The organism is Trujillonella humicola (assembly GCF_046233715.1).
Classification (GTDB): Bacteria; Actinomycetota; Actinomycetes; order Mycobacteriales; family Geodermatophilaceae; genus Trujillonella; species Trujillonella humicola.
In genome coordinates, this window is sequence record NZ_JBJNRJ010000008.1 from 60427 (window position 1) to 116373 (window position 55947).

Annotated in this window: 58 protein-coding genes and 1 tRNA gene (1 of these 59 only partly in view); 25 read left to right on the forward strand and 34 right to left on the reverse strand. The window is 75.0% G+C overall.

All coding sequences use genetic code 11. The features are described 5' to 3' along the window. Positions 1 to 126 precede the first annotated feature (126 nt). Positions 127 to 1263, reverse strand: a complete 1137-nt coding sequence (locus ACK586_RS06595) for an ABC transporter permease (RefSeq protein ID WP_409329662.1) — start codon at positions 1261 to 1263, stop codon at positions 127 to 129. Next, a complete protein-coding gene (locus ACK586_RS06600) occupies positions 1260 to 2783 on the reverse strand; it encodes a sugar ABC transporter ATP-binding protein (RefSeq protein WP_409329663.1) in 1524 nt (507 codons plus the stop codon). The genes ACK586_RS06595 and ACK586_RS06600 overlap by 4 nt, the downstream gene beginning before the upstream one ends. A 359-nt stretch (positions 2784 to 3142) precedes the next feature. On the opposite strand from ACK586_RS06600, the gene ACK586_RS06605 reads away from it, so the two are divergent. Continuing rightward, positions 3143 to 4300 (forward strand): sugar ABC transporter substrate-binding protein, encoded by a 1158-nt coding sequence (locus ACK586_RS06605; RefSeq protein WP_409329664.1) that lies wholly within the window; start codon positions 3143 to 3145, stop codon positions 4298 to 4300. Between the two features lie 112 nt (positions 4301 to 4412). Next, complete coding sequence (locus ACK586_RS06610; protein ID WP_409329665.1) at positions 4413 to 5702, forward strand: cytochrome P450; 1290 nt, start codon at positions 4413 to 4415, stop codon at positions 5700 to 5702. A gap of 6 nt (positions 5703 to 5708) precedes the next feature. Here ACK586_RS06610 and ACK586_RS06615 read toward each other — a convergent pair whose 3' ends face one another. After that, on the reverse strand, positions 5709 to 6461 hold the full coding sequence (locus ACK586_RS06615; protein WP_409329666.1) for an SDR family NAD(P)-dependent oxidoreductase: 753 nt from the start codon (positions 6459 to 6461) through the stop codon (positions 5709 to 5711). 125 nt (positions 6462 to 6586) lie between these two features. Between ACK586_RS06615 and ACK586_RS06620 the strand changes: the two genes are divergently transcribed. Then, the gene (locus tag ACK586_RS06620) at positions 6587 to 7132 is read left to right on the forward strand and encodes a VOC family protein (protein WP_409329667.1); all 546 of its coding nucleotides are present in this window, start codon (positions 6587 to 6589) and stop codon (positions 7130 to 7132) included. Positions 7133 to 7213: 81 nt separating this feature from the next. On the opposite strand, the gene ACK586_RS06625 is transcribed toward ACK586_RS06620, so the two are convergent. Further along, on the reverse strand, positions 7214 to 7828 hold the full coding sequence (locus tag ACK586_RS06625; RefSeq protein WP_409329668.1) for a TIM barrel protein: 615 nt from the start codon (positions 7826 to 7828) through the stop codon (positions 7214 to 7216). 251 nt (positions 7829 to 8079) lie between these two features. Here ACK586_RS06625 and ACK586_RS06630 point away from each other — a divergent pair, with 251 nt between their 5' ends. Beyond that, complete coding sequence (locus ACK586_RS06630) at positions 8080 to 8433, forward strand: putative quinol monooxygenase (RefSeq protein ID WP_409329669.1); 354 nt, start codon at positions 8080 to 8082, stop codon at positions 8431 to 8433. A 20-nt stretch (positions 8434 to 8453) separates the two neighbouring features. Here ACK586_RS06630 and ACK586_RS06635 read toward each other — a convergent pair whose 3' ends face one another. The 5 genes from ACK586_RS06635 to ACK586_RS06655 form a co-directional block, all read right to left on the reverse strand. Further along, complete coding sequence (locus tag ACK586_RS06635; protein ID WP_409329670.1) at positions 8454 to 9218, reverse strand: SDR family NAD(P)-dependent oxidoreductase; 765 nt, start codon at positions 9216 to 9218, stop codon at positions 8454 to 8456. Then, on the reverse strand, positions 9218 to 10876 hold the full coding sequence (locus ACK586_RS06640) for an FAD-dependent oxidoreductase (RefSeq protein ID WP_409329671.1): 1659 nt from the start codon (positions 10874 to 10876) through the stop codon (positions 9218 to 9220). The genes ACK586_RS06635 and ACK586_RS06640 overlap by 1 nt, the downstream gene beginning before the upstream one ends. Before the next feature lie 67 nt (positions 10877 to 10943). Beyond that, positions 10944 to 11744: an SDR family NAD(P)-dependent oxidoreductase gene (locus ACK586_RS06645; RefSeq protein ID WP_409329672.1), complete on the reverse strand. Its 801-nt coding sequence runs from the start codon at positions 11742 to 11744 to the stop codon at positions 10944 to 10946. Positions 11745 to 11747: 3 nt separating this feature from the next. Continuing rightward, entirely contained in the window at positions 11748 to 13124 is a 1377-nt protein-coding gene (locus ACK586_RS06650) for an aromatic ring-hydroxylating oxygenase subunit alpha (RefSeq protein ID WP_409329673.1), read from the reverse strand. Beyond that, positions 13121 to 13366 (reverse strand): hypothetical protein, encoded by a 246-nt coding sequence (locus tag ACK586_RS06655; protein ID WP_409329674.1) that lies wholly within the window; start codon positions 13364 to 13366, stop codon positions 13121 to 13123. The genes ACK586_RS06650 and ACK586_RS06655 overlap by 4 nt, the downstream gene beginning before the upstream one ends. Before the next feature lie 203 nt (positions 13367 to 13569). On the opposite strand from ACK586_RS06655, the gene ACK586_RS06660 reads away from it, so the two are divergent. The 9 genes from ACK586_RS06660 (at position 13570) to ACK586_RS06700 (ending at position 22160) form a co-directional block, all read left to right on the forward strand. Then, positions 13570 to 14949, forward strand: a complete 1380-nt coding sequence (locus ACK586_RS06660; RefSeq protein ID WP_409329675.1) for an aromatic ring-hydroxylating oxygenase subunit alpha — start codon at positions 13570 to 13572, stop codon at positions 14947 to 14949. After that, on the forward strand, positions 14946 to 15188 hold the full coding sequence (locus tag ACK586_RS06665; protein WP_409329676.1) for a hypothetical protein: 243 nt from the start codon (positions 14946 to 14948) through the stop codon (positions 15186 to 15188). Before ACK586_RS06660 ends, ACK586_RS06665 begins: the two co-directional genes overlap by 4 nt. Before the next feature lie 23 nt (positions 15189 to 15211). Beyond that, positions 15212 to 16072 carry an SMP-30/gluconolactonase/LRE family protein gene (locus ACK586_RS06670; RefSeq protein WP_409329677.1) on the forward strand — a complete coding sequence of 287 codons (861 nt, stop codon included), beginning with the start codon at positions 15212 to 15214 and terminating at the stop codon, positions 16070 to 16072. Positions 16073 to 16154: 82 nt separating this feature from the next. Then, positions 16155 to 17009 (forward strand): sugar phosphate isomerase/epimerase family protein, encoded by an 855-nt coding sequence (locus ACK586_RS06675; protein ID WP_409329678.1) that lies wholly within the window; start codon positions 16155 to 16157, stop codon positions 17007 to 17009. Continuing rightward, the gene (locus ACK586_RS06680; protein WP_409329679.1) at positions 17006 to 18430 is read left to right on the forward strand and encodes an FAD-dependent oxidoreductase; all 1425 of its coding nucleotides are present in this window, start codon (positions 17006 to 17008) and stop codon (positions 18428 to 18430) included. Before ACK586_RS06675 ends, ACK586_RS06680 begins: the two co-directional genes overlap by 4 nt. After that, entirely contained in the window at positions 18423 to 19472 is a 1050-nt protein-coding gene (locus ACK586_RS06685) for a zinc-dependent alcohol dehydrogenase (RefSeq protein WP_409329680.1), read from the forward strand. Before ACK586_RS06680 ends, ACK586_RS06685 begins: the two co-directional genes overlap by 8 nt. A gap of 3 nt (positions 19473 to 19475) precedes the next feature. Further along, on the forward strand, positions 19476 to 19940 hold the full coding sequence (locus ACK586_RS06690) for a nuclear transport factor 2 family protein (protein ID WP_409329681.1): 465 nt from the start codon (positions 19476 to 19478) through the stop codon (positions 19938 to 19940). Positions 19941 to 19946: 6 nt separating this feature from the next. Then, the gene (locus tag ACK586_RS06695) at positions 19947 to 20771 is read left to right on the forward strand and encodes an SDR family NAD(P)-dependent oxidoreductase (RefSeq protein ID WP_409329682.1); all 825 of its coding nucleotides are present in this window, start codon (positions 19947 to 19949) and stop codon (positions 20769 to 20771) included. A gap of 153 nt (positions 20772 to 20924) precedes the next feature. Then, entirely contained in the window at positions 20925 to 22160 is a 1236-nt protein-coding gene (locus ACK586_RS06700) for a polyhydroxyalkanoate depolymerase (protein WP_409329683.1), read from the forward strand. Between the two features lie 21 nt (positions 22161 to 22181). Here ACK586_RS06700 and ACK586_RS06705 read toward each other — a convergent pair whose 3' ends face one another. Genes ACK586_RS06705 through ACK586_RS06715 form a run of 3 tightly spaced genes read right to left on the reverse strand, consistent with a single transcriptional unit; the run spans position 22182 to position 24587 of the window. Beyond that, positions 22182 to 23090 (reverse strand): TIGR03619 family F420-dependent LLM class oxidoreductase, encoded by a 909-nt coding sequence (locus tag ACK586_RS06705; protein WP_409329684.1) that lies wholly within the window; start codon positions 23088 to 23090, stop codon positions 22182 to 22184. Positions 23091 to 23124: 34 nt separating this feature from the next. Then, on the reverse strand, positions 23125 to 23580 hold the full coding sequence (locus ACK586_RS06710; RefSeq protein WP_409329685.1) for a hypothetical protein: 456 nt from the start codon (positions 23578 to 23580) through the stop codon (positions 23125 to 23127). Beyond that, a complete protein-coding gene (locus ACK586_RS06715) occupies positions 23577 to 24587 on the reverse strand; it encodes a phosphotransferase family protein (RefSeq protein ID WP_409329686.1) in 1011 nt (336 codons plus the stop codon). The genes ACK586_RS06710 and ACK586_RS06715 overlap by 4 nt, the downstream gene beginning before the upstream one ends. Positions 24588 to 24661: 74 nt before the next feature. Between ACK586_RS06715 and ACK586_RS06720 the strand changes: the two genes are divergently transcribed. Then, positions 24662 to 25123 (forward strand): nuclear transport factor 2 family protein, encoded by a 462-nt coding sequence (locus ACK586_RS06720; protein WP_409329687.1) that lies wholly within the window; start codon positions 24662 to 24664, stop codon positions 25121 to 25123. Here ACK586_RS06720 and ACK586_RS06725 read toward each other — a convergent pair. Further along, positions 25108 to 25944, reverse strand: coding sequence for a mycofactocin-coupled SDR family oxidoreductase (locus ACK586_RS06725; protein WP_409329688.1), 837 nt, complete (start codon positions 25942 to 25944; stop codon positions 25108 to 25110). The genes ACK586_RS06720 and ACK586_RS06725 overlap by 16 nt on opposite strands. Positions 25945 to 26049: 105 nt before the next feature. Here ACK586_RS06725 and ACK586_RS06730 point away from each other — a divergent pair, with 105 nt between their 5' ends. Both ACK586_RS06730 and ACK586_RS06735 read left to right on the forward strand, forming a co-directional pair. Further along, positions 26050 to 26925 (forward strand): glucose 1-dehydrogenase, encoded by an 876-nt coding sequence (locus ACK586_RS06730; RefSeq protein ID WP_409329689.1) that lies wholly within the window; start codon positions 26050 to 26052, stop codon positions 26923 to 26925. A gap of 2 nt (positions 26926 to 26927) precedes the next feature. Continuing rightward, positions 26928 to 27818, forward strand: coding sequence for a sugar phosphate isomerase/epimerase family protein (locus ACK586_RS06735; protein ID WP_409329690.1), 891 nt, complete (start codon positions 26928 to 26930; stop codon positions 27816 to 27818). Between the two features lie 40 nt (positions 27819 to 27858). Here the strand turns inward: ACK586_RS06735 and ACK586_RS06740 are convergent, their stop codons facing one another. The 5 genes from ACK586_RS06740 to ACK586_RS06760 form a co-directional block, all read right to left on the reverse strand. Further along, on the reverse strand, positions 27859 to 28620 hold the full coding sequence (locus ACK586_RS06740; protein ID WP_409329691.1) for an SDR family NAD(P)-dependent oxidoreductase: 762 nt from the start codon (positions 28618 to 28620) through the stop codon (positions 27859 to 27861). 20 nt (positions 28621 to 28640) lie between these two features. After that, entirely contained in the window at positions 28641 to 29285 is a 645-nt protein-coding gene (locus ACK586_RS06745; protein ID WP_409329692.1) for a histidine phosphatase family protein, read from the reverse strand. A 4-nt stretch (positions 29286 to 29289) separates the two neighbouring features. Beyond that, complete coding sequence (locus ACK586_RS06750) at positions 29290 to 31047, reverse strand: PHA/PHB synthase family protein (protein ID WP_409329693.1); 1758 nt, start codon at positions 31045 to 31047, stop codon at positions 29290 to 29292. A gap of 74 nt (positions 31048 to 31121) precedes the next feature. Beyond that, positions 31122 to 31907, reverse strand: a complete 786-nt coding sequence (locus tag ACK586_RS06755; RefSeq protein WP_409329694.1) for an SDR family NAD(P)-dependent oxidoreductase — start codon at positions 31905 to 31907, stop codon at positions 31122 to 31124. Positions 31908 to 31919: 12 nt separating this feature from the next. Further along, entirely contained in the window at positions 31920 to 32687 is a 768-nt protein-coding gene (locus ACK586_RS06760; RefSeq protein ID WP_409329695.1) for an SDR family NAD(P)-dependent oxidoreductase, read from the reverse strand. A 79-nt stretch (positions 32688 to 32766) separates the two neighbouring features. Between ACK586_RS06760 and ACK586_RS06765 the strand changes: the two genes are divergently transcribed. From ACK586_RS06765 to ACK586_RS06785, 5 genes are all read left to right on the forward strand, one after another. Next, the gene (locus ACK586_RS06765) at positions 32767 to 33534 is read left to right on the forward strand and encodes a GntR family transcriptional regulator (RefSeq protein ID WP_409329696.1); all 768 of its coding nucleotides are present in this window, start codon (positions 32767 to 32769) and stop codon (positions 33532 to 33534) included. An 83-nt stretch (positions 33535 to 33617) separates the two neighbouring features. Then, positions 33618 to 34811 (forward strand): aromatic ring-hydroxylating oxygenase subunit alpha, encoded by a 1194-nt coding sequence (locus ACK586_RS06770; protein WP_409329697.1) that lies wholly within the window; start codon positions 33618 to 33620, stop codon positions 34809 to 34811. Continuing rightward, entirely contained in the window at positions 34804 to 35253 is a 450-nt protein-coding gene (locus ACK586_RS06775; protein ID WP_409329698.1) for a nuclear transport factor 2 family protein, read from the forward strand. The genes ACK586_RS06770 and ACK586_RS06775 overlap by 8 nt, the downstream gene beginning before the upstream one ends. Positions 35254 to 35289: 36 nt before the next feature. Then, positions 35290 to 36780 carry a glucose-6-phosphate dehydrogenase gene (zwf, locus tag ACK586_RS06780; protein WP_409329699.1) on the forward strand — a complete coding sequence of 497 codons (1491 nt, stop codon included), beginning with the start codon at positions 35290 to 35292 and terminating at the stop codon, positions 36778 to 36780. Between the two features lie 137 nt (positions 36781 to 36917). Then, positions 36918 to 37769 (forward strand): 3-hydroxybutyryl-CoA dehydrogenase, encoded by an 852-nt coding sequence (locus ACK586_RS06785; RefSeq protein WP_409329700.1) that lies wholly within the window; start codon positions 36918 to 36920, stop codon positions 37767 to 37769. Between the two features lie 104 nt (positions 37770 to 37873). Here ACK586_RS06785 and ACK586_RS06790 read toward each other — a convergent pair. From ACK586_RS06790 to aroH, 5 genes are all read right to left on the reverse strand, one after another. Continuing rightward, positions 37874 to 37947 (reverse strand) — tRNA-Pro (locus tag ACK586_RS06790). Positions 37948 to 38033: 86 nt separating this feature from the next. Then, positions 38034 to 38930, reverse strand: coding sequence for an alpha/beta fold hydrolase (locus tag ACK586_RS06795; RefSeq protein WP_409329701.1), 897 nt, complete (start codon positions 38928 to 38930; stop codon positions 38034 to 38036). A gap of 75 nt (positions 38931 to 39005) precedes the next feature. Further along, positions 39006 to 40358, reverse strand: coding sequence for a ribosome biogenesis GTPase Der (der, locus tag ACK586_RS06800; RefSeq protein WP_409329702.1), 1353 nt, complete (start codon positions 40356 to 40358; stop codon positions 39006 to 39008). Next, a complete protein-coding gene (cmk, locus tag ACK586_RS06805) occupies positions 40355 to 41044 on the reverse strand; it encodes a (d)CMP kinase (RefSeq protein WP_409329703.1) in 690 nt (229 codons plus the stop codon). Before cmk ends, der begins: the two co-directional genes overlap by 4 nt. Next, complete coding sequence (gene aroH, locus ACK586_RS06810; RefSeq protein WP_409329704.1) at positions 41041 to 41403, reverse strand: chorismate mutase; 363 nt, start codon at positions 41401 to 41403, stop codon at positions 41041 to 41043. The genes cmk and aroH overlap by 4 nt, the downstream gene beginning before the upstream one ends. Before the next feature lie 202 nt (positions 41404 to 41605). Between aroH and ACK586_RS06815 the strand changes: the two genes are divergently transcribed. Continuing rightward, on the forward strand, positions 41606 to 42526 hold the full coding sequence (locus tag ACK586_RS06815; RefSeq protein WP_409329705.1) for an aldose 1-epimerase family protein: 921 nt from the start codon (positions 41606 to 41608) through the stop codon (positions 42524 to 42526). 13 nt (positions 42527 to 42539) lie between these two features. On the opposite strand, the gene ACK586_RS06820 is transcribed toward ACK586_RS06815, so the two are convergent. Beyond that, positions 42540 to 43412 (reverse strand): pseudouridine synthase, encoded by an 873-nt coding sequence (locus ACK586_RS06820; RefSeq protein ID WP_409329706.1) that lies wholly within the window; start codon positions 43410 to 43412, stop codon positions 42540 to 42542. Positions 43413 to 43471: 59 nt separating this feature from the next. On the opposite strand from ACK586_RS06820, the gene ACK586_RS06825 reads away from it, so the two are divergent. Further along, positions 43472 to 43714, forward strand: coding sequence for a hypothetical protein (locus tag ACK586_RS06825; protein WP_409329707.1), 243 nt, complete (start codon positions 43472 to 43474; stop codon positions 43712 to 43714). 189 nt (positions 43715 to 43903) lie between these two features. Here ACK586_RS06825 and scpB read toward each other — a convergent pair whose 3' ends face one another. From scpB to ACK586_RS06860, 7 genes are all read right to left on the reverse strand, one after another. Then, positions 43904 to 44722 carry an SMC-Scp complex subunit ScpB gene (scpB, locus tag ACK586_RS06830; RefSeq protein WP_409329708.1) on the reverse strand — a complete coding sequence of 273 codons (819 nt, stop codon included), beginning with the start codon at positions 44720 to 44722 and terminating at the stop codon, positions 43904 to 43906. Beyond that, the gene (locus ACK586_RS06835) at positions 44719 to 45525 is read right to left on the reverse strand and encodes a segregation and condensation protein A (RefSeq protein ID WP_409329709.1); all 807 of its coding nucleotides are present in this window, start codon (positions 45523 to 45525) and stop codon (positions 44719 to 44721) included. Before ACK586_RS06835 ends, scpB begins: the two co-directional genes overlap by 4 nt. An 86-nt stretch (positions 45526 to 45611) precedes the next feature. Next, entirely contained in the window at positions 45612 to 46127 is a 516-nt protein-coding gene (locus tag ACK586_RS06840; protein WP_409329710.1) for a hypothetical protein, read from the reverse strand. Beyond that, positions 46124 to 47044: a ParA family protein gene (locus ACK586_RS06845; RefSeq protein WP_409329711.1), complete on the reverse strand. Its 921-nt coding sequence runs from the start codon at positions 47042 to 47044 to the stop codon at positions 46124 to 46126. The genes ACK586_RS06840 and ACK586_RS06845 overlap by 4 nt, the downstream gene beginning before the upstream one ends. Before the next feature lie 213 nt (positions 47045 to 47257). After that, on the reverse strand, positions 47258 to 48244 hold the full coding sequence (gene xerD / locus ACK586_RS06850) for a site-specific tyrosine recombinase XerD (protein WP_409329735.1): 987 nt from the start codon (positions 48242 to 48244) through the stop codon (positions 47258 to 47260). Next, positions 48241 to 49356: an alanine dehydrogenase gene (gene ald, locus ACK586_RS06855; protein WP_409329712.1), complete on the reverse strand. Its 1116-nt coding sequence runs from the start codon at positions 49354 to 49356 to the stop codon at positions 48241 to 48243. The genes xerD and ald overlap by 4 nt, the downstream gene beginning before the upstream one ends. A gap of 127 nt (positions 49357 to 49483) precedes the next feature. Further along, entirely contained in the window at positions 49484 to 50827 is a 1344-nt protein-coding gene (locus tag ACK586_RS06860; RefSeq protein WP_409329713.1) for an acyltransferase family protein, read from the reverse strand. Positions 50828 to 51024: 197 nt separating this feature from the next. Between ACK586_RS06860 and ACK586_RS06865 the strand changes: the two genes are divergently transcribed. Continuing rightward, positions 51025 to 51669 (forward strand): hypothetical protein, encoded by a 645-nt coding sequence (locus ACK586_RS06865; protein WP_409329714.1) that lies wholly within the window; start codon positions 51025 to 51027, stop codon positions 51667 to 51669. Between the two features lie 184 nt (positions 51670 to 51853). Beyond that, positions 51854 to 52540, forward strand: a complete 687-nt coding sequence (locus ACK586_RS06870; RefSeq protein WP_409329715.1) for a hypothetical protein — start codon at positions 51854 to 51856, stop codon at positions 52538 to 52540. Here ACK586_RS06870 and ACK586_RS06875 read toward each other — a convergent pair. The 3 genes in view from ACK586_RS06875 to ACK586_RS06885 are tightly spaced (each overlapping or abutting the next) and all read right to left on the reverse strand, a layout consistent with a single transcriptional unit that may run on beyond the window. Then, on the reverse strand, positions 52537 to 53169 hold the full coding sequence (locus ACK586_RS06875) for an NUDIX domain-containing protein (RefSeq protein ID WP_409329716.1): 633 nt from the start codon (positions 53167 to 53169) through the stop codon (positions 52537 to 52539). The two genes, ACK586_RS06870 and ACK586_RS06875, sit on opposite strands and share 4 nt — an antisense overlap. Further along, on the reverse strand, positions 53169 to 54920 hold the full coding sequence (locus ACK586_RS06880) for a CTP synthase (RefSeq protein WP_409329717.1): 1752 nt from the start codon (positions 54918 to 54920) through the stop codon (positions 53169 to 53171). Before ACK586_RS06880 ends, ACK586_RS06875 begins: the two co-directional genes overlap by 1 nt. Then, on the reverse strand, positions 54895 to 55947 hold the end of the coding sequence (locus ACK586_RS06885; protein ID WP_409329718.1) for an alkaline phosphatase family protein. Its footprint extends 1350 nt past the window's final position; the window shows 1053 of its 2403 coding nt (coding positions 1351–2403); its start codon lies beyond the right edge, outside the window; the stop codon is at positions 54895 to 54897. The genes ACK586_RS06880 and ACK586_RS06885 overlap by 26 nt, the downstream gene beginning before the upstream one ends.

The following is a 55947-nucleotide window of genomic DNA, read 5'->3' on the forward strand; positions in this document are numbered from 1 at the left end:
CCCCCCCCCCCCCCCCCCCCCCCCCCCCCCCCCCCCCCCCCCCCCCCCCCCCCCCCCCCCCCCCTTTTTTTTTTTTTTTTTTTTTTTTTTTTGGGTTTCCCCCCCCCCCCCCCCCCCGCTCCCGGGTCAGGCCCGCCGCGCCGAGCGGGCGGCCAGGGCGACCGCGATGATCAGGGCGGCGCCGTTGAACAGGTTGTTGACGTACACCGGTGCCCCGGCGAGCTGCAGGCCCTTCACGCCCGTCGCGAGGAGGTAGATCGCGATCAGGGTGCCGACCACGTTGACCCGGCCGGGCTTGATCTGGGTGGACCCCAGGAAGACGGCGGAGAAGGCGGGCAGCAGGTAGGACGGCCCGATGTCGGGGGACGCCGTCCCGAGCCGGGCGGCCAGGACCACGCCGGCCAGGCCCGCGACCAGCGACGAGGCCACGAGCGACCCGAAGACGATGCGGTCGACCCGCACGCCCGCCAGCCGGGCCGCCACCGGGTTGCCGCCGGCGGCGTAGAGGTAGCGGCCGACCGGGAGGTACTCGATGACGACGTACACCACGGCCGCCAGCAGCAGCATGGCGTAGAACGGCAGCGGGATGCCGAGGATCTGCAGGGTGCCGAGGTCCAGGAAGCCCTCGCTGAACCCCGAGACGATCTGCCGGCCGTCGGTGACCCAGTAGGTCGCGGCCAGCAGCAGGCTGCTCATGCCCAGCGTGGCGATGAAGGAGTTCACCTTCAGGCCGACCACCACGAACCCGTTCACGCACCCGATGAACGTGGCGACCACGACGGCCATCAGCGCGGCGACGAGGGGGCTGAAGCCCTCCACCTGCGCCCAGGCGGTCACGGCGACGGCCAGGCCGCAGACCCCGGCGAAGGACAGGTCGAACACGCCGGCCGCCAGCGGGATGATGATCCCCAGGGCGAGCATCGCCGTGATGGCCTGGTCACCGGCGACGGAGGTCATGGTGTTCAGCCGCAGGAACGTGTCGGGCACCCAGATCGCGAAGACCAGGAACAGCGCGGCCCAGACGTAGAGCCCGCTGAACCGGTCCAGCCCGAAGGAGCGCCCCCTGCTGGGAGCCTCGTCGGCCTCCCCCGGGCCCGCCGCCTCCGGCCGGGTGGCCAGGTCCACGTCGACGACCGGGTTGGCCAGCTCCGCCGGCGAGGCGTGCGCGGCCGGCGTGGCGGCTGTCTCGCCCGGGGACGTGCTGCCCGCAGAAGCCGACGACTCGCGCCGGGGTCCTCCGGTGGTGCCTGCGCCGCGGGTCATGCCGCCGCTCCTCTGCTCTGGCCGATGGTGGCGGCCGTGATCCGGTCGGGGTCGATGTGCGGGCGCCGCAGCTCCTCGGCGACCCGTCCGTTGCGGAGCACGACGACGCGCTCGGCGAGCCGGGTCAGCTCGCTGTGGTCGGTGGAGACGACGACGACCGCGGCGCCCTGGGTCGCGGCCTCCTCCACGAGGTGGTGGATGTCGGCCTTGGCCCCGACGTCGACGCCCTGCGTCGGCTCGTCCAGGACCAGCACGGTCGGCTTCTGGCGCATCCAGCGCGCGAGGACGACCTTCTGCTGGTTGCCGCCGGACAGCGTCGAGAGGTGGCGTTCGGGATGCGGCGGTCGCACCTTGAGCCGCTGCAGCCAGGTGGTCACCTCCGACACCTCGCGCTTGCGGTTGAGCAGCCCGCGCAGCAGGAAGTCCCCGGGGCTGACGATCGACACGTTCTCGCGCAGCGTCGACTCCAGGAACGCCGCGTTCGCGTGGCGCTCGGCCGGCACCAGCGCCAGCCCCGCCGCGACCGCCCGGTCGGGACGGTTCGCCTCGACCACCCGCCCGGCGACGGAGACGGTGCCGGTGCGCGAGGCGCCCCCGAACAGCGCCAGGGCGATCTCCTCGCGCCCCGACCCGGTGATGCCGGCGACGCCGACGATCTCCCCGGGCCGGACGTCGAGGTCGATGCCGCCGAGCACCTCGGCGGTCAGGCCGCGGACCTGCAGCACCGGCTCCCCGTCCCGCACCGCGCTCTCGGCGGGCACCAGGAACTCCTCCAGCTGCCGCCCGATCATCAGCGCGATGAGGCCGTCCTCGTCCAGCCCCTCCACCGGCCGCGTGACGACGTGGCGCCCGTCGCGCAGCACCGTCACGGTGTCGCAGAGCCGGAACACCTCGTCGAGGTGGTGGGACACGAACAGGACCGCCACGCCCCGGTCCCGGACGGCACGGACGACCTCGAAGAGCCGGTCGATCTCGGCGGCGGGCAGGTTGGCGGTGGGCTCGTCGAGGACGAGCACCCGCGGCGGGGTCGCGCGCGGCGAGAGGGCACGGGCCAGCGCGATCGCCGTCCGCTGGCTGATGACCAGGTGGCTCGTCGGCTGCCGGACGTCGAAGTCGTAGCCCAGGTCTCGCAGGGTCTGCCGGGCCAGCCGCTGCTCGCGGCGCCAGGAGATCAGCCCCATCCGGTTGCGCTCGTACCCGTGCCCCATCGCGAGGTTGTCGCAGGCATCCAGGGTCGGCACGAGCCCGAGGTCCTGGTGCACGAACCGCAGGCCCGCGTGGTCACCGGCCCCCGGCGTGCCCAGCGACAGCGGCCTGCCGTCCACGAGGACCTCGGCGCCGTCGTCCGGCTCGTGGTAGCCGGCGAGGACCTTGATCATCGTCGACTTGCCGCAGCCGTTCTGGCCGACGAGGGCGCGGACCTCCCCCGGTCGGAGCTGGAGGTCCACGTCGATCAGGGCGCGCTGGCCGGGGAAGGTCTTGGACAGCCCGCGGACCTCCAGGGCTGGCGTTGGCGACATCCGACTCCTCGAGAGCGATGGGGCACGGGGGATGAGCCGCGGGGCGACTTAGACGACACCGACTGCAGAAACTCGGCGGAACTGTAGCTTCGGTCACACGGTCCGGCCAAGAGGCTCACGGCCCCGATCTACGCCGGGGATCCAGCGGCAGAGGATCGCCTGTGACCCAGGTCTCAGGTCGGTCACAACTTGTGTCCGACTACAGAAACCCCCTTCTCTATGGCTCAGGTCACTGTTAACTTCCCGGCTGCACACGAGCCGATCCGGCCGGGCCGCCGCACCCGCGGTGCGCCGAGGGAACCGGCCGCCGGCTCCCAGGGATCCCCCGGGCAGGTGCCCATCGACCAAGGAGTCGCACCATGCGCAGCCGCAGATCCACGATCAGCACGATCATCGCCATCGCGGCCCTGACCACGGCCACGGCGTGCAGCCAGCCCAACGACGACGACGGGGGCGGCGGTGGCGGCGGGGGCGGCGGCAACGGGGGCGGGGGCAACGCGGCCGCCGAGGAGGAGGTGCAGCAGTACCTCTCGCCGCCGGAGGGCATCCCGCTGGACGAGCCGCTGGCCGCCTGCCCCGAGGAGGGCCGGACGATCGTGGTCACCGAGAACCCGCAGGCGGTGACCCGCAAGACCAACGACGGCCTGGACGCCGGCGCCGAACTGCTGGGCTGGACGGTCATCCGCGAGCCGGTCGGCACCGGCCCCGAGGACCCCCAGCGGGCCTTCGACGCGGCGCTGGACCGCAACCCCGACGCGGTCCTGGTCTCCGGCAACCCGAGCTCGACGTTCCGCTCGCAGCTCGAGCGGGCCAACGCCGCAGGCATCCCCGTCCTGATCTCGGACAACGGCGAGCCGGTCGGCGTGGACGGGACGACGTACACGATCGGCCTGGACGACTTCGCCCAGACCGGGCTCTGGGGCCGGATGAACGCGCTTTACGCGGCCTCGCAGGGCGCCGAGCACGTCCTGGTCGTCAACCTGTCCATCTACCCGATCCTCAACGCCTGGGCCGAGGGCGTCGAGGAGACGATGGCGGAGGTGGCCCCGGACACGGCGGTGACGACCATCGACCCGCAGGTCAGCGACCTGGTCGGTGGCAACATCCCGAGCCTCATCGTCAGCGAGATCCAGCGGAACCCCGACATCGACTGGGTGCTGCTGGCGCTCGGTGACATGACCACCGGCCTGGACGCGGCGCTGCGCGCGGCCTCCATCACCGACGTCAACATCGGCGGGGAGAGCGCCAGCACCGCGAACATCGAGGCGCTGCGGGGTGGCACGGAGGACGCCTGGACCGGCTTCGCCGCCGAGATCCACGGCATGTACCGCATCGACGCGCTCGCCCGGATCTTCGCCGGCGAGGACCCGACCGGGATCGAGGCGTACTCCGAGCTGCCCACCCAGCTGATCACGCCAGACAACGTCGGTGACGCCCCGCTCGACGACGAGGGGTACTACGTCGGCGTGCCGGACTACCGCGACCACTTCGAGCAGAACTGGCGGGCCAACTGCTGACCTGCTGACCGCGCAGCGGTGCCCCCGGCGTCCTCGCCGGGGGCACCGCCGCGTCCCCGGTTCGTCCCCGGGTCCTCCCGGGACCGGACGCCGACCGATCGGAGCGGAACCCGTGGGCACACCGCCGCCGGAGCACGGTCTCCGGCTCGACCCCTACGACCCGGACTTCCAGCAGTCGCCGTTCCCCACCTACGCGCGGCTGCGCCGCGAGGCGCCGGTCTTCCCGGTCCCCGGGCACGGCTGGTACGCCGTCACCCGGATGGATCTCGTGCGGGCCGCGCTGCGCGACCCGGTCACCTACGCCAACTCGGGGGTCGCCGGGCGGCGCAGCGAGCCGCCCCCGGAGGTCGCCGACGAGGTAGCCGCCCTCCGCGCCCGCGGCCATCCCTACCGGCCGGCGCTGGGACTGTCCGACCCGCCGGCGCACACCCGCTACCGCCGCCTGGTCAACCGGGCCTTCACCCCGCGGGCGCTGGCCTGGATGGAGCCCCTCGTGGAGTCCGCGGCGCGCGAGCTGGCCGCCGGCCTGCCGGACGGGCAGGTGGTGGACGTCGTCGCCGCGGTGACCCGGCCGCTGCCGGTGTGGGCCATCCTGCGCATCCTCGGCCTGTCCGACGACCGCCGCGCCGACGTCGCCCGGTGGTCCGACGCGGCCACCGCCTCGCTGGGTGCCCGGCTGGACGCGCAGCGGTGGCTGGAGGTCGAGCGGGACGTGCTGGACTTCCAGCTGGCGATGGCCGCGGAGCTGGACCAGCGGCGGGCCCGGCCGCGCGAGGACCTGCTGAGCACGCTGGTCGCCCCGGTCGAGGACGGGGAGCCGCTGGGGAACGGGGAACTGGTCTGGCTCGTGCGCGAGCTGCTGGTCGCCGGCAACGAGACGACGGCCCGGACCCTCGCCGAGATCCTGCTCCGCCTGGGCGGCGACCCGGGGACCTGGCAGCGGATCCGGCGGGACCCGGCCTGGGTCGCCCGCGTGGTCGAGGAGGGGCTGCGGCTGTCCAGCCCGGCCATGGGGATGTTCCGCCGCGTCACCCGGGACACCGAGCTCGGCGGCGTCCGGCTGCCGGAGGGCGCCACGGTGTTCCTGGTCTACGGCTCGGCCAACCGCGACGAGTCCGTGTTCCCCGACGCCGACTCCTTCGACGCCGACCGGGCCAACGCCCGCGAGCACGTCGCCTTCGGCCACGGGTTGCACGTGTGCGTCGGCGCCGGCCTGGCCCGGCTGGAGGCCGCCGCCGCGCTGCGCGCGCTGGCCGACCACGTCGACGAGCTGAGCGTGGTCGACCCCGCGGCGCTGGCGTACCTCCCCAGCTTCTTCCTGCGGGGCCTGACCTCGCTCCCGGTCACCGTGCGCCGCCGGGCCGCGACCGCTGCTCCCCCGGCGGCCGGGCCGGCGACCTGAGCGCGGTCAGATGATGGTCTCGCCGCCGTCGGCCACGAGCGTGGTGCCGGTGACGAAGCTCGCGTCGTCCGACAGCAGGAAGCAGACCGCGGCGGCCAGCTCCTCGGCGGCCGCGGTGCGCTTCTGGATGTTGCCCTGGCCGAAGACGGCGGCACCCTTCGCCAGGTCGCCCTCGCCGCGCGCCAGCAGGATCGGCTCGGTCATGCCCGACTGGGTGCGGCCGGGCGCGACGACGTTGACCCGGATCTCCGGGCCGACCTCCAGCGCCAGCTGGCGCGTGAAGCCGGCCACGGCGGCCTTCGCCGCGCCGTAGGGCGCGTTGCTGCGCTGCGCCTGCAGGGCGGCGACCGAGGCGACGTTGACGATGGACCCGCCGCCGCGCCGGCGCAGCAGCGGCAGCGCGTGCTTGCAGACCAGGAACGTGCCTCCGGCGTGGACGAGCATCATCCTGTTCCAGCGCTCCAGCGACCACTCCTCGATCGGCCCGAACTCGGCGTGCCCGCCGGCGTTGAAGACGGCGTCCACCCCGCCGAGCTGCTGCTCGGCCGCCGCGAGCGCAGCCCGCACCGACTCCTCGTCCGAGACGTCGCAGGCCAGCCCGACCGCGCCCTCCAGCTCCGCGGCGACGGCCTTGGCCCGCCCCTCGTCCAGGTCGGCGACCGCGACCCGGCCGCCCTCCGCGGTGTACCGCCGCGCCACGGCCGCCGCGATGCCGGAGCCACCACCGGTGGCGAAGAGGACCTTGCCCGAGAAGCGCATGCCGACCTCCAGCTCTTTGTTGAGACGGACTACAGGAACACCGACCCGGGCCGGCTGTCAACGGGTGGACCGACGCCTCCGGAGTTACTACGGTGTCCATCCAGTAAGTCCCAAAAGGAGGCTCCGTGGCCCCGCTCATCCGCTATCCGGTGCAGCAGCACGCCTTCGTGGTGGCCGACCTCGACGAGGCCATCCCGCGCTGGATCGAGACGACCGGCGCCGGGCCGTTCTGGGTCAGCCGCGACCACCGGGGCCGCGACCACACCTACCGCGGGCAGCCGTCGGACCACGTGCTGCACTACGCCTTCGCCGGCACCGGCCCGACGCACGTGCAGCTGATCCAGCAGGACGACGACACCCCCTCGATCTACCGCGAGGTGTTCGACGTCGGCGAGGAGGGCTTCCACCACGTCGCCGTCCTCGTCCCCGAGGCGGAGATGCCCGCCGAGGTGGCGCGCTTCGAGGCAGCCGGGTTCGAGGTCGCCGACACCCTGTGGTCCTACGTGCCGGTCGCCTACATCGACTGCCGCGCCGCGATCGGCTGCTTCGTCGAGCTGCACGGGGAGAACCAGGAGATCCGCGACCTGTTCGCCCTCTTCCGGGACTCGCACGCCGAGTGGGACGGCGTCACCGATCCCGTGCGCGTCCGCAGCCGCACCTCGTCGGCCTGAGCACGTCCCCCTCCCTCGTCGAGATCTGCACACTCGTCGCCATCGGGGCCCGACGGCGACGAGTGTGCAGATCTCGCGGAGTCAGGGCACGGACAGCAGCCGGCGGGTGGCGGCGGCCAGGTGGCCGATCCAGCCGGCCGGGTCGGTCCGCGCCGCGGGGTGGGGCACCTCCAGGCTGATCGGCGCCGTGGGCGGGCAGTGCCGCAGCACCTCGGCCAGCGGCAGCACCCCCTCCCCCGGCGCCAGCCGGTGCGCCACGGCCTCGGCGACCGCGGCGCGCAGCCCGTCGGCGTCCCGGGCGGCGGGGGCGGCCGAGGCCGCGTCGCACAGCTGCACGTACGGGAGGCGGGCCGGGCCGAGGGCGGCCAGGTCGGCGGGGACGGCGCCGGCGCGGGCCAGGTGCAGGGCGTCGACCAGCACGCCCGCGTCGTCGACCCCCGCCGCCTCGAGCAGCGCGAGGGCCTCGGCCGGCGTGCGCACCTGCGAGAAGACCATCGTCTCCACCACGCAGCGCAGCCCGTGGGCGCGGGCGAGGGCGCCCAGGTCGGCGAACACGCCCGCCCGCCGGTCCGGCTCGGGGTCCTCCACGGCGGTGAGCAGGAACCGGGCCCCCAGGTCCGCGCCGACCGCCAGCAGCGGTTCGGCCTCGGCCGCCGCCGTGCCGGGCCGCACGCGGAACACCTCGACGTCGAGCACGCCCAGCCCGGTGCCGGCCAGGGCCGCGGCGGTCGCCCGGCGCAGGCCGGCGCAGGCCGGCGTCGCCGATCAGGTCGAACCCGGTGCCGTCGCTGGCGGGGACCAGGCGCAGCGCACCGACCAGGTCGAACCCGGCTGCCGCCGCGTACCGCACGAGGTCCGGCGGCGGCACGTGCAGCGCGCTCAGCGAGGCCAGCGACAGCGGCCGCCCCGGCTCCGGGTTCCCCGACACCGGGCTAGCGTGGCACCTCGTGGAGATCCTCGTCGTCGGCACCATCGAGGTCCCGCCCGACCAGCGGGCCGAACTGCTCGAGGCCCTCGCGCCCCTGGTGCGGCGGACCCGCGAGCAGGAGCCGGGCTGCCTCGCCTACGCGTTCACCCCGGACACCGTCGACCCGGGCTGCATCCAGGTGCTCGAGCACTGGCGGGACGAGGCGTCGCTGGCCGCGCACTTCGCGCACCCCAACTTCGCGGCGAGCAAGGAGGTGCTCGGCCGGCGTCGGTCGGGCGCGTCCGCGATCGCCAAGCACCGCGTCGACCGCAGCGGGCCGGTGCGCGACGACACGGGCCGCTACCGGGCCGACTTCGCCGGCCCGGCCGTCTAGGGCCACCTCGCCGGCGCCGGTCACCGGGCCAGGTAGCCGCCGTCGACGGCGAGCGCGTGCCCCGTGGTGAAGGACGACTCCTCCGAGCTCAGCCACAGCACCGCCCGGGCGATCTCCGCGGTCGACCCGAAGCGGCCGAACAGGCTCAGCCGGCCGGCGACCTCCTGCGGGTCCCGCCCGCGCGCGGCGATGGCGCCCATCAGCATCGGCGTCTCGATGGCCCCCGGGCACACCGCGTTGACCCGGATGCCGTCGGCGGCGTGGTCCACCGCGCCCGCCCGGGTCAGCCCGAGGACGCCGTGCTTGCTGGCGGTGTAGGCGGCCTGGTGCGGCTGCGGGCGGAAGGAGTTGGTGGAGGCGATGTTGACCACCGTCCCGCCGCGACCCTGCGCGCGCATGGCCAGGATCTCGTTCCTCATGCAGAGGAAGACCGAGCGGAGGTTGACCGCGAGCATGCGGTCGAAGGTCTCCTCGTCGCAGTCGGCGAGCGGCCGGGTCTCGTTCTCGATGGCGGCGGCGTTGACCGCGTGGTCGAGGCCGCCGAACTCGCGGACCGCCGCGGCGACCACGGCGCGCACGTCGCCGCTGCTGGAGACGTCGGTGCGGCGGAACACCGCACGCCCGCCCTTGTCGGTGATCTCGGTGGCGGTCCGCTCGCCGCCCTCCACGGCGACGTCGGCGACGACGACCGCGGCGCCCTCCTCGGCGAACCCCAGGGCGGCCGCCCGGCCCATGCCGCTCGCCGCCCCGGTGACGAGGGCGACCCGGCCGTCGAAGCGCCCCATCAGGCCGACCCGGCCGAGGCGTCGACCCGGTCCCGGGAGGTCTGCCGGGCCGCGTGCCGGCCGGCGAGGAAGCCGAACACCATCGCCGGGCCGAGGGTGCCGCCGGCTCCGCCGTAGGTCATCCCCAGCACCGAGGCCATGACGTTGCCGGCGGCGTACAGCCCACCGATGGGGCGCCCGTCGACGTCGAGCACCTGCGCGTCGACGTCGGTGCGCGGGCCGCCCTTGGTGCCCAGGCAGCCGCTGTAGACGCGCACCGCGTAGAAGGGCGCGGTGTCCAGCGGGCCGAGCGTGGACTCGGGGCCGTCGCCCAGGGTGCTGTCGCCCCACCAGCGGTCGTGCAGGCTCTCGCCGCGCCGGAAGTCGGGGTCGTGCCCCTCGGCGACGTGCGCGTTCCAGCGCTCGACGGTCTCCTGCAGCGCGTCGGCCGGGACGTCGATCCGCGCCGCGAGGGTGGCCAGGTCGGGCGCCTCGACCATCCACTCGGGGGTGGGCCGGCCGGCGCCGGACCGGAACCCCGCCAGCCCGTAGCGCCGGAGGTAGTGGTCGTCGACGACCAGCCAGGCCGGGTGGTTGACGTAGTCGAACTCGGTCACGTCGAGCACGTGGAAGGCGGCGCCGAGGGCGTTGTAGTTGGCCGCCTCGTCGGCGAAGCGGCGGCCTTTACGGTTCACCATGATGCTGTGCGGGCGGCTGCGCTCGCCGTTGACCTGCCACCCGGCGACGGTGCCGTCGGGCATGGGGACGTCGATGATCGGTACCCACCAGGCCTCGCGCATGTTGCCCAGCCCGGCGCCGAGCCGCATCACCATCTTGAGGCCGTCGCCGGTGTTGGTGGGGACGGCGGCCGTGCGCTCCAGCGGCCCGCGGATGAAGGTGCTCACCAGGTCGCGGTCCCACTCGAAGCCGCCGGTGGCCAGCACCACCCCGCCGCGGACGCCGACGGTGCGGCGTCCCTCGGCGGTCTCCAGCACCACGCCGGTGACCCGGCCGTCCTCCCGGACCAGCTCCACGGCGCGGGCGCCGGTGACCGGCTCGATGCCGCGGTCCAGGCATCCCTTGAGCAGGGCACCGACCAGCCCCTGCCCTGCGCCGCGCTCGTCGCGGACCTTCCGCCGCTCCATCTCCTCGGCGGGCACGCCGCCGGGCGCGCCGCGGCCCAGCGACGTCTCGCTCATCAGGATGTTCCCCGAGATCTGCGGCCCGACGGTGACGCGGTGCTGCCACGGGCCGAGGTCGGCGAAGGGGAACAGCGGGCACTCCATCGACCGCCCGCCGCGGCGGGCCGCGCCGGGGTGCTCCGGGTGGTAGTCCGGGAAGTCCTCGATGATCCGGAAGCGGGCCGGCGTCCGCTCCTCCAGGTACCGGATCACCTCCGGCCCGGCGTCGACGTAGGCCTCGGCGAGCCGGTCGTCGATCAGGCCGTGCGACATCGAGCGCAGGTAGGTGAGCACGTCCTCGCGGCGGTCCTGCAGGCCCAGCTCGGCCATGTGCGGGTTCTGCGGGATCCAGACCATCCCGCCGGACCATGCGCTGGTGCCGCCGACCCGCTCGGCCTTCTCGAACACGGCGACGCGCGCGCCCGCGTCGTGCGCCGCGATCGCCGCCGTCAGGCCCGCCGCGCCGGTGCCGAGCACCACCACGTCGTAGGTGTCCACGTCGTCCCCTCCTCTGGCCGGCCGGGACGGCCGGGTCCACGTCAGCTGACTGCGAACGCAGCCGGGCTCACTGCGCCGTGTAGCGGTCCTCCACCGTGCGGCCGCCGTCGCGGCCACCGCCGACCAGCAGGTTCTGCCCGGTGACCCAGGACGCGGCGGGGCTGGCCAGGTACAGGACGGCCGCGGCCATGTCCTCCGGGGTGCCCATCCGGCCCAGCGGCACCGTCGCCGTCAGCCGCGGCAGGTCGTCCTCGGTCAGCCGCAGCGCCTCGAAGAAGGTCTCGGTCGGCACCATGCCCGGCGAGACGGCGTTGACGCGCACCCCCGCCGGAGCCAGCTCCGCGGCGAGGGTGGCGGTCAGGTTGAGGACGGCGGCCTTCGCCGCGCCGTAGGCACCGGTGCCGGGCGCGGCCCGCATACCCGCGCCGGACGCGATGTTCACGATCGCGCCGCCCCGCGGCAGCCGCCCCGCCGCCGCCCGGACGCAGGCGAGGAGGGCGACGAGGTTGAGCTCCAGCATGTCGCGCAACTGCTGGTCGGACGTGGCCGCCAGCGGGCGCACCGACGGGTCGTCGGTCCCGCCGGCGTTGTTCACCCACACGTCCAGCCGGCCGAGCTCCGCCGCCGCGGCGGCGGCCAGCCGCTCGGGAGTGTCCCCGCGCAGGTCGCCGGGCACCTCCAGGGCCCGCCGTCCGCGGGCGCGGACCTCCTCCGCCACCGCCGCCACCTCGTGCGCCCGGCGTGCGGTCACCACGACGTCGGCACCGGCGTCGGCCAGGGCCAGCGCGGTGGCGCGCCCGATCCCCCGGCCCGAGCCGGTCACGACCGCCACCCGGCCGTCGAGCCGGAAGAGCTCGAGGATCGACACGGCCTACTCCCCGGCCGCCAGCCACCGGTCGTACAGCGTGTGGAAGTGCCGGATCTTGCTCTCCTGGTACACGCCGAAGGACAGGCCGGGCTTGCGGGTGGCCTTCAGGCCCTTCTGCACGGCCTCCAGGTTGAACTCGTCCTGGTCGAAGACCCGGGCCAGCGAGCCGAGCTCCTCGACCGCGCTGCGCCAGGGCTCGTCGGGCCCCAGCCGCCGCTCCGGCGCCGGCGCCGGCCGCTCACCGGTGAAGGGGGCCAGCAGGAGGACCTCCATGATGCAGCTCTCGTGGTCGTCGCCGTTGGGCCGCCACCGGTAGGTGATCTGGTTGTAGCCGCCCCACGGGTGCATGTTGGGGAAGACGCTGAGGTAGTGGCTGTCGACCAGCTCGGCGTCGGACAGCTCCTCCGCGGCCTCGCCGAGGACCGGGCGCAGCGAGCGGCGCGCGGACTCGGCCAGCGTCTGGCGCGCCGTCCAGCCGTCGGGCACCTCGAGCATCGGCGGGTCGTCGAGGCGCTGGTCGATCTGCGAGTTGAGCCGCTCCTGCTCGGTGGGGTCCCACGGCAGGTACGGGCTGGGCACGCCGCGCGGCGAGATCGCCCGTGACACGTTGCCGAAGACGTCGTACTGCGAGTTCGCATCCCCGAAGCCCGGCAGCAGCTGCGGATGCGTGGTGATCACGTGGTAGGACTCCATGAAGGCCTCCTGCGCGACCTTCCAGTTGGTCCGGATCACCTTGGACACGTGCACCCGGGTGTAGCGCTGCTCCAGCGGCCAGCGCTCGAACAGCGCGTCCATGTCGCCGATGAAGTCCTCGAGCGGCCCGCAGTCGGGGTCGGGGTTGACGAAGACGAACCCGCCCCAGGTGCCCACCCGGATCTCCGGCAGCCCGAAGGACTCCGGGCGGACCTGCGGGAAGTCCCAGGCGCTGGGGACCCGCTTGAGCTTGCCCGACAGCGACCAGCAGAAGCCGTGGAACGCGCACTCCAGCTCCTCGACCCGCCCCGGCCCGTCGCGCAGCGCGCGGCCGCGGTGCAGGCAGGCGTTGACGAAGGCCCTGATCCCGCCGGCGCCGGGCGCCGCCCGGACCAGCAGGTAGGACTTGTCGGCGATGTCGTAGACCTGGGTGTCGCCGACCTCGGCGAGCACCTCCTCGCGGCAGGCCATCTGCCACACCCGCGACCACAGGTGCCGCTTCTCCCGCTCGTGCCAGGCGCGGTCCAGGTAGCGGTCGATCGAGACGTCGTCCTCGCCGAAGTAGCCGGGCTCGTCGCGGCGCAGCAGCGGCGGCACCGGCTTGCTGTCGCGGTCCAGCAGCTCCTGGTAGGTCGGCCCGTTGCCCCGGAAACCGGTGCGGGCGCGGATGTCCGGCTCAGCCGTCACGAGAAGGTCTCCTCGGTCTCGAACCGGCGGCTGCGGCTGCCCGCGCCACCGGGGTGCTTGCCTCCGCTGACGATCCACCGGCACAGCTCCGGATCGGCCCGGCGCAGGTCACCGGCCACCCAGGTACCGTCCCGGTCGAAACGGCCCTGCCGGCCGTCACGCGCGGTGACCAGCACCGGGCCGTGGTCGTCGGGAGCCCACTCGTAGACCGCGCGTGACAGCGCGTGCTGGATCTTGCGCATCGACCCTCCAGAGGGCGGCGAACCGGAGCGCCGACCGCTCGTGCCGCGCAGCGCTACTTACTGCTGTCCGTGCACAGTAAGACCGGATGCCCGGCCGGGTCCAGCGCCATCGACAGCGACCCCGGCACTTTGTACATTGGGACTCCAGTTACTCAGGCCGGGACGACGGGTCCGCCGGCACGGGTGGAGGGGATCGAGACACCGTGACCATCGCCGAGGAGCCCGGCCGGACCAGGACGCCGGGGTTGAGCTGGTACGACCTCGTGCTGGAGGACGAGCGGCCGGTTCCCGACCACCTGCGCGCCCGGTCCCCGTACACCGCCCGCACCCAGTACGTCCCCGTCGAGCGCTACACCAGCCGCGCCTGGCACGAGGCCGAGCGCCGGTACCTGTGGCGGCGGGTGTGGCAGATGGCCTGCCGCGAGGAGCACCTGCCCGAGGTCGGCAGCTACGTCGTCTACGACATCGCCGGCGACTCCTACCTGGTGGTCCGCTCCCGCGACGGCGAGATCAGGGCCTACGTCAACGCGTGCCTGCACCGCGGCCGGGCGCTCAAGGACTACGACGGGCGGTGCAGCGAGTTCCGCTGCTCGTTCCACGGGTTCACCTGGAAGCTCGACGGGACGCTGCGCCACATGCCAGGAGCCCGGGAGTTCCCCGACGTCGAGGCCGACCGGGAGGCCTGGCGGCTGCCGGAGGCCCGGGTCGGCACCTGGGGCGGGTTCGTCTTCATCAACCCCGACCCCGACTGCGAGCCGCTCGAGCAGTTCCTCGGCACCCTGCCCGAGCACTTCGCCCTGTGGGACTTCGAGCACCGCTACCTGCAGGCCCACGTGGCCAAGAAGGTCCGGTGCAACTGGAAGGTCGCGCAGGAGGCGTTCGACGAGGGTCTGCACCTGGGCGCCACGCACCCGCAGTCGGCGCCTTACGTGGGCGACGGCAACAGCGCGGTCGACGTCTACGGCAACTACGCCCGGCAGATCAGCCCGTCCGGCACACCCATCGACGACATGCCGGTGGACCCGTCCGAGCGCGACATCCTGGCCCGCATGCTCGACGTCCGCGAGGGCGAGGAGCTGCCGATCCCCTTCTCCCAGCGGACGACGGCGCGCGACAGCATGGCCCGCGCGGGTCGCGAGCGCTGGCGCCAGGTGCTGGGCGAGGAGGCCGAGGAGATCTCCGACGGCGAGCTGCTCGACCACTGGAACTACGCACTGTTCCCCAACCTGCACCCGTGGGGCGGGTACAACCGGATCGTCTACCGCTTCCGCCCGCACGGCGACCGGCACGACGAGTGCATCTTCGAGGTCATGTTCCTGACCCCCTACCGGGGCGAGCGGCCTCCCCCGGCGCCCATCACCTGGCTCGACTTCGAGGACTCCTGGACCCGGGCCACGGAGCTGCAGACCCTCGCCCTGGTGATGGAGCAGGACACCTTCAACATGGAAGCCGTCCAGCGCGGGCTGCAGACGACCCGTCGCCCGCACACGATCACCTCCGACTTCCAGGAGGACGTCATCTCGTGGCGGCACGACCTGCTCACCGAGTGGGTGGAGAAGCCCGCGGCCGAGGAGGGCCGGTGATGGAACCGCAGGGCGGGATCCGCCACCCGCTCAACCCCCGCGCCCTCTACACCCCCGACGACGGCGGCACGGTCCGGGTCACCATGGGCACCCGGTGGGGCCGGTTCCACGGGGACGGCCGCTGGATCGAGGGACCGCTCTTCGAGGCCGACCCCGAGCTGTGCCTGTGGGTGGCCGCACCGCGGCCGACGGGGCACCACCGGATCAGCCGGCTCATGGACATGCCGGCCGAACGCTGACGGTGCCGGCGTCCGCGGAGCTCGTGCACGCCGGAGGGGACCTCCTCGGCGAGTGCCCGGTCTGGGACGACCGGACCGGGCTGCTGCACCGGGTCGACGCGCTCGCCGGCACGGTGATCAGCCTGGACCCCGGCACCGGCGCCGAGCGCCGGGTGGAGCTGGGCGTACACGTGGGCAGCCTGGTGCTGCGGGCGGACGGCCGGGGGGTGCTCGTCGCCGCCGGCGACGGGTTCGGCGCCCTCGACCCGTCGACCGGCACGTACCGGCCGCTGGCCGACGTGCTGCGCGGCGACCCGGCGGTGCTGATGAACGACGGCGCCTGCGACCCCGCGGGCCGCTTCCTCGCCGGCACCATGTCCCGGGACGCGACGCCCGGCCGCGGCGCGCTCTACGGCTTCCGGCCACCGGACCGGGCCGAACCCGTGCTCTCCGGGGTCGGCATCAGCAACGGCCTGGCCTGGGACTCCACCGGTTCGGCGCTGTACTTCGTCGACACGCTGCTGCGGCGGGTGGACCGGCTCGGCTACGACGTCGGCACCGGTGCGGTGACCGACCGGCGGCCGGCCGTCGACCTGAGCGGGTACCCGGGGCTGCCCGACGGCATGACCATCGACGCCGAGGACTGCCTGTGGGTGGCCTTCTGGCGCGGCGGGGCGGTCCGCCGCTTCAGCCCCGCCGGCGAGCTCCTCCAGGAGGTCGTCGTCCCGGTGCTGCGCACCACCAGCTGCTGCCTGGGCGGCCCCGACCTGCGCGACCTGTACGTCACCACCGCACGCCGAGGCATCCGGGCCGCCCCGGACGCGGTCGAGGACCTGGCCGGCGGGGTGTTCCGGTGCCGCGTGGCCGTACCCGGCGTACCGGAGCACCGCTGGACCGGCAGCTGACCGGTCTCCGCCCCGGCTTTCTGTAGACGGCTTCCAGAAACCCTCGTAGCATCCGGCCACCGACCGAGGGAGACGCAGGCGGATGGACGGCACGGCGGCGCTGGACGACATCGGCTGGGTCCTGTGGTCGGGCACCGTCGGCCTGGAGAGCCCCATCCCCCCGCGCCTGGAGGCGGCCCGGGCCGGCGGCTACACCCGGCTGTCGGTGAGCACCCTCGACGTCGCCCGGGCCGCGGAGGCCGGCACGCCGCCGGCCGAGCTCGGCCGGCGGATCAGGGACGCCGGGCTCGAGGTGGTGCTGGACCCGGTGATGAACTGGTACGACGGGCCCCCGCGCAGCTCCCGCTTCGCCCGCTTCGGCGTCGAGGAGGCGCTGACGATGGCCGAGCAGCTGCAGGCGGTCACGATCACCTTCGTCGGCCAGGCGAGCAGCCACCTCACCCCGGAGGAGATCGCCGGGCCGTTCGGCGCCGCCTGCGACCGCATCGCCGGCTTCGGCGCGCAGGCGCACCTCGAGTTCATCCCGATGACGGCGATCCCGGACCTGTCGACCGCCTGGAGCGTCGTCCGGGCCGCCGACCGGCCCAACGGCGGCCTGCTGTTCGACACCTGGCACTTCTACCGCGGCGACCCCGACTTCGACGTTCTCGCTGAGGTGCCCGGGGAGCGGGTGCTCGCCGTCCAGATCGACGACGCGGCGGCCGAGGTCCACGGCACGCTGGACCAGGACACCCAGAACCGCCTGCTGCCCGGCGACGGCGCGCTCGACCTCGAGCGGGCGGTCCGGGAGCTGGACCGCATCGGCGCCCTGCGCTGGGTGGGCCCGGAGGTCATCTCCCCCGCGACCGCCGCGATGCCGGCGGTCGAGGCCGCCCGGGTGGCCGGCGACCGGGTCCGCGAGCTGATCGGCCGGGTGCGGTCGGGAGCGCGGGCATGAGCCCCGACCGGGACGTCGACGTCCTCGTGGTCGGCTCCGGCGCGGCCGGGCTGGCTGCCGCCCTGTCGGCACGGGAGAACGGCGCGGGCCGCGTGCTCGTCGCCGAGGCCGAGGGCGTGGTCGGGGGGTCGAGCCGGCTGTCCGGCGGCCTGACCATGGGCGCCGGCACCCGCTACCAGCGGGCGCTGGGCATCGCCGACGACGCCGGCTCGCTCTTCTCCGACTACATGACGCTCAACCACTGGGACGTCGAGGCCGGGGTCGCGCGGCGGCTGGCCGACCTCGCCGGGCCGACCGTGGAGTGGCTGGGCGACCTGGGCGTCGAGTTCCACGACCAGCTGGTCTACGGCGGCGACGAGCGGGTGCCCCGGGTGCACGTGCCGATCGGCCGCGGCCAGGCCGTCGTCGACGTCCTGCACCGGGCCTGCCGGCAGGCCGGGGTCGAGGTCGCGCTGGGCCGGCGGGTCGACCGGCTGCTGGTGGAGGACGGCGCGGTGACCGGCATCGCCGTCGGCGCCGACACCATCACCGCCGGGGCGGTGGTGCTCGCCACCGGCGGCTTCGGCGACGACCCGGACCGGCTCGCAGCCCACTACCCGTCGGCGGCGGCGACCGGGTGCGCCTGGTACATCGGCGCCCCCGGGTCGCGCGGGGACGCCCTCGACCTCGCCGACCAGGTCGGCGCCCAGGTCCTCGGTCACGACCGCGGGCTGCGGCTGCTGCACGCCGGCTTCGCGCCGATCTACGAAGCCTACCTGCCCGGCTGGATCGTGATCGTGAACCGCGAGGGCCGGCGGTTCTTCGACGAGACCGCGCCCTACGGCATCACCGACGGCCTGCTGCGCGCGCAGGGCGACGTCGCCTACGCCGTCTTCGACGACGCCACGCTGATCGCGGCGACCGCCGCCGGGGTCGCCCGCTACAAGCAGAAGATCCCCGGGTCGACCAAGAGGCAGAGCCCGCACTGGAACGCCGACGTGGTCGAGCAGATGGTGGCCGCCGGCAAGGTGCACCGCACGGACACGACCGCGGAGCTCGCCGAGGCCCTCGGCCTCCCGGTCGACGCCTTCGAGGGCAGCGTGGCCCGGCACAACGAGCAGGTCGCCGCCGGCGAGGACAGCGACTACCTCAAGGACCCGGGGTTCCTCGAGCCGATCGCCACCCCGCCCTTCTACGGCGCCGAGATCCGCCCGGCGACCGTGTGCTTCACCGCCTGCGGACCGCGCATCGACCGGGACGCGCGGGTGCTGGACCGGGCCGGTCGACCGGTGCCGGGCCTGTTCGCCGCCGGCGAGTGCACCGGTGGCGTGATCGGCCCGGCCTACGTCGGCAGCGGCAACTCCTACGCCAACTGCGTCGTCTTCGGCCGGGTCGCCGGCGCCGCCGCCGCTGCCCTCGTCCCGGCAGGCGCCGGTGGGTGAGGTCACCGCCGCGCTGATCACCGGCCGGGAGGCGCTGGAGTACCGCGGCTTCCCCCGGACCCCGCCGCCGGAGGGGTGCGTCTCGGTCGAGATCTCGCTGTGCGGGATCTGCGGCACCGACGTCGCCTCCTGGCGCACCGGGCACCTGCACAGCCCGGCCGTCTGCGGGCACGAGTGGGTCGGCGTCCTCGGCGCGGTCGGTCCCGGGGTCGCGGGTCTCGCGGAGGGCGACCGCGTCGTCGTCGCTGTCCCGCCGGCCTGCGGCCGCTGCCCGGAGTGCCGGACGGGCCTGGCCGAGCACTGCCGCACGACGTCGGCGGTGGCGCGCGGCAGGAGCGAGCTCGCCCCGCCGCACGGCGGGTTCGCGCCCAGCCTCACCGTCGAGGCCGGACGGGTGGTCCCGGCCCACCCGGACCTGCGCGACGAGGAGGCGGCGCAGGTGGAACCGGCCGCGGTGGCCCTCCACGGCGTGCGCCGGTCGCGGATCACCCCCGGGGACACCGTCGTCGTGCAGGGCGCCGGTCCCATCGGGCTTCTCGCCCTCCAGTTCGCCCGCGCCGCCGGCGCCGGTGAGGTGCTCGTCGTCGAACCGGCGGGGGCCCGGCGGCGGCTGGCGCTCGAGCTCGGCGCCTCGGCCGCGGTGCTGCCCGAGGAGGCCCCCGACACCGTGCGGGAGCGCACCCGCGGCCTCGGCGCCGACGTCGTCCTGGAGTGCGCGGGCGTCCCGGCGCTGCTGCAGACGGCCGCCGACCTGGCCCGCACCGGCGGCGTCGTCGGCCTGCTCAGCTTCCTGTCCCGGCCGGCCGCCGTCGACGGCGCGCGCTGGCTGGCCAGGGAGCTCACGCTGGTCGCCTCGAATGCCTTCACCCACGAGGACGTCCGCCGCAGCATGGCGTTCCTCGCCGACGGCAGGGTGCGCGTCGCGCCGCTGCACAGCCGCACCGTCGCCCTCGACGACCTCGAGCCCGCGCTGCGGGCGCTGGCCGCCGGAACGTCCGACGACGTCAAGGTCCTCGTCGACCCCCGCCCCCGGAGCCGCTGACCCATGACCCACCCAGGACCGGACGGCTGGCCCGGGACCGACGACGTGCTGCAGATCCACCAGCTGCTGGCGTACTACGGGCACGTCCTCGACGACCGGGACTGGGCCGCGCTGCCCGAGGTCTTCACCCCCGACGCCGTGCTGGACTACACGCGGGCGGGCGCTCCGGCGGTGCTGCACGGGCTGGAGGAGGTGCGCGCCTTCTTCGCCGGGGCCAACCACCCCTCGGCGCACCACACCACCAACGTCGTCGTGGTCCGGCGCGGCGGCCGGGTCCTCGTGCGCAGCAAGTTCTTCGTGCCCTACACCCGCGACACGCACGTCCCCACGCGGTGGTACGGCGGCACGTACGACGACGTCGCCGTGCCGACCCCGGCGGGCTGGCGGCTGGCCGCCCGCACCTGCATCGGCCGGTGGCAGCTCACTCCCGACCAGGGGCCCGTCCCCGAGCACCGGCGGACCTGGTGACCGGCCGTGGATGACCTGGCCGGACGGGTGGCGGTCGTCACCGGGGCGGCGAGCGGTCTCGGCCGCGCGATGGCCGAGCGGTTCGCCGCCGAGGGCATGCGCGTCGTGCTCTCCGACATCGACCGGCCCGGGCTGGACGCGGTGGCCGGGCAGCTGGCGGCAGCCGGGGCGCAGGTGCACGCGGTCCCGGCCGACGTCTCCGCCGCCGGCGACGTCGACCACCTGGCCGAGGAGTCGTTCGCCCGGTTCGGCGCGGTGCACCTGCTGTGCAACAACGCCGGCGTGGTGAAGAGCGCGCGTCCCTGGGCGCTCACCGTCGACGACTGGCGGTGGGTGCTCGGCGTCGACCTGTGGAGCGTCGTCCACGGCATCCGGGCCTTCGTCCCCCGCATGCTCGCCCAGGGCGGCCGCGCCCACGTGGTCAACACCGCCTCGATGACCGGCCTGCTGCCGATGCCGCGGCTGGCCGCCTACTCCACGGCGAAGGCCGGCGTGGTGGCGCTCTCGGAGTCCCTGCAGCACGACCTGGACGCCGAGGGTGCCGACATCGGCGTCTCCGTCTTCTGCCCCGGCTTCGTCGCCACCCGGATCACCGACAGCGCCCGCAACCGGCCGGCGTCGCTGGGCGACACCGCACCGGCGACCGGACCGCGGACGGTGTCGGGCGTGCAGCCGACCCTCACGGCCGAGGAGGCCGCCGGGCAGGTGCTCGACGCCGTGCGCGCCCGGCGGTTCTGGATCCTGACCCACCCCGGCTACGCGCCGGTCGTCGCCGACCGGGCCGCGCGCATCGGCACCGGCGAGCGCCCCGCCCGCCCACCGGTGTGGTGAGGGACGGTGTGGTGAGGGGCGAGGGGCGGATGGGGCGCGGAGCGGCCACCGGCGGCCGCGCCCGCCGCGTCGACCTGCCGCCGCCGTGAACCGCCGTTAATGTCGCCTGTGGCCCCGGTCACTCCGGCACCGGGCCGATGCGAAGGCAGGCCGATGCTCTACAACGCCTACGAGCTGCACCGGCGGGCGGTCCGGCCGGTCCGGATGACCTCGGCGCTCACCGCGCGGGCCGTGGGCGCGCTGCCGGCCCCGCTCGCGGGGCTCCCCGGCGCCCGGCGCTTGCGGGCGGCCTGCGACATCGTCGCCCGGGCCCGGCCCACCCACCGGTGCCCCGAGTGGGGCATCGACACGGTGTCCGTCGGAGGCCGTGAGGTCCGGGTCCGCCGCGAGCCGGAGTTCGCGACCCCCTTCGCGACCCTGCAGCACTTCGCCCGGCCCGCGGTCCAGGGGCAGCCCCGTGTCCTGGTCGTCGGGCCGATGTCCGGGCACTTCACCACGCTGCTGCGCCCGACGATCCGCACCCTGCTGCGGGACCACGACGTCTTCGTCCTCGACTGGCACAACGCCCGCGACATCCCGCTCGAGCACGGGGCCTTCGGGCTCGACGAGTACATCGAGCACGTGATGCAGGCGCTGCGGCACCTGGGCCCGGACACCCACGTGGTGGCGGTGTGCCAGCCCGCCGTCCCGGTGCTGGCCGCGGTGTCCCTGCTGGCCGCCGAGGACGACCCCGCGCAACCGGCCAGCCTCACGCTGATCGCCGGGCCGGTCGACACGCGGGTCAACCCGGGGCCGGTCAACGAGCTCGCCGCCAAGCGGCCGCTGTCGTTCTTCGAGCGCTGGGTGGTCGACACCGTGCCGGCGCGGCACGCCGGCGCGGGCCGCCGGGTCTACCCCGGCGTGGTGCAGCTGGCGGCCTTCATGTCGATGAACCCCAAGCGGCACCTCACCGCGCACCTGGGGATGTACCGCGCCCTCGTGTCCGGGGAGACGGTGGCGGCCGAGACCACCCGCGCCTTCTACGACGAGTACGGCGCGGTGATGGACGTGCCGGCCGAGTTCTACCTGGAGACGCTCCAGCGGATCTTCATGGAGGACCACCTGCCGACCGGCCGGTTCACCTGGCGCGGGCAGCGGGTCGACCCGGCGGCGATCACCCGGACCGCACTGCTCACCATCGAGGGCGCCCGCGACGACATGTGCACCCCCGGCCAGACCGCCGCCGCCCACGACCTGTGCACCGGCATCCCCGCCGACCGCCGGCGCACCCACCTGCAGGAGGGCGTCGGGCACTACGGGGTCTTCAGCGGCTCCCGCTGGGAGGCCGAGATCTACCCGGTGCTGCGGGACTTCGTGGCGGCCAGCGCCGCCGTCCCCGCGACCGCCTGAGACCGGGCACCGCGCCGCCGGTCAGCCGGCGGCGCGGTGGGCCGCGGCCAGGTCGCGGAGGAAGCCCGGGGCGCCCGCGGGGTCGGGGCACCAGCCCATCAGCGAGACGAACAGGTCGGTGCCCCCGGCCGCCAGCAGGCCGGCGGCCCCGGCCAGCGAGGCGGCGAGGTCGACCCTGCCCGCCCCGTCGCGCACGGCCTCCGGCGTCACCCGGACGCGCACCGAGGCCGGGTCCCGGCCGGCCGCCACCAGCGCCGCCCGCAGGCGTCGCACCCCGGCGGCGACGTCGTCGGGCCGGTCGACCGGTGCGGGGATCCAGCCGCTCCCCCACCGGACGATCCGGGTCAGGTTGCGCTCGGTGAGCCGGCCCCCGATCCAGAACGGCACCCCGCCGGGGCGCACCGGGCGGGGGTGGCAGTGGATGCCCTCGAGCGTCACCGTCTCCGCGTCGAGGGTCACCGGGCCGCCGGTCCACAGCTCCCGGCAGGCGGCCAGCTGGTCGTCGAGGACGCGGTGGCGCCGGTCCCAGTCCGCGCCGAGGGCCCGGTACTCCTCCTCCTGCCAGCCGGTGCCGATCCCGAGCACCAGCCGTCCGCCGCAGAGCTGGTCGAGCGTCGCGGCGGTCTTGGCCAGCAGGGCGGCCGGCCGCAGCGGGGACACCAGCACCGCGGTGGCCAGCTCCACCCGCTCGGTGACGCCGCCGACCGCCGCCAGCACGGTCAGCGGCTCCAGCCAGGGAGCGTGCGGCCCGCCGGGGAAGCGGCCGTAGGGGTAGGCCTCCACCCGCGACCCCATGACGACGTGGTCGACGACCGAGACGCCGTCCAGCCCGGCCTCCTCCACGGCGGCGGCGAGGTCGAGCAGGGTCCGCCACGGCCGCTCGCCCAGGTAGGAGCCGTAGTTGGGCAGGCCCACGGTCAACGGCGGCACGGCGGCTCCTCTGCTCGCGACGTCCCCTGCCCGGTCAGCGACCGGCGGAGTCCCATCCCCCGACGATCCGGTGCTCGTGCTCCAGGCGGGCGGCCAGCACCGCCTCGCCGTCCCGGACCAGGTCCTCCCGGCCCGCGGCGAGGGCCGCCTCCAGGGCCGCCGACAGGACGTCCCCGGCCCGGCAGTACACCTCGGTGACGTCGTCGAGGTGCAGGCCGGCGTGCGGTCCGGCCGCCAGCTCGGCGAGCGCGGCCTGCAGCGCGCCGTCCGCGGTGACGGCCTCGACCGCACCGGCGTACGCCTGGATCGCGGCGGTCTCCTCGCGCATCCAGGCGATCTCGTGCGCCGCCCGGACCGCCGCGTTGCGCAGCACCTTCTCCAGCATGACCAGCCGGACGACGGTGGTCTCGTCGGCCACCTCGGGGAGGACGTCGGCCAGCACCCGGCAGCAGTCGAGCAGCACCTGCTCGGTGGTCGGCCGCCCGATCACGACGCCACCTCCCGCGCCACGTCGAGGTAGAGGCCGTACTGGTGGGTCACCGCGTTGACCAAGTAGGTCGCCATGACCCCCCGGGTGCCGCCGGCGGCGACCGCGTCGAGGGCACGCAGGATCTGCACGAGCAGCCGGGCCATCCCGACGACCAGGAAGTACTCCACCGTGGCCGGGTTGACCTGCTCCTCGGTGAGCCCGGTCCGCTCCCGGTAGCGGGCCAGGAAGCCGGCCGGGTCGGCGGTGTAGGCGTTGGGCTGCATCGGGATCTGCGTGTAGTACCCCAGGTCCTCGCGGGGATCGCCGATGCGGGCGAACTCCCAGTCGATGACGACGTGCCCGCCGACGGCGGGATCCCGGACGAGGACGTTGGTCGGCTGGCAGTCGCCGTGCACGAGGGTGAAGGGCACCGGCGGCGGGCGGTGGCCCCGCAGCCGGGCGGCGACGTACCGCAGCACCGGGCTGCTGTCGGCGATCTCCCGGTCGACGTCGCGGTAGAGGTCCAGCACACCGTCGAGGTAGTCGTCCCAGCTCGCCGGGCGGGTCATCCCCGCCGGGAGCGTGTCCAGCGGCACGGCGTGCACCGCCGCGACCGCGTCGACGAAGGTGCCCGCCGGGGCGGCGGGGTCCTCCGCCGTCCGGAGCACCTCCTGCAGGTTCCGGCCCGCGACGTGGTCGACGACGATGCACTTGGTCCCCAGGTGCTCGCCGGTGGCGTCGTACCAGCGGGGGCGGGCCACGGGCACCGCGCCGGACGCGGCCAGGGCCTGCAGCAGCTCCCACTCGGCGTCCCGGTCGCTGTCGAACACCCCCTCGCCGGGCGGCGGGTCGCCGCGCAGCACCAGGCGCTCGGCGGCCCCGTCGTCCCACCGGACGTCGGCGACGGCGCTGAGCCGGCTGTAGCCGCCGGTGATCGGGCGCAGCCCGGTCACGGTCGCGCGCCGGCCCGGCTCGGCCGCCGCGATCAGGCGGCCGAGCGCCTCGGCGGTCAGTGTCGGCGTGGGCATCGGGGCCTCCTGCGGCCGGGCTGGGCGGGTCCGGGGGTTGACGGGGACGGGCGGTGCTGCGGCAGGCTCGCCCCGTGCACCCGGAGATCCAGCAACTGCTCGACGAGCGGGCGATCGTGGACGTCTGCATCCGCTACGCCGATGCGATCGACGACCGCGACTGGGACCGCTTCCGCTCCTGCTTCACGCCCGACGCGGTGGGGATCTACCACGCCGACCGGCCGCTGCACGGCCGCGCGGCGATCGAGGACACGATCCGCACCGCCGTCGCGCCGCTGGGCCGCACCCAGCACCTGGTCGGCACGTTCGTCGTCGACCTGGCCGGGGACGAGGCGACGTCGCGCTGCTACCTGCACGCCCAGCACGTGCGGGAGGGCGTGCCCGGCGGCGAGCAGTACGTCATCGCCGGCTGCTACCGGGACCGGTTCACCCGGACCGCCGACGGCTGGCGGATCCGCGAGCGCCGCCTCGACCGCTGGTGGACCGCCGGCAACCCCGCGGTGACGGCGCGCGGAGCCGCTCATCGCGTCGAGTAGCCGGCGTCCACGGGCAGCTCGATGCCGGTGACGTACCGCCCCGAGTCCGAGACCAGGTAGAGCACCGCCTCGCTGATGTCGGCCGGCTCCACCCAGCCCACGGGCAGCAGGTTGGTGGCCCGCATGAGCGGCTCGGTGTCCGCGGGGGTCACCGTGGCCGGATCGCGGTCGGGGAAGAAGAGCCGGTACAGCGACTCGTTGTGGATCATGCTGGTGGACACGTTGGTGGGGTGCACGATGTTCACCCGGATGCGGTGCGGGGCCAGCTCCTGGGCGAGCACCTTGGTCATGCCGACCAGGCCGAACTTCGCCGCGCTGTAGTGGACGATGTTCATGACGCCGCGCAGCCCGCCGACCGAGCCGATGAGCACGATCGACCCGCCGTCGGCGTTGGCCTTCAGGTGCCGGATGGCCGGGCGCACCGTGCGGAAGACGCCGCTGAGGTTGATGTCGATCATGTCGTCCCACATCGCGTCCGGCATGTCCTCCGCCGGCGAGAAGGAGGCCACCCCGGCGTTGGCCACGACGACGTCGAGCCGGCCGAGCTCGGCCACCCCCTCGTCGAGAGCCCGGGCCAGGCCGGCCCCGTCGCGGACGTCGACCCGGCGCGCCACGATGCGCCGGTCGGCCTGCTCGACCAGCCGGACGGTCTCGGCGAGGTCCTCGGCGGTCGCCATCGGGTAGCCCACGCTGGCGACGTCGGCCAGCGCGTCCACGGCGATGACGTCGGCCCCCTCCTGCGCCAGCCGCACCGCGTGCGAGCGGCCCTGGCCGCGCGCCGCGCCGGTGATGAAGGCGACCTTCCCGTCGAGCCTGCCCATGCCGGGTCCTCCCCTGCGCCGCAGTGCGCCAGGACGGGGGCTGGCCGCGGCCCCGCCGGGTCGTTAGTGTAGCCGGTCACAAGTTACTGCTGTCGAGGGAGAACCGTGGGCGGACGAGTGGCCGGCAAGGTCGTCGCGATCACCGGGGCGGCCAGCGGGCTGGGTGAGGCGACGGCGCGGCTGATGGCGGCCGAGGGGGCCAGCGTGGTCCTCGGCGACATCCAGGACGACCGGGGCCGGGCACTGGCCGCCGAACTGGGGCCCGACGCGCGCTACGTGCACTGCGACGTCACGGCCGAGGACCAGGTCGCCGGCCTGGTCGACACCGCCGTCGCCGAGTTCGGCCGGCTGGACTGCATGTTCAACAACGCGGGCATCGTCGGCGCCCACGGCGGGATCGACGAGATCCCGCTGGAGGAGTACGAGTTCACGATGGCGGTGCTGCTGCGCTCGGTGTTCCTCGGCATGAAGCACGCCGCGCGGGTGATGAAGCCCCGGCACTCGGGGGTCATCCTCTCCACGACCAGCATCGGCGGCCTGCACGGCGGGCTCGGCCCGCACGTCTACGGCGCGGCCAAGGCCGGGGTCGTCGCGCTGACGAAGAACGTCGCCGCGGAGCTCGGCGCCTGGTCGATCCGGGTCAACGCCATCGCCCCGGGCAAGATCCTCACCCCGATGAACGCCGCGAACATCGTCGGCGACCCCGACGCGATGGACGAGGCCCGCGCGGCCTTCGCCACCCGCACGCCGCTGCGCGGTCGGATCGGCGAGTCCGCCGACATCGCGCACGCGGCGCTGTGGCTGGCCAGCGACGACGCCGGGTTCGTCAGCGGGCACACGCTGGTCGTCGACGGCGGGCTGACGACCGGCTCGAAGGAGGACGTCGCCCCCGGGGAGCACGGCCGGTGGGCCAGCCGCCGCGACCTGGTCCGCGAGGCCGGCCGCAGCGGCGTGCCGGCCGACGCGGACGCCGGGGCCTGAGCGTGCCCGCTCCCCTGCCGGCCGCCGACCGCCTGGCCGCGCTGCCCGGCTACCCCGACCTCGGCCCGGACGACCTGGTCCTCGCGCACTTCAGCCTGGGGCGGCACCGCCCGTTCGCCGAACGGGTCGGCGCGGCCGCGGCCGCCGGCTTCGCCGCCCTCGGCCTCTACGCCGCCGACTACCGGCGGCTGCGGGCCGAGGGGGCGACCGACGCCGACCTGCGGGCGGTCCTGGACGAGCACGGGATGCGCGTGGTGGAGCTGGAGGCGCTGCGCGGCTGGACGGCGACGGGGCCGGAGCGCGCGGCGTACCTGGAGGCCGAGCGCGCCGTCCTCGCGATGGGCGAGGCGCTCGGGCCCGCGCACCACGTCCAGGTGATCGGCCCCTACGCCGGCACGCTGGACGACGCCGCGGAGGCCTTCGCCGGTGTCTGCGACCGCGCCGCCGAGCACGGGCTGTGCGCGGCCATCGAGTTCCTGCCGGAGATGACGAACATCCCCGATGCGGCGACCGCGATGGAGATCGTCACCCGGGCCGGCCGGTCCAACGGCGGGATCTGCCTGGACTCCTGGCACCACTTCCGCGGCGCGGACGACGCCGACATGCTGCGTGCCATCCCGGCGGACCGGATCTTCGCCGTGCAGCTGGACGACGGCCCGCGGCGGCCGGTGGACGCGGACTACTACACCGACTGCACCCGGCACCGCGTCGTCCCCGGTGAGGGCGAGTTCGACCTGACCGGGTTCCTGTCGCTGCTGGCGCAGATGGGCGTGACCGTGCCGCTGTCGGTGGAGGTGATCTCCACCGAACTGCTGGAGCGCCCGGCCGACGAGGTCGCCCGCCGGTTGCACGACGCGACCCGGGCGGTGATGGCGGCGGCGCGGCAGGCCTGAGCCGGGCGCCCCGTCCCGGGCGTTCGCGGCGCGGCGCCGGTCAGCGCGGCGGGTCGGCCAGCTCGGCCACCAGGCCGGTCATCACCCGCTGCGGCTCGGCGAGCACCTCCGGCATCCGCGTCAGCAGCGCCTGCTCCACCAGGTCGGCGAGGCGGTCGGGGAAGACGACGGTCGCCTCGGCCATCCAGGCGTCCAGCGACCGCCGCACCACCTCCTGCGGCGTCGCCTTGGGGTAGGGCACCGCGGTGGCCATGTCGGTGTCGACGAACCCCGGGTGGGAGGTGGTGACGACGACGCCGTCGGCGCCGAGCTGCTCGCGCAGCGCCAGCGCGAGCATCCGCTGCGCCGCCTTGCTGGCCCCGTACACCGGCGAGCTGCGGGAGACGACCAGCCCGGTCAGCGAGTTGACGAACAGCACCCCGCCGCGGTGCCGCCGCAGCGCCGGGGCGAGCTCGGACACCAGCGCCAGGGGGCCGAAGACGTTGACCTCGAAGGTCTCCCGGCACACCGCCTCGTCAGTGTCCAGCACCCGGCCGCTGGGGGCGAGCCCGGCGTTGCTGACCAGCAGCTCCACGTCCCCGCAGGCCTCGGCGACAGCGGCGCGGTCCGCGGCCCGGGTCACGTCCAGCCGGACCGGCACCAGCCGCTCCCCCAGCCGGTCGCGGGCCGGCGCCAGCGTCGCGGGCTCGCGGGCGGCGGCGTAGACCCGCGCGGCGCCCCGGGCGAGCAACTCCTCGGCGAAGACCAGCCCCAGCCCGCGGTTGGCCCCGGTGACCAGCGCCGTCCGCCCACGGATCTCCATGCGTCCCCTGTCGTCGTCGGTCAGCGGTAGGTGATGCCGGCGTCGTCGAGGTGGCTGTGCTCGTTGAAGCTCAGCAGGGCCAGCCCGGTGCGCCCGGCGGCCACCTTGGTGACCGCGCCGTTCACCGCGACCCGGTTGAGCGCCACGAGCCCGGCCGCCCCGGTGCCCAGCAGCCCGGCGCAGGCGGCGGCGATGACGCCGGCGGAGGTGAAGACGACGGCGTCCTGCCCCTGCTCCAGCTCCGCGGCCAGCTCCGCGAGCGCGGCGGCCACGCCGGTGGTGAAGGCCGGCCAGCCACCCTCGTCACCGTGCTCGACCCAGGCGGTCAGCGCCGCGTCGAGGACCACCTGGAACTCGCGGGAGGACCGGGGTTCCCCGGCGTCGTGCGCCGCCGCGTACCGGCGGACCAGGCCGATGTGGTCGTACTCGTCCCATCGCGGGTCGGTCCGCGGCTCCACGTCGTGGCCCGCGGCGGCCAGCGCGAGCCGTGCGGTGTCCCGCTGGCGGCGCAGCGACCCGTGCACGGCCACCGGCCGGCGCAGCCCGCGGCCGGCCAGCCACCGACCGGTCGCCTCGGCCTGCTGCCGGCCCTGGTCGGACAGGCGGTCGTAGTCGTCGCCGCCGAAGGAGGCCTGGCCGTGGCGGACGAGCAGCACCAGGGGCACGGGCTCAGCCCGCGGCCGGGGACGGCGTCCGGTCGCGGACGTAGGAGCCGGGGGCCGGCTCGAGCGCGGGGTGGCGCGCGCTGCCGGTGGACGCCGGGGCCGGCCGCCGCTCGCCGGAGCGCTCCAGCACCCAGTCGGCCCAGGCCTCCCACCACGTCCCGGTCCGCTTCTCGGCAGTCTCCCGCCAGTGCTCGGCGCCGGCGCCGGGCTCGCCGCCGACCAGGTAGCTGGCCTTCGGGTTGCCGGGCGGGTTGACCAGGCTGGCGATGTGGCCGGCGTTGCTCAGCACGAAGGTGGCCGGCCCGGACACCAGCTCGGTGGTCCGGTAGCAGCCGGTCCACGGGGTGAGGTGGTCGTTGACCGCGCCGGTGACGAAGACCGGCACCGTGATCCGGCTCAGGTCGACCGGCGTGCCCAGCACCCGCAGGCCGCCGGTGACCAGGGTGTTGGCGCGGAAGATGTCGAGGAACTGGCCGTGCAGGGCGGCCGGCAGGTTCGTCCCGTCGGCGTTCCAGGCCAGGATGTCGAAGACCGGGGGGCGCTCGCCCATCAGCCAGTTGCTGACCACGTAGTTGAACACCAGGTCGTCGGGGCGCATCCAGCTGAAGACCGCCCCCAGCGACCGGGCGCTGATCAGCCCGTTCCGCCGCGAGCTGGCGCGGGCCATCTCGAGCATGCGGGGCGCGGAGAAGGCACCGATCGGCGCCCGGGTGCCGAAGTCGAGCAGCGTGACCCCGTAGGAGGCGGAGTGGACGCCGTGGTCGCCCCGGGCGGCGAGGTGGCTGAGGACCGTGGACTGCAGGATGCCGCCGGCGCAGAAGCCCAGCGTGTTGACGTCCTCGGAGCCCGAGACGTCCTTCACGACGTCCAGGGCGCGCACGATCGCACCGGCGTAGGTGTCGATGTCCCAGTCGGCCTGCGCCGCGCTGGGGTTGCGCCAGCTGACCATGAACACCCGCAGTCCCCGGCTCACCGCGTACTCCACGAAGCTGCGCCCGGGGCGCAGGTCGAGGAAGTAGTAGCGGCCGATCGGAGGCGGGACGACCAGCAGCGGCCGCTCGTGGACCGTCGGGGTGCTCGGCCGGTACTCGATGACCTCGGCGACGTCGTCGCGGTGGACGACGTCGCCGGGGGTGACGGCCAGGTCCTCGCCGACGGTGAAGGCGCTGCGGTCGGTCTGCGCGGGCATCCCGCCGTTGCGCCGGACGTCGGAGGCGAACTGGCGCGCGCCGCGCACGAGGCTGGCCCCGGCGGTGTCGAAGGCCCGCTTGAGGGCGGCCGGGTTGCCCGGGAGGGTGTTCGTCGGCGCCAGGGCGCTGGTGAGGATGCCCACGGCGAACCGCGCGCGCTCGACGTCGTGCCAGTCCCCCGCGCTCTGCTCGTACTCGGCGACCAGCCGGTCCAGCTGCGAGCCGAGGGCGAGGTAGCCCTGGGCCAGCCGCCGGTAGACCGGGTTGACCGACCAGGCCGGGTCGGCGAACCGCCGGTCCCTCGCCGACGGGCGGTGCTCGTCGGTGCCGCGAGCGATCGACGCCCAGTCGCGCAGCAGCCGCCCGGCGCCGCGGGTGACCGGCCCGGGCTGGGCGAGGGCGGAGGCGATGCCCTTCAGGACACCGAGGGACGACGGGATGCCGACCGCCTCGCCGCCCTCGACGAGGGCGGTCGCCTCGTCCTCGTCGACGGGCAGCGGCTCGGCGGCCACCGGGCGGGGTCTGCGCACGGCGGCCTCGGGAGTGGTCCTGTCCGGCCTGGTCGCGGTCATGCTCGGCTCCGTTCGACGCGTGCAGAGACCCTATCCAGCGCACCGGCGGGGGGCCTGTCGTGCGCCCGGGAGGGTCACGCACCCGGCAGCGGGGGCGGCAGGGCCTGCCCGCTGCCGGCCGTGACGCCGCCGTCGACCGGCAGCGCCACCCCGGTGACGAACGACGCCGCGGGCGACCCGAGGAACGCGATCACCTCCGCGACCTCGCGCGGGTCGGCCCACCGCTGCATGGGGACCATGCGCCGCAGCGCCTCGTAGCGCTCCTCGCCCTCGGCGATGTGCGCGGTCATGCCGGTGCGGACCGGCCCGGGCAGCACGGCGTTGACCCGGATGCCGCTCGTCGCGAGGTCCACCGCCACCGAGCGCACCAGGTTGACCGCCCCGGCCTTGGCCGCGGCGTAGGGCCAGCGCCGCGGCTCGCCGCCGAGCGCGGTCACCGAGGCCGTCACCACGACCGATCCGCCGCCCGCCCGGCGCAGCGCCGGGACCGCCGCGCGCAGGCCGAGCACGACCGCGCGCAGGTTGACCGAGACCGAGCGGTCGAACACCTCCAGGTCGGCCGTCTCGAGGTCACCGGTCCCCCGCACGCCGGCGTTGAGGACGACGACGTCGAGCCGGCCGAACCGCTGCTCGGCGGCGGCGACCGCGGCCGCGTTCGCGCCCTCGTCGGTGACGTCGGCCGCCACCGCCACGGCGCGGTCGGCGGAGGCGAGCCAGCCCAGGTCGGCCGCGGACAGGTCGACGGCGACGACGGACCCGCCGCGCTCCAGCAGCACCTCGACCGTCGCGCGGCCGATCCCGGAGGCCGCGCCCGTGACCAGCGCGACCGGTGCGCCGTTCCCCCTCGTCCCCGCGTCCATCCGGCGGCGACCTCAGAACCCGACGCGCTTGGTGTAGCCGCCGTCGACGACGACGTTCTCGCCATTCACCCAGCTGGCCGCCGGGCTGGCCAGGACGGCGACGATGGCGGCCACCTCGTCCGCGGTGCCCATGCGCCTGGTGGGGTGCCGGTCGCGGTCGCGCGCGTAGATCTCCGGGCGGCGCTCGCGCAGGTCGTCCCACTTGCGCCCCTCGATCAGGATCGGGCCGGGAGAGACCGTGTTCGCGCGGATGCCGTCGGGCCCCCAGCGCTGGGCGAGCTGGGCCATGTAGTTGATCGTGGCGGCCTTCATGGCGCCGTAGCTGGGGTTGATCGGCACGTCATGGTGCTCGATGGCGGTGATCGTCCCGATCTGCACGATGGCCGCGGCGTCCGACCGGTCGAGGTGGGGCTTGCTGGCCTCGCAGAGCGCGACGCAGCCGAGCACGTCGACGGTGAAGTTGGTCTGCCACGGGGCGGCGCCGTCGCCGTGCTGCCCGCTGGCACTGGCGTTGCTGACCACCACGTCGATGCCGCCGAGCGCCTCGGCCGCCGCGTCCACCCACCGCCGGACCGCCTGCTCGTCGGCGACGTCGCAGGCGTGGCCGACGATCGTGCCGAGGTCGCCGAGCTCCTCGACCGCGGCCGCCACGCCCTTCTCGTCGCGGGCGCAGATGGCGACGCTCGCGCCCTCGCGGAGCAGCCGGGCGGCCACCGCGCGGCCGATCCCGTGACTGCCGCCGGAGATCACGGCGCGCCTGCCGGCGAGACCCAGGTCCACGGCACCCGACCCTAGGTCGTATAGACGACCCGGACAAGCGGCGGCGGGGACCGCGCGGGCCCTGCAGTAGCGTGCGGCCATGACCGGGGACCGGGGCGGTCAGCCGCCGCTGTACCGGCAGGTGCGCCAGGTCCTCGCCGGGCGGATCGCGGCCGGCGAGTACCGCGCCGGCGACCGGCTCCCCAGCGAGCCCGTGCTGGCCGCCGAGCTCGACGTGCACCGCCTGACCGTCCGGCGGGCCCTCGACGAGCTGGCCCGGGAGGGCCTGCTGCACGCCCGTCAGGGGGCCGGCACCTTCGTCACCCCGCGGCCGGCCCCGATCGCCGTCACCATCCCGCTGTCCCGCGAGGAGTTCTCCACCAGCCTGCGCGCCCAGCTGGAGGCCGAGGGCCGGCACTACCGCGACGTGCTCGTCTCCACGGAGATCGCCGACGACGACGCCGTCCGCGCGGACCTGCGGCACCCGCGCGGACCACTCCGCCGGGTCGACAGCCGGCTCGAGGTCAACGGCGAGACCTGGGTGTCCTCGACGGCCTGGGGTCCCGACGACCGGCTGGCGGACCTCGCCACGCAGTGGCGGGAGACCGACGGCGTCTACGGGCTGCTGCTCGACCGGTCGGCCGGTCCGCTGCACCACGTCTGGCGCTCCTTCGGCGCGGAGGCGGCCGGCGCGCAGGACGCCGAGCGCCTCGGCGTGCGGATCGGTGCGCCGGTGCTGGTCCGCGAGGGGCTGACCGCCGACGCGGACGGCACGCCGGTCCTGCGGGTCCGCCGGTGCGCGCGCGGGGACCGGGTCCGCTACGTGCTGTCGTACGACGGCGAGGCGGCGCCCGGCTCCGCCGGTTGACGGTCTCCGCTGCGATCCGGAGACTCACTCGTATAGACGACCTGCGCCCCGGGCGGGGTGCCCCTCTCCGTCTGGAGGCCTCCGTGTCGACTCCGCCGTACGTCCCCGCGCTCGACTTCTCCCCCGCGCTGCGCGACGACGCCCTCTCGGTCATGCGCCGGCTCGTCGGCCTCTTCCGGGAGGGCGGCACCGACCGGGCGCCGGAGCAGTACGTCGAACCGGTCGCCAACTACCGCGACCCCGACGTCTGGGCACGCGAGGTGGAGCAGATCCACCGGCGGGTGCCCCTGGCGGTCGCCCTGTCGGCCGAGCTCCCGGAGCCGGGGAGCTACAAGGCGGTCGAGGTCGTCGGCACCCCGGTCCTGATCACCCGGGACCGCTCCGGCGGCGTGCACGCGTTCGTCAACGCCTGCCGGCACCGGGGCGCGGAACTGCTGGCCGGCGGCACCGGCCGGGCCCGGCGGATCACCTGCCCCTACCACGCGTGGTCCTACGACCTGGCCGGCTGCCTGGTCGGCGTCTACGGCGAGGAGACGTTCGGGCCGGTCGACCGCTCCACCATGGGCCTGCTGACCCTCCCGGCGGCGGAGCGGGCCGGGTTCGTCTTCATCTCCCTCGACCGCACGGCGACCCTCGACCTGGACGCCTGGCTCGGCGACATGGCGCCGCTGCTCGACGGCCTGGGGCTGGACCGCTGCCACCACCACGGGACGACGCACCTGCCCGGCCCCAACTGGAAGCTGGTGGTCGACGGCTACCTGGAGGGCTACCACTTCGCCTCGCTGCACACGAACACGGTGTTCCGGACCAACCACTCGAACATGGCCACCTTCGACTCCTTCGGCCCGCACATGCGGGTCGCCTTCGCGCTCAAGACGATCGGCGGGTCCGCGGACCTCCCCGAGGAGTCGTGGGAGCCGGCGGCGAACGTGGGGCCGATCTTCTGGCTCTTCCCCGGCATCGCGATCGCCGGCGGCTGGCGCCGGATCGTGGAGGTGTCGATCGTGCTCCCCGGCACCTCGTGGGACACCTCGACCACCGAGCAGCACACGCTCCTGCGGGAGCCGCCGGTCGACGACGAGGAGGTCAAGGTCGCCGACCACGCCCGGGACTGGTTCTACGAGGTCACGCTCGAGGAGGACTACCGCACCGGCGAGGGCGTCCAGCGCGGCCTCGACGCCATGACCGGCACCGACCTGGTGTTCGGCCGCAACGAGCCCGGCGTCCAGCACTTCCACCGCACCGTCGCCGGGATGATCGGGACGCCGGGTGCCTGACCCGGGGCTCGCCCCCGGGGACGTGCTGGCCGTCCACCAGCTGCTCGCGCTGTACGGGCACCACCTCGACGACGGCGAGTTCGGCGCGCTGGCCGAGATCTTCACCGCCGACGCGACGGTGGTCTTCGCCGGCCGCGACCGGCCGCCGATCGAGGGCATCGACGCGATCGTCGCGTTCTTCGCCACGGCGGCCGGGTCCTCGGCGCACCACGTCTGCGACGTCGTGGTCAGCGGCGGGCCCGGCGAGGTGCGCGTGCGCAGTTCCCTGGCCGTGCCGTACACCCGCCCGGAGCACGACGCCCACCGGTGGCACGGCGGGACCTACGACGACGTCGTGGTCCGGACCGGCGCGGGCTGGCGCATCCACCGGCGCACGATCACCGGCCGCTGGCAGCTGACGACCGACGCCCGCCCCGTTCCGCAGCACCGGCGCACCTCCTGACCCTGCGGCACCGGCCGGATGCGGCATGCTCCCGCCATGACCGCCGAAGTGGATCGCCGATCTCCGCCGTGCGTACTCGTGATCTTCGGCGCCTCGGGCGACCTCACCGCCCGCAAGCTGCTGCCGGCGCTCGCGCGGCTGGCCGGGTACGGGGCGCTCCCGCCGGAGGTGGCGCTGGTCGGCGTCGCCCGGACGCCCATGACCGACGACGAGTTCCGCGACCTCTGCCGGCGCAGCGTGTCGGGCGAGGACCACGCCCGGTGGGACGCGCTCACCTTGACGGCCCGCTACGTGCACGGCGGCTACGACGACCCGGCCACCTACCGGCGGCTGGCCGAGGTGATGGCCGAGTGCGACCGGGCGCACGGCAGCGCCGGCAACCGGGTCTTCTACTTCTCCACCCCGCCACGCCTGTTCGGGCCGATCGCCCTGAGCCTGGGCAGGGCGGGGCTGTCGGTGCCTGAGGGTGACGCGTTCGTCCGCGCCGTGATCGAGAAGCCGTTCGGCTGGGACGAGGACAGCGCCCGGGACCTCTACGCCGACCTGTCCACGGCGTTCACCGAGGAGCAGATCTTCCGGATCGACCACTACCTCGCCAAGGAGACGGTGCAGAACCTCCTCGCGCTCCGGTTCGCCAACTCCATCTTCGAGCCGATCTGGAACCGGACCTGGGTCGACAACGTGCAGATCACCGTCGCCGAGACCCTGGGCGTCGGCGACCGCGGCGGCTTCTACGAGACCACCGGCGCCATGCGCGACATCGTCCAGAACCACGTCCTGCAGGTGCTGTCGCTGTTCCTCATGGAGCCCCCCACCTCCTTTCACGCCGAGGCGATCCGCGACGAGAAGGTGAAACTGCTGCGCGCCATCCACCCGCTGGACGAGGAGGAGGAGATCGCGGTGAACACCGTGCGCGGCCAGTACAGCCGCGGCGGGACCCGCGACGACCTCATGCCGGGATACCGGGAGGAGCCGGGCGTCGACCCGCTGAGCACCACCGAGACGTTCGTGGCGATGCGCCTGCGCGTGCAGAACTGGCGCTGGACCGGCGTCCCGGTCTACGTCCGCACCGGCAAGCGGCTGCCGGCCCGGGTCACCGAGGTCGCGATGGAGTTCCGCCGTCCGCCGCAGCTGCCGCTGTTCCCCGGCACCAGCGGGAACCTCGAGCCCGATGCGCTCATCGTGCGGGTGCAGCCCGACGAGGGGCTGAGCCTCCGCTTCGGCGCCAAGGTGCCCGGGCACGCCTTCCGCGTGCAGAAGGCCTCCATGGACTTCTCGTACCACAGCTTCGAGGAGCAGTCCCCCGACGCCTACGAGCGGGTCATCCTCGACGCCCTGATCGGCGATCCGACCCTGTTCATCCGCGCCGACGAGGTCGGCCGGTCCTGGCGCATCGTCGACCCGGTGATGAAGTACTGGGCCGCCCACCCCGGCCCCATCCCGCTGTACCAGGCGGCCACCTGGGGGCCGCCCGAGGCCTCGTCGCTGACCGCCCGCGACGGCCGGAGATGGCGCCAGTCCTCCTGATCGAGCGGTGCTCCGTGCCGGGGCCGGCCGCTGGAGGCCGGCCCCGGGACCCGACCCGGGGCCATGTTGCTTGGACGTCCAGGTAAATTCCCCGGCGAGATGCGTGGACGTCCACGTACACGAGCACGAGGAGACGCATGGACCGCGTAGGGGTCATCGGGGGCGGCACGATGGGCGCCGGCATCGCGGAGGTCTGCGCCCGCGCCGGCAGCTCGGTCGTCCTGGTGGAGGCCGACCCGGGCAGCGTGGACCGGTGCCGGTCGCGGATCGAGGCATCGGTGCAGCGCGCCACGCGCGCCGGCCGGCTCTCCGGTGAGGAGGCCGGGCGCGCGCTCGAGCGGATCGACGTGGTCACCGACCTGGAGGCCACCGCGTCGGCGGACCTCGTCATCGAGGCCGTGCCCGAGGTGGAGGACCTCAAGCTCGACCTCTTCCGCCGCCTGGACGCGATCCTGCGCCCGGAGGCGATCCTGGCGTCGAACACGTCGTCCATCCCGCTGGTGAAGATGGCCAGCGTCACCGGACGGGCCGAGCGCGTGGTCGGCGTCCACTTCTTCAACCCGGCGCCGGTCCTCCCGCTGGTGGAGGTCGTCGCGAGCCTGCTCACCTCGGACGAGACGCTGTTCGCGGTGACCGACTTCGCGGAGAAGCGGCTCGGCAAGACCACGATCCGGTCCAAGGACCGCGCCGGGTTCATCGTCAACGCGCTGCTGATCCCGTACCTGCTGTCGGCGATCAGGATGCTGGAGTCGGGCTTCGCCACGGCCGAGGACATCGACGCCGGCATGGTGCAGGGCTGCGCGCACCCGCAGGGTCCGCTCGCCCTCGCCGACCTGATCGGGCTCGACACCACCGCCGCGGTGGCCCAGTCGATGTACGAGGAGTTCAAGGAGCCGCTCTACGCGCCTCCCCCGCTGCTGCTGCGGATGGTCGACGCAGGCCTGCTGGGCCGCAAGACCGGCCGGGGCTTCTTCCCCTACGCCCGCTGAGCCCCCGCGCGGGACCGTGCTCCGGTGCTGTCCACCCGGCACCGGGACGACGGAGGCGGGCCGCCCACCCGGGCGACCCGCCTCCGTCGTACGACATCACACTGTCGGGCTGACAGGATTTGAACCTGCGACCCCCTGACCCCCAGTCAGGTGCGCTACCAAGCTGCGCTACAGCCCGAGCGGCGGGTGGTTCGCACGCACCCGTTCGCTGCCTGAGCAGGTTACCGCACCGGCCGTCCGTCCCCGCGCCGGGGCGGCGGCCGGTCAGCCCCCGACCGGTGCCTCACGCATCATCCCGACGCCGAGCACCTCGCGCAGCCGCGCGGCGAAAGCCGTGGCGTCGGCCGGGTCGCCGTGGCCGCCGTCGGTCCAGCTGCCGTGGTCGCCGGGGAACACCACGGCGGCCGTCCCCAGCGCCTGCGCCACGGCCTCCCCGCCGCGGTGTGCGAGCGTCCCGGCCGAGTTGGCCCCCACGGCCGGCACGATGCGCGTGGACGCGGCCCGCAGCGCGTCGAGGTCGAACTCGTGCACGGGGTTGGTGTCCATGTTCTGCCCGAGCAGGACGTCGTCCCGGGAGCCGTCGTCCTCGGTCGGCAGCCCGAACGCCGCCGGGTCGGCGGGGGTGTCGGCCCAGTCCGCCGGGATCGGGCCGGCGTGCATGACCAGCCGGATGAACTCCGCCATGCCGGCGCCGAAGCCGGACCGCTGGTAGGTCTGCGACACGTGCCGGCAGGCGGCCGTGGCCTCCTCGCGGTCCGGCAGCAGCGCGACCGCGGGCGGCTCGTGGGCCACGAGGGTGCGGACGAGCTCCGGGCGCCGCGAGACCAGCACCAACGCGTTGATCGCTCCCCCGCTGGTGGCCAGCACGTCGACCGGTCCGCCGCCGACCGCCTCGACGAGCCGGGCGAGGTCCTCGGCGTGCTCCTCGGGTGTGGAGACCGCCGCGCCGTCGGTCCGCCGGCTGCGCTCGGCGCCGCGCGGGTCGTAGGTGACCACGGTCCGCTCGGGGAACATCCCGGCGACCGTGCCGAAACCCGACGCCGCCATGGGCGAGCCGAGGACGAGCAGCGGCGGCTCGGCCGAGGACCCGTCCCCGGGGCGGACGTCGTAGGCGAGCAGCGCCCCGGGGACCTCGAGCGTGGACGTCTGCGGTGCGGTCATGACTGCCTCCCGGGCGCGATCGGTGGTTCTCGTCGTACTCGACCCGCCCCGGCCGCGGAAGTCATCGCCGCCCGGTCAGAGGCTCTTGCGCCGCTCGCTCTCCCGGCCCTCGCGCACCTTGACCGAGATCTCGATCGGCGTGCCGGCGAAGCCCCACCTCTCGCGCAGCTTGCGCTCCAGGAAGCGGCGGTAGCCCGCCTCCAGGAAACCCGTGGAGAAGACGACGAACCGCGGCGGCCGGACGTCGGCCTGCGTCACGTACTTGATCTTCGGCGCCCGGCCGCCGCGCGCCGGGGGTGGCGTCTCCTGCACCAGGGCGCGCACGTACTGGTTGAGCTCCGCGGTCGGGACGCGCGTCTCCCAGGAGGCCAGCGCCGCCCGCAGGTGGTCGGCGAGCTTGCCCACGCCCCGCCCGCCCATGGCCGAGATGTTGACCCGGCCGGCCCATCGCACGCGGGCGAGGTCGCGCTCGACCTCGCGCTCGAGCTGGTGGTGGCGGTCCTCGTCGAGCAGGTCCCACTTGTTGATCGCGATCACGAGCGCCCGGCCGGACTCGATGACCTGGGTGATGACGCGCTGGTCCTGCTCGCTGATCACCTCGTCGGCGGCCAGCAGGACGACGGCGACCTCGGCGGCCTGGATCGCGGCCTCGGTGCGCAGGCTGGCGTAGTACTCCATGCCGCTGGCGGTGTTGACCTTGCGGCGCAGTCCGGCGGTGTCGACGAACCGCCACTCCTCCCCGCCGAGGGTGATGATCGAGTCGACCGGGTCCACGGTGGTGCCGGCGACCGAGTCGACGACCGACCGCTCCTCCTTGGCCAGCCGGTTGAGCAGGCTCGACTTGCCCACGTTCGGCCGGCCGACCAGCGCCACCCGGCGGGGGCCGCCCTCGTGCTCCTGCTCGCGCGGCGCCTCGGGCAGCGCGTCGAGGATCATGTCGAGCAGGTCACCGGCGCCCCGGCCGTGCAGCGCGCTGATCGGCTGCGGCTCCCCGAGCCCCAGCGACCACAGCTCGGCCGCGCCGGCCTCGCTGCGCTCGTCGTCGACCTTGTTGGCCACGAGGATCACCGGCCGGTCGCTGCGGCGCAGGATCCGCGCCGCGGCCAGGTCGGTGTCGGTCGCACCGACCGAGCTGTCGACGACGAGCACGATCACGTCGGCGGTGCGCATCGCGAACTCGGCCTGCCGGCTGATGGAAGCGCCCAGCCCCTCGGCCTTGGGGTCCCAGCCGCCGGTGTCGGTCACGGTGAACCGCTTGCCGTTCCACAGCGCCTCGTAGGAGATCCGGTCGCGGGTCACGCCCGGCACGTCCTGGACGACGGCGGCGCGCCGGCCCAGCACGCGGTTCACCAGCGTCGACTTCCCCACGTTGGGCCGTCCGACGACCGCCACGACCGGCAGCGGCGCGCCGGTCCCCTCCTCGGTCACCGCGCCACCCCCACCGACTCGTGCGCCAGCTCGACCACCCGGTCGACCACCTGGCCGCGGTCCAGGTCGGTGCTGTCGACGACGATCGCGTCGGCTGCCGGTCGCAGCGGGCTGTCCGCGCGGCTGCTGTCGTACTCGTCGCGGCGGCGCAGGTCGGCGGCGAGGTCGGCGACCTCCGCGGGCTCGGTCAGGCCCAGCTGCAGGGCGCGCCGCTCGGCGCGGGCCTCGGGCGCCGCGGTCAGGTAGATCTTGCAGGTCGCGTCCGGCAGGACCACGGTGCCGATGTCGCGGCCCTCCACCACCACGGCGTCCGCGGCGGCCACCAGCGAGCGCTGCTGGTCGACCAGCTGCCGGCGCACCGCGGGCACCGCCGAGACCGCCGACACCGCGCGGGTCACCTCGGCGCCGCGGATGCGCACCGCGACGTCGACGCCGTCCACCCGCACCAGCTCGGTGCCGGCCGCCGTCCCCACCTCGATCCGCGCGCCGGCGACGACGGCGGCCACCGCCGCGGCGTCCTCTGGGTCGACCCCGGCGTCCAGGACGGCGACGGTCGCCGCCCGGTACATCGCGCCGGTGTCCAGGTAGGCGGCGCCGAGCCGGGCGGCGACGGCACGCGCGACGCTGGACTTGCCGGTGCCCGAGGGCCCGTCGAGCGTCACCTGCCCGCGGAAACCGGTGCTCACTGTGCGATGTCCCGGCGGAGGGCGGTCGCGCCGCGCAGGTACACGTGGGCGATGTCGGCCCGCGCCCGGTCGGTCTCCACGTGCGCCATCAGCCGGAGCACCCGCGGCAGCGCGTGCGGCACGTCGATCTCGGTGGCGCACATCAGCGGCACATCCCCGAGGCCGAGCTCGCGGGCGGCCAGCGCGGGGAACTCCGACACCAGGTCGGGGGTGGCGGTGAACAGGATGCTGATGAGCTGCTCGCTGTCGAGGCCGTTGCGCTCCATCACGGTGCTCACCAGCTCGCGGGTGGCCGCCAGCACCTCGTCCCGGTCGTCGGCGTCGACCTGCGTCGCGCCCCGGATGGCTCGGACGGCCATGCACACTCCTCGTTCGTGCTCGGACAGGGGATCGGCTGCGCGGCCGCTCCGGTCCTCGCTCGTTCCTCGCTGCGGTGCTCACGGCCGGACGGCTCGCGGGGCCCGCGGACGACGGGGCCCGGTCGAGTCTAGGTTCGACCGGTCCGGGGGCGGTCGCCGCCGTCGGCCGCCACCCCCGCCCGGCGTCCCCGAGGAGCTGCCCGTGCCGATCCCACCCACCGGGGAGCAGTTCGTCCTCGCCTCCGGCGACGCCACCGTGACCGTGGTCGAGGTCGGGGGCGGGCTGCGCGGCTACCGGCACGGCGACCGCGAGCTGCTCGACGGCTACGCCGTCACCGAGACCGCCGACGAGGGCAGCCGGGGCCACGTGCTGGCGCCCTGGCCCAACCGGATCGCCGACGGCCGGTACCGCTGGGACGGCGTCGAGCACCAACTGGCCCTGACCGAGCCGGCCCGCGCGACGGCCATCCACGGCCTGCTGCGGTTCGTGGCCTGGACGCCGGTCGACCGGGCCCGCGACCGCGTGGCGCTCGAGCACCTGCTGCACCCGCAGCCGGGGTACCCCTTCACGCTGCGGGTGCAGGTGGCCTACGAGCTCGGCGAGGCGGGGCTGCGGGTGACCACCACCGCGACGAACGAGGGCGAGGTGCCGCTGCCCTACGGCGAGGGTCACCACCCCTACCTGTCGGCCGGGCCGGGCCGGCTGCTGGACGAGTGCACGCTCGTCGTCCCCGCGGCCACCCGGCTGGACACCGACGCCCGCGGCATCCCCACCGGCGCCTCCCCGGTGGCCGGGACGGAGGTGGACCTGCGCGCCGGGCGCCGGATCGGCGGCCTGGTCCTCGACACCGCCTTCACCGACCTGGCCCGCGACGACCGGGGCCTCGCGCACGTGCGGCTCACCGGTCCCGACGGAACCGGCGCGGCGGTGTGGCTGAACGACGCCTACGGCTGGCTCCAGCTCTACACCGGCGACGCGATGCGCCGGGACCGGCGCCGCCGCGGTCTGGCGGTGGAGCCGATGACCTGCCCGCCGAACGCCTTCGCCACCGGCGAGGGGGTGCGCCGGCTGGAGCCCGGCGAGTCGGCCACCGGCACTTGGGGGATCGCTCCCCTGGGCTGAGCCGGCGGCCGGGTCACAACCCGACGAGCTCGTTGAGCCGGCCGACCTCGCCCCGCGTCAGCCGGCGGATCGAGCCGACCCGCATCCGCTCCAGCTTCACCGGGCCGATCGCGGTGCGGGTCAGCCGCGACACCGGCAGCCCCACGTGGGCCAGCAGCCGCCGGACGATGTGCTTGCGCCCCTCGTGCAGCACCACCTCGACCACCGACTGGCCGGCGTGGGTGTCCACGACCGTGAACGAGTCGACCGCCACCGGGCCGTCCTCGAGCTCCACGCCCCGGCGCAGCCGCCTGCCGAGGTCGCGCGGCACCGAGCCCGAGACCTGCGCCAGGTAGGTCTTCTTCACCTCGTAGGAGGGGTGGGCCAGCCGGTGGGCGAGCTCGCCGTCGTTGGTGACCAGCAGCAGGCCCTCGGTGTCCTGGTCCAGCCGGCCGACGTGCACCAGCCCCGGCGCGAGGTCGCCCACCATGTCGCCGACGGTCGCCCGGTTGCGGTCGTCGCTCATCGCGGTGATGACCCCGGCGGGCTTGTTGAGCGCGTAGGTGACGCGGTCGTCACGCAGCTCCAGGCGGACGCCGTCGACGGCGATGTGGTCGGAGTCGGGGTGCACCCGCATGCCCTGCACACCGACCACGGCACCGTTCACGCTGATCCGGCCCGCCTCGATCATGTCCTCGCACACCCGCCGCGAGCCGACGCCGGCGCGGGCCAGGACCTTCTGCAGCCGCTCCCCCTCGGGGTGGCCGGCCCCGGGCCCGGGGGCGCGGTCGCCCGGGTGCGCCGGGGCGAGCTCCATCTCCTCCGACCAGCCCTCCCCGCCCCCCGTGGCCGGTGGCTCGGTGGGCAGCTGGTCGGGGGTCTCGTCGTCCGTGCGCGGGGCGTCCATCCGCGCCAGTCTCCCACTCCGGCCGCGGTCCTCCCGACCGCGTGCGGGAGGATCCCGGCGTGCGCACGGAGCAGGTCATGGGTCTGGTGCTCGCGGTCATGGGCGTCGCCCTGGTGCTCCTGTCGCGGCGGCTGGTGTGGGAGCACTCCCCCGACAACGCCGCGGCCCGCGATCGCCTCGGCGCCGCGGGCGTCTGGTCCGACCGTGCCCGCGCCTTCCACCTCTGGCGCGGCCGGCTCGCGGGCGGCGCCTTCGTCGTCGTCGGGGTGCTGCTCCTGACCGGCGTCCTCTGGGGCGACTGAGGTCGACCTCCGGGTCTCCGCCGCTCGCAACCGGGCAGAACTGCACTTCTGCACTGGGCAGAACTGCACTTCTGCACGGGGCAGAAGTGCACTTCTGCACGGGGCAGAAGTGCACTTCTGCACGGGGCAGAAGTGCACTTCTGCACGGGGCAGAAGTGCAGTTCTGCCCCCGGTGGGGAGAGGACGGCGTCAGTGCGCGTCGGGGTGCTCGAGGAGGAGGGACGCCGTCTCCGGCAGCAGCGGCCCCAGGTCGGGCAGCTCGGTCAGGCTCGCGAGCCCGAGCCGCTCGAGGAACAACGGCGTGGTGCCGTAGAGGCCCCCGCCGGAGTCGGGGTCGCTGCCCACCTCGTGCACCAGCCCGCGGGCCAGCAACGTGCGCATCACGCCGTCGACCCCCACGCCGCGGATCGCGGCGATCCGCGCCCGGGTGACCGGCTGCCGGTAGGCGATGACGGCGAGGGTCTCCAGCGCGGCCTGGGTGAGGCGGCTGCCGCGGCCGTGGCCGAGGTAGCGCTCGACGACCCCGGCGTGCTCCTCCCGGGTGTAGAGGCGCCAGCCCTCGCCCACCTGCCGCAGGGTGATGCCGGCGCCGCGGCGGTCGTAGTCCTCGGCCAGCTCGGCCAGCGCCCGCCGGGCCCGGTCGACCGGGCAGCGCAGGGACGCCGCCAGCGTCTCCTCGTCCACCGGGCCGTCCAGCACGAACAGCAGGGCCTCGAGCCCGCCCCGCAGCGTCGCCGGGTCCACCTCCTCGACCGGCTCCCGCTCCTGCTCCGGCTCCGGCTCCGGCTCGGGCATGCCCGGCAGGGGCAGCAGCGCCTCCTCGACCGGCACGGGTGGCGGCTCCTCCGCCTGGGGGGGCGGTCGCTCGGCGACGCGCGCGGCCAGCTCGGCGGCCACGGCGTCCCAGACGGCGGGGTCCTCGTCCCGGTCCTCGGCCACCTCCCGGGTCGCGGCGAGCTCGGCGGCCAGGGCGTCCCAGGAGACGGGCCGCCGCTCCTCCTCGCTCACCGGTCCTCCTCCCCGTCGGTCCCGCCGTCCTCGCCCGGCGGCACGGGCAGCGTCGCGCCCACCCACCGCACGTGCAGCTCGCCCAGCGGCGTGAGCTGGTCGAAGACCACCCGCTGCTGACGGTAGAGCTCCAGCAGCGCGAGGAAGCGGGCGACCACCTCGAGGGTGTGCTCGCAGTCCGCCGTCAGCGCGCGGAAGCTCGCCGTCCCCGCCTCCGCCAGCCGGTTGCGGACGGCGAGCAGCTGCTCGGCCATGCTGACCGGCGGCGCGTGCAGGTGGCCGACGCCGACCGTCGGCGGCGCCTGGGGGGTGAGCACGCGGGTGGCCAGCGCCGCGAACTGCTCCGGCGTCACGCCGAGGAGCACCTCGGGCGTCTGCTCGGCGAACCGGGGGTCGGGTCCGGCGTCGCGGCCGTAGCGGAGGACAGCGCCGGCCTCTCGCTCGCGGAGGAACGCGGCGGCCTCCTTGTAGGCGCGGTACTGCAGCAGCCGGGCGAAGAGCAGGTCGCGGGCCTCGAGCAGCTCGAGGTCGTCCTCGTCCTCGACGTCGGCGGCGGGCAGCAACCGGGCGGCCTTCAGGTCGAGCAGGGTCGCGGCGACGACGAGGAACTCGCTGGCCTGGTCGAGGTCCAGCTCGTTCCCGAGCGCGCGCAGGTGGGCGATGAACTCGTCGGTGACCTGGGAGAGCGCGATCTCGGTGACGTCGAGGCGGTGCTTGGCGATCAGCTGCAGGAGCAGGTCGAACGGGCCCTCGAAGTTGGTCAGCCGGACGGTGAACCGCCCGGCCGCCCGCTCCTCGGTCACGGGAGCGACCCTAATGACCGGTCGGCGTGCGCAGGGGTGCAGGCCGGCAGGCGCGGACCGCACCTGTCCGCACGACGTCGACGCGGTCAGCGACCCTTCAGCCGGCGGACCAGCACCGAGTCCTCGCCGGACTCGGCGAGGTCGGCCAGCAGCACCGCGATGGCCTCGCGCACGATCCGGCCGCGGTCGGCGGCCACCCCGTGCTGCGCGCGCAGGGTGAGCCGCGCGCTCTCCAGGGCCAGCAGCTCGTCGGCCGAGATGTAGACCGTGATCTTTTCGTCGTGCTTCGTCCGCTCCGCGCGCACGGCCTTCCCGCGGGTCCGCGGCGCCTGGGGGGCCAGGGTCGGCGCGGGCGGGGCCGACGTCCGGTAGGAGGCCAGCGGGTCGGCGTCGGCGCCGGCCGGGACCAGGGTCAGCCCGGGGATGGCCTCCTCGACGCCGGGCACCGACGCGGTGCGCCGCGGCGCGGCGGCCGGGCTGCGCAGCGCCGGGGAACTCGTGGTCGCCGCGACGCTGGGCAGCTCGGTGACCTCGGCCGCCGGCGGGGTGTCGGTGCGCCGGAACAGCTCGGAGGCGCCGGGCAGGACGGGACGCCGTGTCACAGTGCGATGACCTCCTTCGCCAGGTCGCGGAAGGCCGCGGCGCCCGACGACGTCGGCGCCCAGGTGGTGATGGGCTGGCCGGCGACGGTCGTCTCGGGGAATCGCACGGTGCGGTGGATGACGGTCTGGAACACGGTGTCGCCGAAGGCCTCGACCACCCGGCTGAACACCTCGCGGCAGTGCACCGTGCGGGTGTCGTACATCGTGGCGAGGATCCCGGAGATCTCCAGCTCGGGGTTGAGCCGCTCCTTGACCTTCTCGATGGTGTCCACGAGCAGCGCCACGCCGCGCAGGGAGAAGAACTCGCACTCCAGCGGGATGATGACGCCCTGCGCGGCGGTGAGGGCGTTCACGGTCAGCAGGCCGAGCGAGGGCTGGCAGTCGATGAGGACGTAGTCGTACTCGTCGCGCACGTCGGCGAGCACGCGCAGCAGCGTCTGCTCGCGGGCCACCTCGCTGACCAGCTGCACCTCGGCCGCCGAGAGGTCGATGTTGCTCGGCACGAGGTCCAGGCCCGGGATGTCGGTGGGCACTCGGACGTCGGCGAGGCTGGTGCGCCGCTCCATGAGGGCGTTGTAGATCGTGCGGTCGAGGTGCTGCGCCGGCACGCCGAGGCCCACCGAGAGCGCGCCCTGCGGGTCGAGGTCCACCAGCAGCACCTTGCGGCCGTGCTCGACCAGCGCCGCGCCGAGGTTGATCGTCGACGTCGTCTTGCCGACGCCGCCCTTCTGGTTGCACATCGCGATGACGCGCGCGGGGCCGTGCTGGGTGAGCGGCCGGGGCTCGGGCAGCGGGCGCTGGCGGGCGCGGGCCGGGTCCTGCTTCGAGGCGGCCCCGCCCATGACCTCACCGCCCGGGTCGGGCTCGATGTCGCGCGGGCGCGCGACGGCGGGGGCCGCGTCCCCTCGGATCGCCATGGTCGGTGTCGCCTCCAGCTCCGGCCCGGACCGGCGCGGCGCGCCGGATGCGGTCTTCCCCACCGCTCGGGTGACCCGACGGTAGGGAGTCGGGGAGCGATCACCCAGGAGGCACGCCGAGACCGCGGCCCGGATGTCTAGTGATGACAACACAGCTGCATCACCGCCCGGACCCAACCGACGAGAGTTGTCAGAGAGGGCCGTTGGCCGTTGTCAGGTCAACGCTCGCGGGTGGCTGGTCGCGTACACCTCGCGCAGCCGGTCGACGGTCACCAGCGTGTACACCTGCGTCGTCGTCACCGACGCGTGCCCGAGCAGCTCCTGGACCACCCGCACGTCCGCGCCGCCGTCGAGCAGATGCGTGGCGAAGCTGTGCCGCAGGGTGTGCGGCGAGACGTCCTCGACCGGGATCCCGGCCCGTTCGGCGGCCGTGCGCAGGATCGACCAGGCGCTCTGCCGCGACAGCGACCCGCCCCGGGCGTTGAGGAACAGCGCACCGGCGCGGCCGCGCGCCGTGCCGGCGAGCGCCAGAGCCGGCCGAGCTCGGACGAGGTAGTCCTCGACGGCGCGCAGTGCGTAGCTCCCGACCGGCACCACCCGCTGCTTGCCACCCTTGCCGGCCAGCCGGACGGCGGCCTGGCCGCGGTCGAGGTCGTCGACCGCCAGCCCGACGACCTCGGAGATGCGCGCGCCGGTGCCGTACAGCAGTTCCAGCAGCGCCCGGTCGCGCAGGCCGCGCGGTCCCTCGAGCGCGCCGGCGGCCTCGATGAGCGCCACCACCGTCTCGACCGGCAGCGCCTTGGGCAGCCGCCGCGCCGGAGCCGGCGGGCGGACCTCCGCGGCCACGTCGTCGGGCACCAGCCCGTCGAGGGCGGCGAAGCGGTGCAGCCCCCGGACGGCGACCACCGCGCGCGCGGCGGAGGTCGCCGACAGCGGCGGGTGCTCGTCGTCCCCGCGGCGGAGGGCGGCGAGGAACGCCGCGACGTCGGACTCGGCCACCTCCTCCAGCCCGCGCACACCCGCGCCGGCGAGGAACGCCGTGTAGCGACGCAGGTCGCGGCGGTAGGAGGTGATGGTGTTGGCGGCCAGGCCGCGCTCGACGGTGAGGTGGTCGAGGTAGCCGGCGACCGCGCGCTCGAGCGCACGCGGGACCTCGGGCGCCGGGACGGCGGGGGCAGCAGCAGGCAGCGTGCCGGTCAGACGAGCACCTCCTCCAGGCCGACGGCGGTCAGTCCGTGGGCCTCGGCGACCTCGGGCAGGACGACCTGCCCGGCCACCACGTTCACGCCGTGGGCCAGCGCCCGGTCGCCCCGCACCGCCGCCGCCGTCCCCTCCCCGGCGAGCGTCAGCACGTAGGGGAGCGTGACGTTGGTCAGCGCGTGGGTCGAGGTGTTGGGCACCGCGCCCGGCATGTTCGCCACGCAGTAGAACACCGATCCGTGCACGCGGAAGGTCGGCGCGTCGTGCGTGGTGGGACGGGATCCCTCGAAGCAGCCGCCCTGGTCCACGGCGATGTCGACCAGCACCGAGCCGGGCTTCATGCGCGCGACGACGTCGTCGGTGACCAGCTTCGGCGCCCGGGCGCCGGGGACCAGCACCGCGCCGATCACCAGGTCGGCGTCCAGCACCGCGCGTTCGACCTCGTAGGCGTTGGAGGTCACCGTCTGCAGGTGCCCCTGGTAGATGCGGTCGGCGGCGCGCAGCTTGTCGACGTCGCGGTCGAGCACGATCACCTCCGCCTGCATCCCCAGGGCGATGGCGGCCGCGTTCATCCCGGCCACCCCCGCCCCGAGGACGACGACCTTGGCCGCGTACACCCCCGGCGCACCGCCGAGCAGCACCCCGCGCCCGCCGTGCGCCCGCTCCAGCGCGTGCGCCCCCACCTGCGGGGCCATCCGTCCGGCGACCTCCGACATCGGCGCCAGCAGCGGCAGCCGGCCGTCGGCGGTCTGCACGGTCTCGTAGGCGATCGCCGTGGTCCCGGAGGCGACCAGCGCCTCGGTGCACTCCCGGGAGGCGGCCAGGTGCAGGTAGGTGAACAACGTCTGCCCGGCCCGCAGCCGCCCGTACTCCTCGGCGACCGGCTCCTTGACCTTCAGCAGCAGGTCGGCGTCGGCCCACACGTCGTCGGCCTCGGCCACGATCCGCGCCCCGGCGCCGGCCAGGTCCTCGTCGGGGATCGAGGAGCCCTCCCCCGCGCCACGCTCGACGAGCACCTCGTGGCCGGCCCGGGTCAGCTCGTGCACCCCGGCGGGGGTGAGCGCCACCCGGTACTCGTGGTTCTTGATCTCTCGGGGGACCCCGACGCGCATCCTCGGCTCCGGTCCGGCCGGGACCGGCGAGGTCGTCGGGGTCAGCGGCCTGGGTCGTGGCGCCCCGGTCGGGAGCGCTCGGGCCGGAGTCTAGGCACGGCCGCGGCCGACGCCGGGCCGGTCCTGGTCAGGACCGCCCGGTCCCCCGGTGTGCCGACGCGCCACGGGTGGCCGCGGTGATCGCTGCGAGCCCCAGCGCGTACGCCGCCAGCCCGGGGAGCGGGAGACCGGCCGGGCCGTCGGTGCTCAGCCCGTCCACGGTGAGCAGGGCAAGCCCGGCACAGCAGCTCGCGACGCCGAGCGCCACCCCCGCGAGCCGGGCACCCGAGGAGGGCGGCGGCCGCCGCTGCCGTGGCACCCGCTCGAACCGGGCCACCAGCGCCACGACGCCCGCGAGCAGCACGGCGCAGGCGAGCACCCACACCGGCCGCAGCGCGAACCACTGCGCGGAGGCGGGCTCGGGCTGCGGGAACAGCCCGGTGCCGTACAGCAGCAGGCCCGCGGCGACGACGGGCACCATGTGCCAGAGGAAGACCGACAGGATGACCCCGTTGAGCGCCACCGTCGCCAGCCAGACGCGCGGCCGGTGCGCCAGCCGGTCCAGCGCCCGGCAGGCGAGCAGCACCAGCCCGGCCTGGGTGAGCCCCAGCGCCAGGAGCGCCAGCGACGGTGGTGCGGTGTTGTGGAACTCGTCGCCCGGGACGTTCACCATGCTGACCGGGTACGGCCCGAGCGCCACCAGGCCCACCAGGACGGCCAGCCCGCCACCGGCCAGCAGGGCCGGCGGCCACGGGGACCCGGTCAGCCGGCCGCTGTGCCACGCGACCCCCAGGGCCAGCAGGCACAGCCACACCAGGACGAAGTTGAGCAGCTCCACCGCCGGCACCCCCGCGGACAGCCGCAGGACGTCGACCACGGCGGCCGCGCCGGCCAGTGCCGCCGGGACCCCGAGCCCGTACCGCTCGTCGGCCTGCACCACCAGCGGTGTCAGCGCGGTCAGCGCCAGGTACACGGCGAGGAACCACAGCGCGATGCCGGCCACCCAGCCCGCGGTCGCCACCAGCTCCGGATCGACGCCGGCCAGCCGGGCGAGCGCGGCCGCGGAGACGGCGACGAGCAGGAAGGCGGTGGTGGGCCGCAGCAGCCGGCGCAGCCGGCCGTCCAGCCAGCGCAACCCGTCCTGCCCCGAGCGCCGGGCGCTGATCCAGGCTGCGGCGCCGGCGTAGCCGCCGACGAGGAAGAACAGCGGCATCACCTGGAACACCCAGGTCATCGGCTGCGCCGGCGGCCAGATGCCGAGCAGGTTCACGCCGCTCAGCGTGCCGTCGTCGCCCAACCGGACCACGACGACCAGCCAGTGACCGAGGACGACGAACAGGATGGCGGCCGCACGCACCAGGTCGACGACCCGGTTGCGGCCGGGGGGCGTGCGGGCGGCGAGCTCGTGCACCCGCCCTGTGCTGCGCGGCATGACGGCCCTCCAGACGAGGCGCCCGACCTCGCCCGGACCTCATCCGGACGTCGACGCGGCGCCGCTTCGACGGTCCTCGTGCCCCCTCCATGCTCCCAGGTCTGCCGGGCCCTGCCCGATCTGCCCGGGAGCGCCAGGTGACCGACCATGGCTCTGGCCCCTCCCGGCCACCCGCACGCCTTCCCCCGGAGGACCCCATGCGCCTGTACGCCGACCATCCCCCTCTGCGGCTGCGCCAGCTCGCCGCGGACGCGGGCATGCTGGCCTGGGCCGTGCTGTGGGTGCTCGTGGCCCGGGCGGTGCACGGCGCGGTGCTGGCGCTGGCCGGACCGGGCGAGGCGGTCGAGTCCCTCGGCACCTCGGTCGCCGACAGCATGGGTTCCGCGGCCGAGGCCGCCGGGGACGTGCCGGTGGTCGGCGACGAGCTGGCGGCGCCGTTCGGCGCGCTCGGCTCGGCCGGGGCCTCGGTGAGCGGCGCGGGCCGGTCGGCCCAGGACGCCGTCGGCACCCTGGCCTTCTGGCTGGCCGTGGTCCTCGTCGTCCTCCCGGTGGGCTGGCTGCTCCTGCGCTGGCTGCCCTCGCGGCTGGCCTGGGCGCGGGAGGCCGCGGCGGTCTCCCGGCTGCTGGCCGCCCCGGACGCCGATCTGGCGTTCCTCGCCGCGCGGGCGGTGGCCACCGCTCCCCTGCCCCGGCTGGCCGCCCTCCCGCCGGGCACCGGCGGGAGCTGGCGGGCCGGGGACCCCGCGGCGACCCGGCTGCTCGCCTCGCTGGAGGCCGGCCGGCTGGGACTGCGCCTGCCCGCACCGGAGCGGGCGGGCTCCGGGGCGACGGCCCCGCTCTGAGCCGCGCCGGCCCCGCACGCAGCGGTCCTGCGGCTCGGCTCAACACCGGGGCACCCGGTGCCGATGGGTTCGACAGCCTCGGCCCCGGTGCAGGGGCCCGCCGCGAACGAGCGAGCGGCGGGAGCACCGTGGTCCTTGCTCGGAGGTGGGGATGGGACAGGCGCGACGGCGCGGTCGCGGGCCGGTGCGACGGCGGTCCGCCCGCCGCCGGCGTCCGCTCGCCTCCACCGCCGGCACCGCGGTCGCCGTCCTCGCGGTCGGGCTCGTCGTGGCGGCGGCGCCGGCGACGGAGCTGGCCGCCCAGCTCACCGCCTCGTGGTCCCCGTTCCGCGACGCCGGCACGCTGGTCGACGCCGTGCCGCAGGTCCCGCGGGTGCCCCAGGTGCCGGGGCCGGGGAGCGGGATCGTCGATCCCGAGCCGCAGGTCACCGTCCCCGGGATCGCCGTGCCCGTCCCCCGCGACGTCGACCTGGAGATCGTGCCGCCGGTGGTGCCGCGCGGCGTGATCCCCGAGTTCGAGCCACCGCCGGCGACGTGCGGCGGGTACAGCAGCCCCCGGCGGATCCTGCCCGGGGTCGTGCCCGGCCCCGGGTCGGCCACGCTGAGCTGGATGGCCGACAGCGACAACAGCACCGTCCGCGGCTACCGGGTGCAGGCGGTGAGCCAGGTGCTGACCACCGGCACCCAGCCCGACCCCCCGCAGGCCCTCGCCGGCCAGCGCGACGACTGCGGCGAGGTGACCGCGACGATCGGGGGCCTGACCCGCGGCGTGCCCTACGTGTTCTGGCTCGAGGAGCAGGTCTGGGACGAGCGGGCCCAGCGGATGCGGTACCTGCACGTCGGCACGACCGACCCCGTCCTCATCCCCTAGTCCTCGACGAGATCTGCACACTCGTCAGGATCAGCGCCTGATGGCGACGAGTGTGCAGATCTCGTCGAGAGGATCCGGTCGGCGGCGAGCAGGCCGATGACGGCGGCCGCGTTGACGATCCCGCCGGCGACCACGCGCCGCACCGCGTCGGCCAGCGGCACCCGCTCGACGGTCATGTCGAGCTCCTCGTGCTCGGCGGTGAACCCGTCGGGCCGCTCGACGGGGCGCAGCCCCTCGGCCAGGTAGACCGACACCCGCTCGTCGCAGAAGCCGGGGCTGCTGGCGTAAGTGGTCAGCAGCGACCAGCGGTCGGCCGACAGCCCGACCTCCTCGGCGAGCTCGCGCCTCGCCGTCTCCAGCGGCGGCTCGCCGTCGGTGTCGCGCAGCCCGGCCGGCAGCTCCCACAGGTAGCCGCCGACCGGGTGGCGGAACTGCCGCAGCAGGACGACGTCGCCGTCGTCGTGCAGCGCGACGACGGCGACCGCGCCCGGGTGGCGGACCACCTCGCGCACGCTGTCGCCGCCGCCGGGCATCGCCACGGTGTCCGCGACCAGGCTGATGACCCGGCCGTCGTAGACCGTCTCGGAGGAGAGCAGCCGGTAATCGCCCGCGGCGGCCGGTTCCGACATCAGATGCCGACCTTCTCGCTCTCCGCGTCCTCGACCGGCACCGGCAGCCGCGCCGACTCCTGGAAGTCGATGGCGGCCTGCACGAACGCGGCGAACAGCGGGTGCGGGCGGGTGGGCCGGCTCTTCAGCTCCGGGTGCGCCTGGGTGCCGACGAAGAACGGGTGCGACTCGCGCGGCAGCTCGACGAACTCCACCAGCAGGCCGTCGGGAGAGGTGCCCGAGAAGACCAGCCCGGCCTCGGCCAGCCGGTCGCGGTAGGCGTTGGCCACCTCGTAGCGGTGCCGGTGCCGCTCGGTGATCTCCGTGCCGCCGTAGGCGGCTGCCGTGACCGAGCCCTTCTGCAGCGCCGCGGGGTAGCTGCCCAGCCGCATGGTGCCGCCCATGTCGCGCTCGCCGGCGACGACGTCGACCTGGCTGGCCATGGTGGCGATCACCGCGTCGGGCGTGTCGGGGTCGAACTCCGCGGAGTTGGCCTCCGGCAGCCCGGCGACGTCGCGGGCGTACTCGATGACCATGCACTGCAGGCCCAGGCACAGGCCGAGGGTCGGGATGCCGTTGACCCGGGTGTGCCGGATCGCACCGAGCTTGCCCTCGATGCCGCGGACGCCGAAGCCGCCGGGGATGCAGACGCCGTCCACCCCGGCGAGGGCCTTCTCCGCGCCCTCGGGGGTCTGGCAGTCGTCGGAGGGCACCCAGCGCAGCTTCACCCGGCTGCGGTGGGCGAACCCGCCGGCGCGCAGCGCCTCGCTGACCGACAGGTAGGCGTCGGGCAGGTCGATGTACTTGCCGACCAGCGCGATCTCGACGGTCTGCTTCGGCCGGTGCACCCGCTCGAGCAGGTCGCCCCACACGGTCCAGTCGACGTCGCGGAACGGCAGGCCGAGCCGGCGGACGACGTAGGCGTCCAGGCCCTCCCTGTGCAGCACCCTGGGGATGTCGTAGATCGACGGCGCGTCCGGGCAGGAGATCACGCCCTCGGCGTCGACGTCGCACATCAGGCTGATCTTGCGCTTGAGGCCGTCGGTGATGTCCCGGTCGGAGCGGCAGACCAGCGCGTCGGGCTGGATGCCGATGCTGCGCAGCGCGGCCACCGAGTGCTGCGTCGGCTTGGTCTTCAGCTCCCCCGACGGGGCGATGTAGGGCACCAGCGAGATGTGCAGGAAGAAGCAGTTGTCCCGGCCGATCTCGTGCCGCACCTGGCGGGCGGCCTCGAGGAAGGGCAGGGACTCGATGTCGCCGACGGTGCCACCGATCTCGGTGATGACGACGTCCACCCGGCCCGGGCCCTCGGCGCCGGCCATGATCCGGGCCTTGATCTCGTTGGTGATGTGCGGGATGACCTGCACGGTGTCGCCGAGGTACTCCCCGCGGCGCTCCTTGGCGATCACGTCCGAGTACACCTGGCCGGTCGTCACGTTGGCCCGGCCGGACAGGTCGATGTCGAGGAAGCGCTCGTAGTGGCCGACGTCGAGGTCGGTCTCCGCGCCGTCCTCGGTGACGAAGACCTCGCCGTGCTGGAACGGGTTCATCGTCCCGGGATCGACGTTGAGGTAGGGGTCCAGCTTCTGCATGGTGACCCGCAGGCCCCGGCTGGAGAGGAGGGCACCCAGCGAGCTGGCGGTCAGTCCCTTGCCCAGGGAGGACACGACGCCGCCGGTGACGAAGACGAACTTCGTCGGCTGCGAGTTGTGGAGGCTCCGGGATGCAAGGGAGGAAGCGGACTGATCAAGCGTTCCTGACGGTCGACCCACGGGAGACCACCGTAACAGCTCCGGCGTCCCCGTCCCCGCCGGCGGCGGCCGTGCTCTGCGCCACCTCGGGGCGGGATCCGGACCGCTCCGCCGGTCCGGCCGCCAGCCACGCCAGCAGCGGCACCAGCAGGGTCGCCGCCGTGCCCGGCACGGCCACGCCGGAGTCGTTGACCGCGGCGCCGATGGCGAGGCTCAGCGCCGCCGAGAGCAGCGCCGCCCGCAGCACCGCGGCGTCGGCCGGGCGCAGCCGGGCCCGGCCGGCCGCCGTCGGCAGGCCGCCCTCGCGCGGGTTGCGGAGCAGGCCGCCGCGGCGCACCAGCCACACCGCGGCGACCAGGGCGACCGGCAGCATCCAGGCCAGCGGGCTGCGCGTCGCGATGTCGAGGTTGGCCTCGGCCTTGCGGCTGACCACCGTCCACGCCTCACCGGTGAGCACCTGCTCGACGAAGCGGCCCAGGTGCGAGCGGTCCTCCGGCTCGCCCCGCCAGTCCAGGACGGCGACGCCGCCCACGGCGACCACCGCCAGGGCCAGGATGGCAGCGAGCCGGACCACCGTGACCCGCATGCCGGTGAGCAGCATGGCCAGCAGCAGGAAGCCGGGCAGGACGGCCAGCACGCCGCCGAAGTCCCGGCCCAGCTGCGGCGCCCCGACGACCCCGACCACCACCACGCCGATCGCCAGCACGCTGAGCCCGGTGACCATCCGCGCGCGGCCGGCCCGGGCACGGCGGCCGGCGAGGGTGGCCAGCCCCGCGGCGGAGAGCAGCGCCGAGACCGACAGCAGGCCGAAGCTGAGGTTGCCGTAGCCGGTGAACCGGCCGGCCACGATCGGGTCGTAGCCCAGCGGCGCGTTCAGCTCCAGGTGCGAACCGGTGAGCACGTCGCCGACCAGCGTGACCAGGGTGACGGCGACGACGACCGCGGCCGGCCCGAGCCGGCGCCGCCGCCACGGCCCGAGCAGCGCCAGAGCCACGACGACGGCGTCGGCGGCCAGCACGGCGATCGTGAGGGCGACCAGGGGCGAGCC

Coding starts and splice junctions, on each gene's coding strand:
- ACK586_RS06595 (WP_409329662.1), bottom strand. CDS start 1,263: ATGACCCGCGGCGCAGGCACCACCGGAGGACCCCGGCGCGAGTCGTCG.
- ACK586_RS06605 (WP_409329664.1), top strand. CDS start 3,143: ATGCGCAGCCGCAGATCCACGATCAGCACGATCATCGCCATCGCGGCC.
- ACK586_RS06675 (WP_409329678.1), top strand. CDS start 16,155: ATGGACGGCACGGCGGCGCTGGACGACATCGGCTGGGTCCTGTGGTCG.
- ACK586_RS06600 (WP_409329663.1), bottom strand. CDS start 2,783: ATGTCGCCAACGCCAGCCCTGGAGGTCCGCGGGCTGTCCAAGACCTTC.
- ACK586_RS06680 (WP_409329679.1), top strand. CDS start 17,006: ATGAGCCCCGACCGGGACGTCGACGTCCTCGTGGTCGGCTCCGGCGCG.
- ACK586_RS06655 (WP_409329674.1), bottom strand. CDS start 13,366: ATGCGCAAGATCCAGCACGCGCTGTCACGCGCGGTCTACGAGTGGGCT.
- ACK586_RS06615 (WP_409329666.1), bottom strand. CDS start 6,461: ATGCGCTTCTCGGGCAAGGTCCTCTTCGCCACCGGTGGTGGCTCCGGC.
- ACK586_RS06740 (WP_409329691.1), bottom strand. CDS start 28,620: ATGGAGATCCGTGGGCGGACGGCGCTGGTCACCGGGGCCAACCGCGGG.
- ACK586_RS06635 (WP_409329670.1), bottom strand. CDS start 9,218: ATGGGGCGCTTCGACGGCCGGGTCGCCCTCGTCACCGGGGCGGCGAGC.
- ACK586_RS06785 (WP_409329700.1), top strand. CDS start 36,918: ATGGACCGCGTAGGGGTCATCGGGGGCGGCACGATGGGCGCCGGCATC.
- ACK586_RS06715 (WP_409329686.1), bottom strand. CDS start 24,587: ATGCCCACGCCGACACTGACCGCCGAGGCGCTCGGCCGCCTGATCGCG.
- ACK586_RS06875 (WP_409329716.1), bottom strand. CDS start 53,169: ATGTCGGAACCGGCCGCCGCGGGCGATTACCGGCTGCTCTCCTCCGAG.
- ACK586_RS06865 (WP_409329714.1), top strand. CDS start 51,025: ATGCGCCTGTACGCCGACCATCCCCCTCTGCGGCTGCGCCAGCTCGCC.
- ACK586_RS06700 (WP_409329683.1), top strand. CDS start 20,925: ATGCTCTACAACGCCTACGAGCTGCACCGGCGGGCGGTCCGGCCGGTC.
- zwf (WP_409329699.1), top strand. CDS start 35,290: ATGACCGCCGAAGTGGATCGCCGATCTCCGCCGTGCGTACTCGTGATC.
- ACK586_RS06725 (WP_409329688.1), bottom strand. CDS start 25,944: ATGGGCAGGCTCGACGGGAAGGTCGCCTTCATCACCGGCGCGGCGCGC.
- aroH (WP_409329704.1), bottom strand. CDS start 41,403: ATGGCCGTCCGAGCCATCCGGGGCGCGACGCAGGTCGACGCCGACGAC.
- ald (WP_409329712.1), bottom strand. CDS start 49,356: ATGCGCGTCGGGGTCCCCCGAGAGATCAAGAACCACGAGTACCGGGTG.
- ACK586_RS06795 (WP_409329701.1), bottom strand. CDS start 38,930: ATGACCGCACCGCAGACGTCCACGCTCGAGGTCCCCGGGGCGCTGCTC.
- ACK586_RS06820 (WP_409329706.1), bottom strand. CDS start 43,412: ATGGACGCCCCGCGCACGGACGACGAGACCCCCGACCAGCTGCCCACC.
- ACK586_RS06765 (WP_409329696.1), top strand. CDS start 32,767: ATGACCGGGGACCGGGGCGGTCAGCCGCCGCTGTACCGGCAGGTGCGC.
- ACK586_RS06860 (WP_409329713.1), bottom strand. CDS start 50,827: ATGCCGCGCAGCACAGGGCGGGTGCACGAGCTCGCCGCCCGCACGCCC.
- ACK586_RS06755 (WP_409329694.1), bottom strand. CDS start 31,907: ATGGACGCGGGGACGAGGGGGAACGGCGCACCGGTCGCGCTGGTCACG.
- ACK586_RS06750 (WP_409329693.1), bottom strand. CDS start 31,047: ATGACCGCGACCAGGCCGGACAGGACCACTCCCGAGGCCGCCGTGCGC.
- ACK586_RS06845 (WP_409329711.1), bottom strand. CDS start 47,044: ATGGCGATCCGAGGGGACGCGGCCCCCGCCGTCGCGCGCCCGCGCGAC.
- ACK586_RS06690 (WP_409329681.1), top strand. CDS start 19,476: ATGACCCACCCAGGACCGGACGGCTGGCCCGGGACCGACGACGTGCTG.